At 64.3% G+C, this 54248-nt stretch carries 59 protein-coding genes (2 of these 59 only partly in view); 23 read left to right on the plus strand and 36 right to left on the minus strand.

The window, feature by feature from the left end; genetic code table 11:
- Positions 1-502 carry the final stretch of an AAA family ATPase gene (locus tag QW863_RS23700; protein ID WP_315712951.1) on the plus strand. It extends 1043 nt beyond the left edge of the window, so the window shows 502 of its 1545 coding nt (coding positions 1044-1545); its start codon lies beyond the left edge, outside the window; it ends in the stop codon at positions 500-502.
- A 40-nt stretch (positions 503-542) separates the two neighbouring features.
- Here QW863_RS23700 and QW863_RS23705 read toward each other — a convergent pair whose 3' ends face one another.
- A complete protein-coding gene (locus QW863_RS23705; protein ID WP_409977959.1) occupies positions 543-2216 on the minus strand; it encodes a PHA/PHB synthase family protein in 1674 nt (557 codons plus the stop codon).
- Positions 2217-2425: 209 nt separating this feature from the next.
- Positions 2426-2788, minus strand: coding sequence for a hypothetical protein (locus tag QW863_RS23710; RefSeq protein WP_315712955.1), 363 nt, complete (start codon positions 2786-2788; stop codon positions 2426-2428).
- Between the two features lie 162 nt (positions 2789-2950).
- Between QW863_RS23710 and QW863_RS23715 the strand changes: the two genes are divergently transcribed.
- The gene (locus tag QW863_RS23715) at positions 2951-3679 is read left to right on the plus strand and encodes a CBS domain-containing protein (RefSeq protein WP_315712957.1); all 729 of its coding nucleotides are present in this window, start codon (positions 2951-2953) and stop codon (positions 3677-3679) included.
- 55 nt (positions 3680-3734) lie between these two features.
- Here QW863_RS23715 and QW863_RS23720 read toward each other — a convergent pair whose 3' ends face one another.
- From QW863_RS23720 to QW863_RS23730, 3 genes are all read right to left on the minus strand, one after another.
- Complete coding sequence (locus QW863_RS23720) at positions 3735-4997, minus strand: CoA transferase (RefSeq protein WP_315712958.1); 1263 nt, start codon at positions 4995-4997, stop codon at positions 3735-3737.
- A 193-nt stretch (positions 4998-5190) separates the two neighbouring features.
- Positions 5191-5652 carry a GNAT family N-acetyltransferase gene (locus QW863_RS23725; protein WP_315712959.1) on the minus strand — a complete coding sequence of 154 codons (462 nt, stop codon included), beginning with the start codon at positions 5650-5652 and terminating at the stop codon, positions 5191-5193.
- Positions 5653-5656: 4 nt separating this feature from the next.
- The gene (locus QW863_RS23730; RefSeq protein ID WP_315713663.1) at positions 5657-5824 is read right to left on the minus strand and encodes a hypothetical protein; all 168 of its coding nucleotides are present in this window, start codon (positions 5822-5824) and stop codon (positions 5657-5659) included.
- 679 nt (positions 5825-6503) lie between these two features.
- On the opposite strand from QW863_RS23730, the gene QW863_RS23735 reads away from it, so the two are divergent.
- Positions 6504-6689: a hypothetical protein gene (locus tag QW863_RS23735; RefSeq protein WP_315712961.1), complete on the plus strand. Its 186-nt coding sequence runs from the start codon at positions 6504-6506 to the stop codon at positions 6687-6689.
- Positions 6690-6720: 31 nt separating this feature from the next.
- On the opposite strand, the gene QW863_RS23740 is transcribed toward QW863_RS23735, so the two are convergent.
- Together QW863_RS23740 and QW863_RS23745 are read right to left on the minus strand one after the other, a co-directional pair.
- Entirely contained in the window at positions 6721-7659 is a 939-nt protein-coding gene (locus tag QW863_RS23740) for a hypothetical protein (protein WP_315712962.1), read from the minus strand.
- Positions 7660-7758: 99 nt separating this feature from the next.
- The gene (locus QW863_RS23745) at positions 7759-11616 is read right to left on the minus strand and encodes an ATP-binding protein (RefSeq protein WP_315712964.1); all 3858 of its coding nucleotides are present in this window, start codon (positions 11614-11616) and stop codon (positions 7759-7761) included.
- A 165-nt stretch (positions 11617-11781) separates the two neighbouring features.
- Here QW863_RS23745 and QW863_RS23750 point away from each other — a divergent pair, with 165 nt between their 5' ends.
- Positions 11782-13086, plus strand: a complete 1305-nt coding sequence (locus QW863_RS23750) for a divalent metal cation transporter (protein ID WP_315712966.1) — start codon at positions 11782-11784, stop codon at positions 13084-13086.
- A gap of 196 nt (positions 13087-13282) precedes the next feature.
- On the plus strand, positions 13283-14914 hold the full coding sequence (locus QW863_RS23755) for an NAD-dependent malic enzyme (RefSeq protein WP_315713635.1): 1632 nt from the start codon (positions 13283-13285) through the stop codon (positions 14912-14914).
- Between the two features lie 55 nt (positions 14915-14969).
- Here QW863_RS23755 and rocF read toward each other — a convergent pair whose 3' ends face one another.
- Positions 14970-15944: an arginase gene (gene rocF, locus QW863_RS23760; protein WP_315768792.1), complete on the minus strand. Its 975-nt coding sequence runs from the start codon at positions 15942-15944 to the stop codon at positions 14970-14972.
- Positions 15945-16138: 194 nt separating this feature from the next.
- Here rocF and QW863_RS23765 point away from each other — a divergent pair, with 194 nt between their 5' ends.
- Positions 16139-16399 carry a hypothetical protein gene (locus QW863_RS23765; protein ID WP_315712969.1) on the plus strand — a complete coding sequence of 87 codons (261 nt, stop codon included), beginning with the start codon at positions 16139-16141 and terminating at the stop codon, positions 16397-16399.
- A 10-nt stretch (positions 16400-16409) separates the two neighbouring features.
- Here QW863_RS23765 and QW863_RS23770 read toward each other — a convergent pair whose 3' ends face one another.
- Complete coding sequence (locus QW863_RS23770; RefSeq protein ID WP_409977960.1) at positions 16410-17600, minus strand: OpgC domain-containing protein; 1191 nt, start codon at positions 17598-17600, stop codon at positions 16410-16412.
- Positions 17601-18466: 866 nt separating this feature from the next.
- Between QW863_RS23770 and QW863_RS23775 the strand changes: the two genes are divergently transcribed.
- Together QW863_RS23775 and QW863_RS23780 are read left to right on the plus strand one after the other, a co-directional pair.
- The gene (locus QW863_RS23775) at positions 18467-18619 is read left to right on the plus strand and encodes a hypothetical protein (RefSeq protein ID WP_315712972.1); all 153 of its coding nucleotides are present in this window, start codon (positions 18467-18469) and stop codon (positions 18617-18619) included.
- Positions 18620-18770: 151 nt separating this feature from the next.
- Entirely contained in the window at positions 18771-19085 is a 315-nt protein-coding gene (locus tag QW863_RS23780) for a c-type cytochrome (protein ID WP_315712974.1), read from the plus strand.
- A gap of 108 nt (positions 19086-19193) precedes the next feature.
- Here QW863_RS23780 and QW863_RS23785 read toward each other — a convergent pair whose 3' ends face one another.
- The 3 genes from QW863_RS23785 to QW863_RS23795 form a co-directional block, all read right to left on the minus strand.
- The gene (locus tag QW863_RS23785; RefSeq protein ID WP_315713636.1) at positions 19194-19547 is read right to left on the minus strand and encodes a phasin; all 354 of its coding nucleotides are present in this window, start codon (positions 19545-19547) and stop codon (positions 19194-19196) included.
- Between the two features lie 100 nt (positions 19548-19647).
- Positions 19648-19938, minus strand: a complete 291-nt coding sequence (locus tag QW863_RS23790) for a hypothetical protein (protein ID WP_315712976.1) — start codon at positions 19936-19938, stop codon at positions 19648-19650.
- Between the two features lie 197 nt (positions 19939-20135).
- Positions 20136-21155: a GlxA family transcriptional regulator gene (locus QW863_RS23795; RefSeq protein WP_315712978.1), complete on the minus strand. Its 1020-nt coding sequence runs from the start codon at positions 21153-21155 to the stop codon at positions 20136-20138.
- Positions 21156-21220: 65 nt separating this feature from the next.
- Here QW863_RS23795 and QW863_RS23800 point away from each other — a divergent pair, with 65 nt between their 5' ends.
- The 4 genes from QW863_RS23800 (at position 21221) to QW863_RS23815 (ending at position 24325) form a co-directional block, all read left to right on the plus strand.
- Positions 21221-21931: a hypothetical protein gene (locus QW863_RS23800; protein WP_315712980.1), complete on the plus strand. Its 711-nt coding sequence runs from the start codon at positions 21221-21223 to the stop codon at positions 21929-21931.
- On the plus strand, positions 21931-23223 hold the full coding sequence (locus QW863_RS23805; RefSeq protein ID WP_315712982.1) for an MFS transporter: 1293 nt from the start codon (positions 21931-21933) through the stop codon (positions 23221-23223). The genes QW863_RS23800 and QW863_RS23805 overlap by 1 nt, the downstream gene beginning before the upstream one ends.
- Positions 23224-23339: 116 nt before the next feature.
- Positions 23340-24002 carry a YqcI/YcgG family protein gene (locus QW863_RS23810; RefSeq protein WP_409977957.1) on the plus strand — a complete coding sequence of 221 codons (663 nt, stop codon included), beginning with the start codon at positions 23340-23342 and terminating at the stop codon, positions 24000-24002.
- Complete coding sequence (locus QW863_RS23815) at positions 23999-24325, plus strand: cupin domain-containing protein (protein ID WP_315712986.1); 327 nt, start codon at positions 23999-24001, stop codon at positions 24323-24325. Before QW863_RS23810 ends, QW863_RS23815 begins: the two co-directional genes overlap by 4 nt.
- Positions 24326-24327: 2 nt before the next feature.
- Here the strand turns inward: QW863_RS23815 and QW863_RS23820 are convergent, their stop codons facing one another.
- Positions 24328-24516, minus strand: coding sequence for a hypothetical protein (locus QW863_RS23820; RefSeq protein WP_315712988.1), 189 nt, complete (start codon positions 24514-24516; stop codon positions 24328-24330).
- Between QW863_RS23820 and QW863_RS23825 the strand changes: the two genes are divergently transcribed.
- Together QW863_RS23825 and QW863_RS23830 are read left to right on the plus strand one after the other, a co-directional pair.
- Entirely contained in the window at positions 24497-24727 is a 231-nt protein-coding gene (locus tag QW863_RS23825) for a hypothetical protein (RefSeq protein ID WP_315712990.1), read from the plus strand. The two genes, QW863_RS23820 and QW863_RS23825, sit on opposite strands and share 20 nt — an antisense overlap.
- A gap of 224 nt (positions 24728-24951) precedes the next feature.
- Positions 24952-25185, plus strand: coding sequence for a DUF6894 family protein (locus tag QW863_RS23830; protein WP_315712992.1), 234 nt, complete (start codon positions 24952-24954; stop codon positions 25183-25185).
- Positions 25186-25408: 223 nt separating this feature from the next.
- Here the strand turns inward: QW863_RS23830 and QW863_RS23835 are convergent, their stop codons facing one another.
- Positions 25409-26464 carry a hypothetical protein gene (locus QW863_RS23835; RefSeq protein ID WP_315712994.1) on the minus strand — a complete coding sequence of 352 codons (1056 nt, stop codon included), beginning with the start codon at positions 26462-26464 and terminating at the stop codon, positions 25409-25411.
- 234 nt (positions 26465-26698) lie between these two features.
- On the opposite strand from QW863_RS23835, the gene bamA reads away from it, so the two are divergent.
- Positions 26699-29020, plus strand: a complete 2322-nt coding sequence (gene bamA, locus QW863_RS23840) for an outer membrane protein assembly factor BamA (protein ID WP_409977961.1) — start codon at positions 26699-26701, stop codon at positions 29018-29020.
- A gap of 36 nt (positions 29021-29056) precedes the next feature.
- Here the strand turns inward: bamA and QW863_RS23845 are convergent, their stop codons facing one another.
- Positions 29057-29473, minus strand: coding sequence for a hypothetical protein (locus QW863_RS23845; protein ID WP_315712997.1), 417 nt, complete (start codon positions 29471-29473; stop codon positions 29057-29059).
- A gap of 250 nt (positions 29474-29723) precedes the next feature.
- Here QW863_RS23845 and QW863_RS23850 point away from each other — a divergent pair, with 250 nt between their 5' ends.
- Positions 29724-30080 carry a hypothetical protein gene (locus QW863_RS23850; RefSeq protein WP_315712999.1) on the plus strand — a complete coding sequence of 119 codons (357 nt, stop codon included), beginning with the start codon at positions 29724-29726 and terminating at the stop codon, positions 30078-30080.
- Positions 30081-30148: 68 nt separating this feature from the next.
- On the opposite strand, the gene QW863_RS23855 is transcribed toward QW863_RS23850, so the two are convergent.
- On the minus strand, positions 30149-30748 hold the full coding sequence (locus QW863_RS23855) for a DUF6456 domain-containing protein (RefSeq protein ID WP_315713001.1): 600 nt from the start codon (positions 30746-30748) through the stop codon (positions 30149-30151).
- A gap of 52 nt (positions 30749-30800) precedes the next feature.
- Complete coding sequence (locus tag QW863_RS23860) at positions 30801-31331, minus strand: GcrA family cell cycle regulator (RefSeq protein WP_315713003.1); 531 nt, start codon at positions 31329-31331, stop codon at positions 30801-30803.
- 150 nt (positions 31332-31481) lie between these two features.
- Here QW863_RS23860 and QW863_RS23865 point away from each other — a divergent pair, with 150 nt between their 5' ends.
- The 3 genes from QW863_RS23865 to QW863_RS23875 all read left to right on the plus strand — a co-directional run bounded on the left by QW863_RS23865 (position 31482) and on the right by QW863_RS23875 (position 34511).
- The gene (locus QW863_RS23865; RefSeq protein WP_315713004.1) at positions 31482-32099 is read left to right on the plus strand and encodes a helix-turn-helix transcriptional regulator; all 618 of its coding nucleotides are present in this window, start codon (positions 31482-31484) and stop codon (positions 32097-32099) included.
- 1052 nt (positions 32100-33151) lie between these two features.
- Positions 33152-34018 (plus strand): hypothetical protein, encoded by an 867-nt coding sequence (locus tag QW863_RS23870; protein ID WP_315713006.1) that lies wholly within the window; start codon positions 33152-33154, stop codon positions 34016-34018.
- 217 nt (positions 34019-34235) lie between these two features.
- Positions 34236-34511: a hypothetical protein gene (locus QW863_RS23875; RefSeq protein ID WP_315713008.1), complete on the plus strand. Its 276-nt coding sequence runs from the start codon at positions 34236-34238 to the stop codon at positions 34509-34511.
- A 50-nt stretch (positions 34512-34561) separates the two neighbouring features.
- Here the strand turns inward: QW863_RS23875 and QW863_RS23880 are convergent, their stop codons facing one another.
- Positions 34562-35536, minus strand: a complete 975-nt coding sequence (locus QW863_RS23880; RefSeq protein WP_315713010.1) for a quinone oxidoreductase — start codon at positions 35534-35536, stop codon at positions 34562-34564.
- A 210-nt stretch (positions 35537-35746) separates the two neighbouring features.
- Here QW863_RS23880 and QW863_RS23885 point away from each other — a divergent pair, with 210 nt between their 5' ends.
- The 3 genes from QW863_RS23885 (at position 35747) to QW863_RS23895 (ending at position 38021) form a co-directional block, all read left to right on the plus strand.
- Positions 35747-36007 (plus strand): hypothetical protein, encoded by a 261-nt coding sequence (locus tag QW863_RS23885; protein ID WP_315713637.1) that lies wholly within the window; start codon positions 35747-35749, stop codon positions 36005-36007.
- 177 nt (positions 36008-36184) lie between these two features.
- The gene (locus tag QW863_RS23890) at positions 36185-36508 is read left to right on the plus strand and encodes a multidrug efflux SMR transporter (RefSeq protein WP_315713012.1); all 324 of its coding nucleotides are present in this window, start codon (positions 36185-36187) and stop codon (positions 36506-36508) included.
- Positions 36509-37799: 1291 nt separating this feature from the next.
- On the plus strand, positions 37800-38021 hold the full coding sequence (locus QW863_RS23895) for a hypothetical protein (protein ID WP_315713638.1): 222 nt from the start codon (positions 37800-37802) through the stop codon (positions 38019-38021).
- A 47-nt stretch (positions 38022-38068) separates the two neighbouring features.
- Here QW863_RS23895 and QW863_RS23900 read toward each other — a convergent pair whose 3' ends face one another.
- The 9 genes from QW863_RS23900 to phnG are packed head-to-tail and all read right to left on the minus strand — an operon-like array spanning position 38069 to position 45027.
- Positions 38069-38680 (minus strand): pyridoxamine 5'-phosphate oxidase family protein, encoded by a 612-nt coding sequence (locus QW863_RS23900; protein WP_315713014.1) that lies wholly within the window; start codon positions 38678-38680, stop codon positions 38069-38071.
- Positions 38658-39299 (minus strand): phosphonate metabolism protein/1,5-bisphosphokinase (PRPP-forming) PhnN, encoded by a 642-nt coding sequence (phnN, locus tag QW863_RS23905; RefSeq protein WP_315713015.1) that lies wholly within the window; start codon positions 39297-39299, stop codon positions 38658-38660. The genes QW863_RS23900 and phnN overlap by 23 nt, the downstream gene beginning before the upstream one ends.
- On the minus strand, positions 39296-40453 hold the full coding sequence (locus QW863_RS23910; protein WP_315713016.1) for an alpha-D-ribose 1-methylphosphonate 5-triphosphate diphosphatase: 1158 nt from the start codon (positions 40451-40453) through the stop codon (positions 39296-39298). Before QW863_RS23910 ends, phnN begins: the two co-directional genes overlap by 4 nt.
- A gap of 14 nt (positions 40454-40467) precedes the next feature.
- Entirely contained in the window at positions 40468-41166 is a 699-nt protein-coding gene (gene phnL / locus QW863_RS23915; RefSeq protein WP_315713018.1) for a phosphonate C-P lyase system protein PhnL, read from the minus strand.
- A 19-nt stretch (positions 41167-41185) separates the two neighbouring features.
- On the minus strand, positions 41186-41980 hold the full coding sequence (gene phnK / locus QW863_RS23920) for a phosphonate C-P lyase system protein PhnK (RefSeq protein WP_315713020.1): 795 nt from the start codon (positions 41978-41980) through the stop codon (positions 41186-41188).
- Complete coding sequence (locus QW863_RS23925) at positions 41973-42857, minus strand: alpha-D-ribose 1-methylphosphonate 5-phosphate C-P-lyase PhnJ (protein ID WP_315713022.1); 885 nt, start codon at positions 42855-42857, stop codon at positions 41973-41975. Before QW863_RS23925 ends, phnK begins: the two co-directional genes overlap by 8 nt.
- The gene (locus QW863_RS23930; RefSeq protein ID WP_315713024.1) at positions 42854-43957 is read right to left on the minus strand and encodes a carbon-phosphorus lyase complex subunit PhnI; all 1104 of its coding nucleotides are present in this window, start codon (positions 43955-43957) and stop codon (positions 42854-42856) included. The genes QW863_RS23925 and QW863_RS23930 overlap by 4 nt, the downstream gene beginning before the upstream one ends.
- Before the next feature lie 3 nt (positions 43958-43960).
- Positions 43961-44572, minus strand: a complete 612-nt coding sequence (gene phnH / locus QW863_RS23935) for a phosphonate C-P lyase system protein PhnH (RefSeq protein ID WP_315713027.1) — start codon at positions 44570-44572, stop codon at positions 43961-43963.
- Positions 44572-45027, minus strand: coding sequence for a phosphonate C-P lyase system protein PhnG (gene phnG, locus QW863_RS23940; RefSeq protein ID WP_315713029.1), 456 nt, complete (start codon positions 45025-45027; stop codon positions 44572-44574). The genes phnH and phnG overlap by 1 nt, the downstream gene beginning before the upstream one ends.
- A gap of 119 nt (positions 45028-45146) precedes the next feature.
- Between phnG and phnF the strand changes: the two genes are divergently transcribed.
- Positions 45147-45872 (plus strand): phosphonate metabolism transcriptional regulator PhnF, encoded by a 726-nt coding sequence (phnF, locus tag QW863_RS23945; RefSeq protein WP_315713031.1) that lies wholly within the window; start codon positions 45147-45149, stop codon positions 45870-45872.
- Positions 45873-45907: 35 nt separating this feature from the next.
- Here the strand turns inward: phnF and QW863_RS23950 are convergent, their stop codons facing one another.
- From QW863_RS23950 to phnC, 9 genes are all read right to left on the minus strand, one after another.
- The gene (locus QW863_RS23950; RefSeq protein ID WP_315713033.1) at positions 45908-46750 is read right to left on the minus strand and encodes a phosphodiesterase; all 843 of its coding nucleotides are present in this window, start codon (positions 46748-46750) and stop codon (positions 45908-45910) included.
- A gap of 7 nt (positions 46751-46757) precedes the next feature.
- Entirely contained in the window at positions 46758-47810 is a 1053-nt protein-coding gene (locus QW863_RS23955; protein WP_315713035.1) for an ABC transporter ATP-binding protein, read from the minus strand.
- A 5-nt stretch (positions 47811-47815) separates the two neighbouring features.
- Positions 47816-48601, minus strand: a complete 786-nt coding sequence (locus QW863_RS23960; RefSeq protein WP_315713037.1) for an ABC transporter permease — start codon at positions 48599-48601, stop codon at positions 47816-47818.
- Positions 48602-48605: 4 nt separating this feature from the next.
- The gene (locus tag QW863_RS23965; RefSeq protein WP_315713039.1) at positions 48606-49421 is read right to left on the minus strand and encodes an ABC transporter permease; all 816 of its coding nucleotides are present in this window, start codon (positions 49419-49421) and stop codon (positions 48606-48608) included.
- 52 nt (positions 49422-49473) lie between these two features.
- A complete protein-coding gene (locus tag QW863_RS23970) occupies positions 49474-50481 on the minus strand; it encodes an ABC transporter substrate-binding protein (protein ID WP_315713040.1) in 1008 nt (335 codons plus the stop codon).
- Between the two features lie 159 nt (positions 50482-50640).
- Positions 50641-51489, minus strand: coding sequence for a phosphonate ABC transporter, permease protein PhnE (gene phnE, locus QW863_RS23975; RefSeq protein ID WP_315713042.1), 849 nt, complete (start codon positions 51487-51489; stop codon positions 50641-50643).
- Positions 51486-52370: a phosphonate ABC transporter, permease protein PhnE gene (phnE, locus tag QW863_RS23980; protein ID WP_315713044.1), complete on the minus strand. Its 885-nt coding sequence runs from the start codon at positions 52368-52370 to the stop codon at positions 51486-51488. Before phnE (QW863_RS23980) ends, phnE (QW863_RS23975) begins: the two co-directional genes overlap by 4 nt.
- A gap of 95 nt (positions 52371-52465) precedes the next feature.
- Entirely contained in the window at positions 52466-53398 is a 933-nt protein-coding gene (gene phnD / locus QW863_RS23985; RefSeq protein WP_315768802.1) for a phosphonate ABC transporter substrate-binding protein, read from the minus strand.
- 79 nt (positions 53399-53477) lie between these two features.
- On the minus strand, positions 53478-54248 hold the 3' portion of the coding sequence (gene phnC / locus QW863_RS23990) for a phosphonate ABC transporter ATP-binding protein (RefSeq protein ID WP_315752874.1). 39 nt of this gene lie beyond the right edge of the window; only the last 771 of its 810 coding nucleotides appear in the window; its start codon lies off the right edge, out of view — the gene reads right to left on this strand; the stop codon is at positions 53478-53480.

The following is a 54248-nucleotide window of genomic DNA, read 5'->3' on the forward strand; positions in this document are numbered from 1 at the left end:
AACGGGGAAATCTGCGCTCGCCCGGGCTCTCGCTCCTCTCTTGGTTCCTCCACCGGGAGCAATCGTGTTGCGCAGCGATGTGCTGCGCAAGCAACTGTCTGGCGTGAAGGAAACCGAACGCCTCCCAGCTGAGGCCTATACGCCGGAATCGAGTGCACGAGTCTATCGAGAGTTGACGACGCGGGCCAGCCGCGTGCTCTCACAAGGTTTCACGGTGATCGTCGACGCCGTGTTTGCACGTTCGGATGAACGGCAGGATATCCATGATCTCGCGAAACGGCTGAAGGTGCCCTTTGCCGGCCTCTTCCTCGTTGCAGATTTGCGCAGCCGGCAGGAGCGGATTCACCATCGAGTCGCCGATGCGTCCGATGCAACGGTCGGGGTTGCCGAGGATCAGGAACACTACGATATCGGCGGTCTCGATTGGCTCCAGGTCGATGCGTCAGGCACGGCTGAGACGACATTGGACCGAAGCCTTTCATTGCTCCGGGCCAGCGCCTAAGCCCGACGGGATGGTGCTCCTTGGCCGCAACATGCGGCGATCACGTGTGCACGTAGTCGCCCGGCGCGTCTCCGAGATCATTCGAACGATCTGTCCCGAGTTGCGGCGGCGCGCCCGGCGCTCCCGACTGCTGTCCGAGCCATGCTGTCCAGGCCGGCCACCACGATCCCTCCAGCTTTGGAGAGCTGCTCTGCCACTCGTCCGGCCCGAGATAAGGAGCGTCGGCAGCCTTGGTCCGCATCTGATGGGAGCGCCCCTGCTCGCCCGGCGGCGACACGATGCCGGCATTGTGGCCGCCGCTCGCGAGCACGAAAGTGACGTCAGCATCAACCTCGTAATGGACCTTGTACGTCGATTTCCAAGGCGCAACGTGATCACGCAGCGTCCCGACGACGAACATCGGCGTGTGGATATCGGAGAGCGAAACAGGCTTCCCCTCGACCCGATACCGCCCCTCGGCGAGATCGTTGTTCAGGAAGAGCTTGCGCAGATATTCGGAGTGCATCCGATACGGCAGCCGCGTCGCATCTGCGTTCCATGCCATCAAGTCGCTCGGGTTTGCGCGCTCGCCGAGAAGATAGTCGCGCGAGACACGAGACCAGATCAGATCGTTGGAGCGCAGCAATTGAAATGCGCCCGCCATCTGGGTGGTATCGAGATATCCACGCTCCCACATCATGTCTTCGAGAAAGGCGACCTGGCTTTCATTGATGAAGAGCGTCAGCTCTCCCGCTTCCGTGAAATCGGTCTGGGCCGCAAACAGCGTGATTGTCTTCAGACGCTGGTCGCCATCCCGTGCCATGGCTGCCGCCGTGATCGAAAGAAGCGTTCCCCCGAGACAATAGCCTGCGGCATGGACCGGCGTATTCGGAATGATCGTTCCGATCATGTCCAGGGCAGCCATGACGCCCAGCGAGCGGTAGTCGTCAAACGCAAGATCCCGGTCTTCCGCTCCGGGGTTTCGCCAGGAGATCATGAAAACCGTAAAGCCCTGGTCGGTCAGGTATCGGACCAGCGAATTGTGCGGCGACAGATCCAGGATGTAATACTTCATGATCCAAGCCGGTACGATCAGGACCGGCTCTGGTCGCACCTTCTCGGTCGTCGGCATGTATTGAATCAGCTCAATCAACTGATTGCGAAGCACAACCTTGCCCGGTGCGGTCGCGACAGTCTTGCCGACGACGAACTCACCATTGCTCGATATCTTTCCCGGCTGCATCACCTGCATGATATCGGCGAGCCAGTTCTGCCAGCCGAAGATCAGGTTCTCGCCACCGCTTTGAAACGTCCTTTCCAGAACTTCCGGGTTGGTCGCTGCAAAGTTCGATGGCGCTAAAATGTCGAGCAGTTGACGAATTGAAAAGTCAACGACGGCTTCGTTGGCGGGGTCGACACCACGAATGCCGGTGGTCGCCTTGTGCCACCAATCTTCTCCGAGCAGGAACGCCTGGGCGAACAAGTTGAACGGTTGGGCCGTCCATTGCGGCTTGGAAAAGCGATGATCGTTGGCCTGCGGCCTGATCAGATCCCAAGGACCGCGATTGGGATCCGCAAAATGCAATGACCGTTCGGCAACCAGCTTCGCGCCGTTCCAGGCGTCTCGGACGATCTCGATTTGACGCTGAGGCGCAGCCGCCAGATGGCAAACCCAATCCAGATACGCCATCGACAGAGCAGCCGGCGATATCCCCGCGGTGAGTCGAGCCAGCATCGCGCTGAACGCCTTGTCCAGCTCGTGGTCCTCGCGCCGAAATGCCCCGGAGCCCGCGTCGGCTTCCTGACAGAGCGACCTTGCGTTCGATGCAGCGAGCCCCCCCGCCGGCTTCAAAGAGGTCTCTACGGAGACAACGGCCTTGCTCCGGTCGTTGTCGGTTGTTCTCTCACGCTCCCGCGCCTCGAGACGCGACACACCCGCACTCTTCAGTTTCGCCACCGTTGCCCCATAAGATTCACGCTGGCATCAATCAGGCGTTGCCCGTGCTTGAAGAGTCGATCGCAATCCCGCCTGACGAAATCAATCTGATGCCGTCCACATTCCTGAACCATCGCCTGGATTCCCGTCACGGAATGCACGCCAGCCAGCTTCGACACGAACTCGGCCAGCAGATGCGTCTCCGTGCGCGCGCGATCCAGCACTTCGTTGCTGGCAAACAGAACCTCCTCCATGACGATCTGCTGCGAACCAACTAGCAGCTCAAGTGCGTGCTTGTTGGAGAGAGCGACACGTTCGGACAGTTCGGCCGTTTCGTCGGCCAGGATCTTGGTCCCGGAGAACTCGGACATAGGCACCTCTCCTCGCGCTGGATCAGATTGCCTTATAGCTGCAATTCAATGCCAAGACCTTGAGCTGCGTCAATGACGGCGGCGGCATCTCCTTTGACCTGCGTCAATTCAAGACCGTCGCAGCGGGTTACTTTTTCTTAGCTTTTGACATTGGAGTTCGCCATGCGCGCCCATCAGATCATGACCCGTCCCGTCATCACTGTCACCCCTGACACTTCCATCGTGGACGCGGCAAATATCATGCTTCAACGGCACGTCAGCGGCCTTCCAGTGGTCGACCCCGGCGGGAAGCTGGTGGGCGTCGTCTCGGAAGGCGATTTCATTCGCCGAACGGAGATCGGCACTGGGCGAAAGCGCGGCCGCTGGCTGCGATTCATTCTCGGGCCCGGAAAGTCGGCCGCCGACTTCGTCCACGAGCATGGTCGCAAAGTGTCAGAGGTGATGACCAAGTCTCCCTTGACGATCACCGAAGACGCCGCGCTGGCTGAGATCGTGGAACTGATGGAAAAGAACCACGTGAAGCGGTTGCCCGTGGTCAAGGGAGACCGGGTGATCGGCATCGTGTCACGGGCGAACCTGCTGCAAGCGGTTGCCGCGCTCGGGCGGCAGGTTCCAGATCCAACGGCCGACGACGATCACATCCGCAACCGCGTGATCGACGCCCTCGAGAAGAACGACTGGTGCCCGTTCGGATTGTCCGTCATCGTCAAGGACGGTATCGTTCATCTGAGCGGCGTCATTACCGAAGAGCGGTCGCGGCAGGCGGCGATCGTTGCCACCGAGAACATCTCTGGCGTCAAGAAGGTGCATGATCATCTGTGCTGGATCGACACCATGTCGGGCATGTATCTGAACTCACCGGAAGACGATGAGATGGCCAAAGCCGGCTGATGGCTGCTGAGGACGCTGCCGCTCTTCTTCCGTGTCCGGCACCAGTGACGATGCCTTAGGCTCCCGGATCGTTGCGTCCGAACGCCCCTACCTGACGCAGGGCTTCGATCTCCTGCTCGGTGTACCGAAGCCTGTCGCGCAGAATTGCGGCCGTATGCTCTCCCAGCCGCGGCGCCGCCGTGGGCTCGACGGTCGGTGTGAGCTTCATGGTGATTGCCGGCTCGACGTTGGGTATCGAGCCTGCCGTCGGGTGCGGAATACGACAGGTGCGGTCGCGCATCCGGACCTCGGCCGCGTTGAACGCCTGCTCGACCGTTCGAACGTGTCCAACCGGAACTCCAGCCTGGTTCATCCGAGATATCCAGACATCCATCCGTTCCGCGGCAAGGATGTCGGCGATGAGGCCGCGCAGTTGCGCACGGTTGACCCATCTCGCTCTTCGCGTGGCAAAGCGAGGATCGCTCAGGAGATCCGGACGACCAAGTACCTCCGTTGCCAACCGGCGGTAGAGTCGATCGTTGGCACATGCGATGTAGAGCGGGCCATCTGACGCTTCAAAGACGCCGACCGTCGGAGAGTCGTTCGGCGAATTGCCCGTTCGCGTGGGGTTCACGCCGCTCATCAAATACGCCATTCCGGAGAAGCCCGTCATCGCCAAGGCGATGTCGAACAGCGCCACTTCGACGTGCTGCCCGCGACCGAGCCGCTGCCGGGCGGCAAGTGCCAGCAGGATGGCATTGCAGGCGGACATGCCGGTGGCCAGATCAACGATCGGAGGACCGGTCCGCACCGGCGGACCGTCGGCGAAACCGTTGAGGGACATGAACCCGCTTTCCGCCTGGGTGATTGGATCGAACCCTGATCGCCACGCGAATGGACCTGAGCGTCCGTAGGCCGAGATCGAGCAATAGATCAGCCCGGGATTGGTGCTGGACAGTGTTTGATAGTCCAGCCCGAACCTCTCCATGACAGACGACGAGAAATTCTCCACGACGATGTCGGCCTTGGCGATCAGCGCACGAGCGACGTCTCTGGCCTGCGGTATCGTGAGATCCAACACCATACCGCGCTTGTTCCGGTTGAGGCTGAGGAACGCCGCGCTCTCTCCGCCGAGCTCGGCGTGCTCGTATGCGCGGGTATCGTCTCCCGTGAGCGGCTGCTCGATCTTGATCACCTCGGCGCCGAAATCGGCCAGCGTCTGTGTACACGCCGGCCCTGCGACAACGCGCGTGAAGTCGATCACCAGCAGACCCGCCAGCGCGGTTGGCGCGTCAGGCGGCCGTGGCGCACGCTCTGGCAGGGTGACCTCGGCCGGCATCCCAGAGTCCTTCCCGCTGCTTTGATCGTCTGAAGCGATCTTCCGTTAACTGCCGGGCGCGGCTTGTCTCCAACGTCCGACAACGCATGGTTAGCTCAACGACAGCCGCAAAAAAAGGCCCGGGTCGGAGCTGTCGGACCGGCTTAATTCTGCTGCAGCGCAATGCAATCCGCATAAGGCGTCGGTCGACAGCTCACCGGCCGATCATCTTGCGCCAATAGAGCGAGTTCCCCCAGGCCCAGGGCCGGCCCGGTTGGAACAACACATATCCGCACCGAATGAAATTGTTCGCGGAGACGATGTTGCAGGTCGTGTCCGAAACGATGCAATCCAGGCCCGAGCGACGCGCGCGCAGTTCGATCGCACGCATCAGCCGCCGCTGCAGGCCGTAACCACAGCGCTCTTGGAGAACACCAACCCTCGAAAGATAGGCTATGCCTTTGCCGAGGGATGACGGCACCATTCCGGCAAAGGCGACGGGCCGTCCGAGCTCGGTCGATATCCACCATTGTCCGCTCTCGAAATCGGGCAGAGGCGCGCAATCGAGGAATGTGCGCGCATGGAGCTCCTTCAAGGTGTCGAGGACGTCAGGCTCGCAAGCGTCGACCTCCCTGATGCGGAAGCGGCGGCCTCGCCGTGAGATCCTGGCTGGCACGGCATCACCTTCCGAGCACGACTTTGATGCCGAGCCAGATCGCACCGATCAGACCGGTCGCGATGACCGTGATGACGGCCTTGAACGTATAGCTCTGAGCCTGCTCCACGCTCTTGCGCCAGCGCCGCAGGTGCTGGAAATCGGCTCTCATTTCGGTGATCGTCTTCGACATGGTCAAGTCCGGTATCATGGATGGTGAATGCGAGGTTGGTGATCGTCACGAGATCGCATCGGCGGCTGCGATCATCACCAGGCCGATCAGGGCGAGCGCGATGAGATAGGCGGTCATCTTCCTCTCTCTCCTGGGCGAAGGAAAAGTGCGGCAGATCGCAGCCGAACGCGCGATCGTTTCAGGCGCGAACCCTATCCCTCGGCTCAAGCAAGGGACCGGTGCGGGCGGAGCGACGGTCGCCACGCCCACGCGCCGGCCCGTTCGCGCGGGCCAGCGAGTAACCGGATGTTCGAAGTTGTCTTCGCGCCGGCGCGCGATGAATTGCCGGCGATCATGGTCGACAGCCGATGCCGGCCTGCGCTGCTCACGTCAAATGCCCGCGGACAACCCGGCATCATATTTTCGGAAAATTCGATAATAACACTATGCCGGTGATTTGCCCGACGTGTCAAATTTGATCGAAATGCAGCAGTCAGGCCTTGCGATTTCGATAACCGCCGCTCCAAATCCGGTCCGAGCGAACAAAAAGCCCGCTGCCGAGTTCGCGGCGCGGGCTCTATGATTTCTTCGACGATGGCAAAATGCGCCTGATTTGCCCGACGTGTCAAGCGCAGATAGTTGCGCCGGCCGGCAACGCAACTTCAGCCCGTCGGGCGCGGCCGGCGGAGGAGATCTTCCGATGTATGTCGTTGCGGTCGTGCTCGCCGGCTTGTCCGCCCTGTTCTATGTGGCGAGCCAGCACCAGCTCGGAGCGGTCGGCGCCGATGTCTGTCAATATGGCAGCCTGTTCTGCGACAAGCCGCACTACATGATGACGGGCGCGTTGCTGGCCGCCATCTGGGGCAAGTTCGTGAGCATGCGCTGACACGAGCCGGCGCGAAGCTTCGATCAACCCGTCAGTTCTTGATCGCGTAGAGCGGCGTTCTCACCATCAGCTGGTAGACCGGCTTCGGCGCCCAGGCGATCTGCGCGGTGATGCCGAACAGCCGGTTGTCGTCATCGTCCATGCGGTCGAGATCCAGCCTGACCAGCGGCTGCGTGTAGGGCGCGATCGGCGTGACAGCAAGCAGCTGCGCACCGCCGAACGACTGGAGGCCGACGCGCGCGGAGACCTTCCAGTTGTTCTCCCACTGATAGAAGCCGCCGACATAGCCCGCCGTCGTGCTGCCGACATGCGCTAGCACTGAGTCGACCTCGACATGGGTATATTGAACGCCGGCGAGCCAGCCTTTCATCTCATCCGGATCGAGCGCGTATTTGGCTTCGATGACGGTGTTGAACGAGGTCGTCGCCAACGGCGCGTCCGGCACCGACCGGGTCAGCGTCGACTGCAAGGTGAGCGTCGGAAGCGCGCCGCCGTTCTGCTGATAGACATCGGCCTGGAAGCCGAGGAACCAGCTCGTGACCGCCACGTCGGACCAGCCGGACAGGCCGTTGTACGACGTGCTGCCGGTGAAGCCCGCGTAGAGCGACAACGCGTCGCCGAGATCGACCGTGAGCGGGACGTCGACGCCAAGGCCCTGGTTGGTCGGAGCCGACAGTTGCGGCCGTCCTGGCAAGGCTGGACGGTCGAGCAGCTTGCGCAAGGTGGCGAGCTGCGACAGCGTCCCGAACAGGGAGGTGTCGCCAAGGCCCGTCGACAATGCTCCGCCGGGCACATAGGCGTAGTTCGTGCGGAAATCGATGTAGACGTTGGCAAGGCCCGGCGCCGCCGCGTCCGCCTCATCGTCCTTGGCAAGGGCGCCGCCGCTCGTCACCAGCGCCGCGCCCGAGACAAGAGCGAATATCCGCCGCTGCGCCCGACCGCCGCGCAGCCGCCATTTCTCGTCTGCCATGAGACTTCCCCCGGAGACCGAAAATACGCCGGTCCGGCGCGATCCTTCAAGTGCGGATCGCGCGAGGCCCACCAGGTCAGGGGAAAGCTGCCGCGGTTCTCATGCCGACGACGCCGGCTTCGCGCCTGCGGCTCGCGCGGCCATGACCTGCCGCAGCACGCGCGACAGCTCGTCGACCGAGTAAGGCTTCTGGATCAGGCTGAAACCGTGACGGTCGCCGTCGGCGAGGACATGGCTGTAGCCGCTGTTGAGCACGATCGGGATCATCGGCAGCCGCCGGCGGATTTCCTGGCCGAGCGTCACCCCGTCCATGCCGGGCATCACGACGTCGCTGAGCACGAGGTCGAAGCTCTCGGGATCCTCGTCGATCATCCGCAGCGCATCCGTTCCGCTGCGCGCGAGCACCGTTCGGTAGCCGAGATCCTCGAGCAACTGCGTGGAGAACTCGCCGATTTCCGGATTGTCCTCGACGACCAGCACATTCCAGCGCGCGGCGAGCTGTTCGGGACCCTGCTCGCTCCGCTCGCGCGGTCCCAGCTGCTTGTGCGTCAGCGGGAGCAACAATGTCAGCTTCGTGCCCTTGCCGAGCTCACTGTCGACCAGCACCCGTCCGCCGGACTGATGAACGAAGCCGTAGACCTGAGACAGGCCGAGGCCGGTGCCGCGCCCAACCCCTTTGGTGGTGAAAAACGGCTCGAAGATCCGGTCGATCTGATCTGGAGGAATGCCGGATCCGGTGTCGCTGACGGCAATGGAGACGAACGACGACTGCCCGGGCCGACCGTCCTCTCGGACGATCTCGCCGCGAATGGTCAGGACGCCCTGCCCCTCCATCGCATCACGCGCATTGGCGACGAGGTTCACGAGCGCTGTCTCGAACTGATTGATGTCGACGTCGACCGGAAGCGGCCGCAATGCGAGGTCGAGTTCGATCACGGCCGGCGCTCCGAGGACGGTCTGCAGCATCTCTTCGATCCGCTCGATATGCCCCGCGGCATCGAAGACGCGGCGCTCCATCGGCGTCCGCCGCGCGAAGGCGAGCAACTGTCCGGTGAGCTTGGCGGCGCGATCCGCCGTGTCCGAGATCGCATCCACGTAGCGCCGCATGCGCTCCGGGGACAGCTGGCGCCGGCGCAACAGGTCGGCCGACGACCGGATCACGGTCAGCAGATTGTTAAAGTCGTGCGCGACGCCGCCGGTGAGCTGGCCGATCGCCTCCATCTTCTGGGCCTGGCGGAATGCTTCCTCCGCCTTGCGCCGTTCGGTCAGCTCGACCGCCTCGGGCACGATGGCGGCCACCTGTCCGGTCTCGTCCCGCACCGGCCGCATCTGGAAGTCGAACCAGCGCGAGCCGCCGACCGGCAGTTCGAGCTGCAGCTCCTGGCGCGCCCCGTCGCCGCGAGCGACGGCGTCGACCAGGGATCTGATCACCTCGGGCATGCCGGGCGTACCCGCAAACCACGGCGTCTCCCAGAATGGCAGCCCCGCGACCTCGTGCAGCGGCGCAGCGATCGCTTCGAGCGAGGTCGCATTGGCGTCCAGAAGCGTCCCATCGGACGAGAGCAGCGCTTGGAACGTGTAGCTCGCCTCGAAGATCGTCCGCAGCCGCGCCTCCTTGGCCTGCAGCTCCGCGGTACGCTCGGAGACCTGCGTCTCCAGACGCTCGTTCAGCTCACGCAGCGCGATCTCGGCCTCGTGCCGCACCCGCGACAGATCGATATTGGCGCGCACCCGCGCCAGCAGCTCGCGCGCGCTGAACGGCTTGGTGAGATAGTCGCTCGCCCCGGCATCAAGCCCCTCGACCTTGGCCTCCTCTCCGGCGCGCGCCGACAGCATGACCACAGGAATGTCGCGAAGCTGCGCATCGCTACGCAGCGCTTTCAGCAGGCCGAAGCCGTCGAGCCCCGGCATCATGACGTCGGTCAGCACGAGATCGGGGCGGCGCTGTCGGACGGCCTCCAGGGCCGCCATGCCATCGCTGACCGCCTCCACGTCATAATCCTCGCCGAGCAGACGGCGGACGTAGTCGCGCATATCAGGATTGTCGTCCGCGAGCACCACGCGATCACGGGCCGATGCCGTCGCGGAGCGAACTCCCAGGTCGTCGGATGATGACGGGTGAGGAAGCTCGAACGGCACACCGCCGTTCAACCACCCGAGCGCCTCCTCGATGTAGGCTTCGGCACGGACGTTGGTAACGGCCAGGACACGGGAAGGTCCGATCTGGCCCGCTGGCAGATGCGCCGAGCCTAGCGGAATGCGCACGGTGAAAACCGAGCCGCGGCCGAGCTCGCTGTCTACAGCGATCTCCCCTCCATGAAGCCTCACCAGCTCCTGAACGAGAGCGAGACCGATGCCGCTGCCCTCGAAGGATCGGCCGCGCGCGCCTTCGATGCGACGGAACCGTTCGAACAGGTGCGGCAGTTCACTGGGCGGGATGCCGGTGCCGGTGTCGCGAACCCTGAGCTCGGCATGATTGCCGTCAGTGGACAAGCCGATCGACACCGCGATTTCACCTTCGAAGGTGAACTTGAACGCATTCGACACCAGATTGAGAACGATCTTCTCCCACATGTCGCGGTCGACATACACCGGCTCGGACAGGGGCGTGGGGTCGATGGTGAGACGCAGGCCGGCAGGATCCGTCGCCGAGCGGAAGTTGGATACGAGCTCGGCCGTGAAAACCGCAAGATCGATCGGCTCGAAGTGCGCGGTCATGCGGCCGGCCTCGATGCGCGAGAAGTCGAGCAGCGTGTTGACGAGCTTCAACAGGCGAATGCCGTTGCGGTGGATCAGGCTGAGGACGGATCGCGCGTCGGAGGTGAGTTGGGCCTCGTCGCGGCCGAGCAGGTCTTCCAGCGGGCTCAACATCAGCGTCAGCGGCGTGCGAAACTCGTGGCTGATGTTGGAAAAGAACGTCGTCTTGGCGCGGTCGATTTCGGCCAGCGCTTCCGCCCGACGCCGCTCTGCCTGATAGGCCCCGCCATTGCTGACGGCCGCTGCAATCTGCCCCGCGACGAGGTTCAGGAAGCGGGCATAGCTCTCGTCGTAGAGACGGAACGGATTGAGACCTGCGATGAGGAATCCGCCCCGTCCGGCTTCCCCCGACGCGGGCAGCGGAAGCACAACGGCGTGCTGTGGCGGCTGACGCCATCCGCCGGTCGGAAAGCTGAGGCCGAACCGCCGCGGAAGGTCACGAACCAGCACCGCATCCTGCAGCTTCAGCGCTTCAGCCAGAGGCCACGTTCCCTCCGGCTGAATTCTCAGCCTCGGCTGAACGGCAGGATGATCGCGGTCGATGCCGGTCAGGGCCTCCAGTCGCGCCGCCTCGCCGTCCGGGTCGGTCATGTAGATCATTGCGAACGGCAGGTCGCGCGACTCCCGCGCCAAGGCGTCCGCGCAGCTTGCGCAGGCCTGATCGATGCTGCGGGCCCCGGCCCCGGCATTTGCCAGTTCGCGCAGCAACGACAGCTGGCGCTCGCTGATCACGCGCTGAGTGTCATCGGTGTTCGCGCAGAAGATTCCTCCGGGTGATCCATCGTCGTCCGGAATGGGACTGTAGGAAAATGTGTAGTACGTCTCCTCGGGAAAGCCGTTGCGCTCCATGATCAGGAGTTGCGCCTCGACATAGGTGCCCTGATCACCGCCGCCGGCCTTGGCCAGCAACGGACCGATGTCCTCCCAGATCTCGTGCCAGACTGCAGAGATCGGTCGGCCGAGAGCCCACGGATGTTTGCCGCCGATGATGGTCTTGTAAGCATCGTTGTAGAGATAGATCAGCTCCCTGCCCCAACCGATCCAGATCGGCTGTTGGGATGTCAACATGATCCTGACGGCCGTCTTCAGGCTCTGCGGCCAACGCGCCGGCGGTCCGATCGAGGTGCTCTCCCAATCGAACCGCAACATCAGTCCGGCCAGCTCACTGCCTCCGGAAAAAAGCCTCTCGCGCTCGGCCATGCCGAGCTCCTGATCGTGCCCTGTTTGTCGCTGGTCCGGCACGCGCTCCCCCTGGTCGAAATCCGACGTGATCTGGAACGCTGGTAATCTCCTCCGGTTCCGGAGCCGGGAACAAAAAGGGGTCGTGCGACTTCGAGAGACATACACCGCCGGGGGAGCGCTGCCATGGCCACGACCATCGGATCTGAACCGAACAAGCCGAAACGGTCGCTCTGGAGCGTATTCCGGCTGTTGGGTCCAGGTCTCGTGACCGGTGCCGCCGACGACGATCCGTCGGGAATAGCGACGTACTCCCAGGCCGGCGCGCAGTTCGGCTACGGGCTGTTGTGGACGGTCTTTCTGACAGCGCCTTTCATGATCGCGATCCAGCTGGTGAGCGCGCGCATTGGCCGTGTCACCGGCAAAGGGCTGGCGGCCAACATCACCGCGCTTGCGCCACGCGGCATCGTCTTCGGCCTCGTCGCGCTCCTGGTCGGCGCCAACACCTTCAACATCGCAGCCGACATTGCGGCGATGGCGGAGTCGCTGTCGCTGGTGATCGGCGGTCTCAATCATGAGCACGCGCTGATCTTCGCCGCCGGCTCGACGCTGCTCCAGGTATTCCTGCCCTACCGCCGCTACGCACCCTTCATCAAGGTGCTGACCCTCAGCCTGTTCGCCTACGTCGCGACCGCCTTGATGGTCAAAGTGCCCTGGAGCACGGCGCTGCTCGCGGCGGTTTGGCCCAGCTTCTCGACGGAGGCCAACTATCTGCTGACGGTGGTGGCTGTGCTCGGCACCACCATCAGCCCCTACCTGTTCTTCTGGCAGGCCTCGCAGGAGGTCGAGGAGATGAACCAGGGCAAGGTCGACCGTCCCTTGCGCGAGCTGTCGAAGAAGGACCACCCCGACCTCCGACGGATCAGGATCGACACCACGATCGGCATGATCTTCTCGAACGCGATCGCGTTCTTCATCATCGTGACGACCGCCACGGTGCTGCACGCGCATGGCATCACCAGGATCGACTCGGCGACGCAGGCGGCCGAAGCCCTACGCCCGCTCGCGGGCGACTTCACCTTCCTGTTGTTCGCGCTCGGCATCATCGGGACCGGCATGCTGGCGATCCCGGTGCTGGCGGGCTCGGCGGCATACGCCGTCGCCGAGATCTTCGGCTGGCACGCGACCCTGGAGGCCAAGCCGGACGAGGCGGTCGGCTTCTACAGCATCATCGCTGCCGCCACGATCATCGGCTTCGGGCTCGGCTTCACCGGCATCGACCCGATCCATATGCTGGTGTGGAGCGCCGTGCTCAACGGCATCGCCGCTGTGCCGATCATGGCGATGATGATGGTGATCGTGTCCAATGCCAGACTGATGGGCCGCTTCCGCGGACGGACTTGGCTGATCGCCCTGGGGTGGATGGGGACAGGTATCATGGCCATCGCCGTGCTGGCGCTGCTTTGGTCATTCGTCACGGGCCGCGCCTAGCGGCCATCGCATTTCCCTCTGCGTGGGCTGCAACGCAGTTGCACAACGTCATTGGTGCAATGCGGAACGTAAACTGTGTTAACAGTCCCGTTCCCGCCATCCCGCCGCGATTGATGCCGATCAACGTCGGGCGCGCTCCGGTATGGCGGTGCTCGAACAAAGGACCTCGGAGACTGCCTTGACCCAGCCGCAACGCATGAGCGCATCGACGCTACCCCCCTATTCTCCGCGCGGACTCGCGCTGCTGCGCGATCCGCTGCTCAACAAGGGCACCGGCTTTACCGAGCAGGAGCGCGATGCGCTCGGCCTGCGCGGCTTCCTGCCCGCCGGGGTCATGTCGATGCAGGCCCAGGCCGAGCGGATCCTGGTCAATCTTCGCAGCCTGTCCAGCGACCTCGAGAAGTACGTGGCACTGAACGCACTGCATGACCGCAACGAAGCGCTGTTCTTCCGGGTGGTCTGCGACAACATCGACGAGATCCAGCCGCTGATCTACACGCCGACCGTCGGCCTCGCCTGCCAGAAATTCGGCCTGATCTTCCAGCGTCCGCGCGGCCTGTTCATCTCGGCCAACGACCGCGGCCGGATCGCGGAGATCCTCGCCAACTGGCCGTATCGCGCCAAGCTCATCGTCGTCACCGACGGCGAGCGCATACTGGGCCTCGGCGATCTCGGCGCCAACGGCATGGGCATTCCGGTCGGCAAGCTGTCGCTGTACTCGGCCTGCGCCGGCATCCATCCGGAAGAGTGCCTGCCCGTCATGCTCGATGTCGGCACCAACAACGAAGAGCTTCTGGCCGACCCCTACTACATTGGGCTGCGCCAGAAGCGCCTTACGGGCGAAGCCTACGACACGTTCGTCGACGAGTTCATGACCGCGGCCCGCGCCGCCTTCCCGGGCGTGCTGATCCAGTTCGAGGACTTCGCCAACCACGCCGCATTCAAGCTGCTGCACAAATATCGCGACGACGCCTGCGTCTTCAACGACGACATCCAGGGCACGGCGGCGGTGGCGCTTGCCGGCCTGTTTTCGGCGCTGCGCATCACCGGCGGCAAGCTCCGCGACCAGACGGTGCTGTTCCTCGGGGCCGGCGAGGCGGCCACCGGCATCGCGGATCTCGTCGTCTCCGCCATGATGGCCGAGGGCCTGTCCGAAGCAGAGGCGCTGCGGCGCAACTGGCTGACGGACTCGCGCGGCCTCGTCATCAAGGGGCGAGAGAACCTGCACGGCCACAAGCTGCGCTATGCGCACGACCAGGCGCCGATCGCAGACTTCCTGACCGCGATCAGGACGCTGAAGCCGACCGCGATCATCGGCGTGGCGGCCGTCGGCGGCGCCTTCACGCCAGAAGTGCTGCAGGCCATGGCCGAACTGAACGAGCGACCCATCATCTTCGCGCTCTCCAACCCGACCTCGAAGGCGGAATGCTCCGCGGAGTCGGCCTATCGCTATACCCAGGGCCGCGCGCTGTTCGCCTGCGGCAGCCCCTACGATCCGGTCAAGCTCGACGGCAAGACCTTCGTGCCGCGCCAGGGCAACAACTCCTACATCTTTCCCGGCGTCGGCCTGGGTGCCATCGCCAGCGGCGCGCGGCTGGTGACCGACGAGATGTTCATGGCCGCCGCGCATACCCTGGCGAACTGCGTCACCGGCGCCGATCTTGAGCAGGGCAGCCTTTACCCGGCGCTGCCGCGCATCCGCGAGGTGTCTGCCTATATCGGCGCCGCGGTGGCCGGCGTTGCCTATCAGAACGGGCTCGCCACAGGGCCTGCGCCGAACGATCTGCTCGGCTTCGTCGAGTCGAAGATGTACGACGCCCGCTACTGAGCCCGAGATCGCGGATGCCTCGGGCTCACCGAGGTCGAGTGAGGAGGCATCCGCTCTATTGATCCGGAACGATCGCATTGCTCGGCGTCGGCCGGTCCGTGATCTGCTGACCGAACAGGCTGGCGACCAGTTCGACGGCGACGCGCGCGGTCTTGCCGCGCTCGTCGAGGAACGGGTTGAGCTCGACGATGTCGACCGAACGGACCAGGCCGGAATCGTGCAGCATCTCCATGATGAGATGCGCCTCGCGATAGGTCGCGCCGCCCGGTACGGTCGTGCCGACGCCGGGGGCGACCTCGGGATCGAGGAAGTCGACATCGAAGCTCACATGCAGGACGCCGTTCCGCGCACGAACCTTGTCGAGGATCCGGCGCATCAGCACGCCGACGCCGAATTCGTCGATGGCGCGCATGTCGGCGATGCTGATACGCCGGAGACGCAGCAGTTCCTTTTCCGCTCTGTCGATCGAGCGGATGCCGAACAGCTCCAACTGATCTGGGGTGATGGACGTGCGTGCCTCGTCGCCGAGCAGACCATCGAGACCCGGCTCGCCGCACAAGAACGCGGCGGACATGCCGTGCATGTTCGCCGTGATGGTGGTTTCAGGCGTGTTGTAATCGGCATGTGCGTCGAGCCAGAGCACGAACAGCTCGCGCCCGATCTCGCGGCAATGGCGCGCGATCCCATTCACCGACCCCATCGACAGCGAATGGTCGCCGCCGAGGAACACCGGGATGGCGCCGGTCTGCGCCAGCTCTTGACTGCGACGCGCCAGCACCCGCGACCAGCGCTGGATCTGGCGATAGTGCTTGGCCTTCATCGGGGGCTCGTCAACCTGCTCCGTCATGTCGGCGATGCCGACATCGCCGTAGTCGGTGACGTCGAGCCCGAGGCTTTCCAGCACGGTGACGAGACCTGCGGTGCGCAGCGCAGCAGGCCCCATCAGCGTACCGCGGACCGACGCGCCGAGATCGATCGGCGCACCAAGGACGGCGATGCGATGTGGCGTTGTAAGGTCTGGAGAAGCCAAGACGGAATCCTTTCATCGACGGCCGGTCGCCCAGCGTAGCGCGATTTTGCACCGCATGCTTCGCCAGCGACGTCTCGGTCCATGGGAACCAATCGCATCAGCCGGCATTTTCAGGAGCACTACATTCGCCCTCGGCCGAATCGCGTCGGCACGGGGGTGCCAATCCGACGAGCCGCGGCAAGAAGGCAACGACAGTGAACAGCGAAACGTTCGAAACACCTCCACAGCCGGGCGTTGCCGAACGCGCGCTCGACACCGCGACGGACATGTCACACACACTCGGCGAGGTGGTGGGCACGCTGGGTGCGGCCGTCGACCGACTGAGCGAAGCGGCAAGGGCCGCGCGGCGGCCCGGAACCGCCCTGTCGACCATCAGCGCGATCACCCGCGAGGCGCCGCTCGCGAGCCTGTTCGTCGCCTTCCTGCTCGGGGTCACCGTCGCACGCCGGCGTTGAGGAGCGGTGGTCAGAACAGCCGCGGCCCGCGCCGGTCGAGCTGTGATTCCCATGTCAGCAGCGTGGCCGCGATGGTCATGATCGCGATCCCGGCGACACTGATCAGCAGCTGCATCGCCAGCCCGCTCGCCACGTCGGTCAGAATGACCTGGCCGAGGAAGGCCAGCAGCACACCCTGGCAATAGATCGGGAGCGAGTTCTCGCCGCACCTGATCATGGCCGTCATCAGCGGACGAATCGGCCCCTTCCAGTCCCGCGGCGCCAGCCGCGACACCACGAAGGCAAGCGCCAGGAAGTGCAAGAGCCGCACTGGCGCCAGGTGGCTCTTGTAGATCGGATAGATCAGGCCGCTGATGGCCGACGGGATCAGGTTCTCGAGACTCTTGAACTCCCAGCTGAGCGCCATCAACAGGCTGAACGCGAGATAGGTGATCGCCACGATCAACAGCGCTCGCGAGTCGAGGAGCGGACGCAGGCGCGTGGTGCCGGCACAGCCGTACCAGGCGCCGATCACGAACAGGAACTGCCAGGCGAACGGATTGAAATACAGTTCGCCGCTCGGCCACGCCGGCACCTGCCAGCTGAACAGCTGAACCATCATGTAGAGCAGGAATGAAAGCACCAGCGTCAACGTCGCGCTGGTGATCATCAGCCACAGGATGACGGGAAAGCAGATGTGCAGGATTGCGAACGTCAGCAGGATGTCGGTGTTGACGGGCGCGAATTGCAGCAGCGCCACATGCACCAGCGTGGGCCCGGGCTCGCGAAAGAAGAAGCCGGTGTTGGTCTCGTCGACGAAGCGCGTGCCGCCGCCGATCACCCAGACCAGCGCCGCATAGGCGAGCAGCAGCACCAGGAACGCCGCATAGATCTCCCAGGCGCGCCGCAGCGCCCGCACCACCGTGGTCGCCCAGCCCTGCTTCGGCAGCGCTCCGCCATAGGCGAGCATGCAGGTGTAGCCGGAGACGAAGACGAACACCTCGGAGGTGTCGCTGAAGCCGTAATTGCGCAGCGTCAGCCACGCCAGCGAATTGTCCGGAACATGATCGATGAAGATGAACCAAAGGGCGAGCCCCCGGAACGCGTCGACCCGGAGGTCACGACCTCCGTTGCCGCTGCCGGCTGCCACGCTATCTGTCTTCGCCAGCTCTTGATCATCGGCAAACAAGATGGACCTCGTCTCGGGATGGCGGACTAACATCGACTCCGGCATGTCGTGCCTTGATATCTCCTGCCGGCCATCGATCGGAACTCGAATCCGCCACACGCGTCGTCCGCCCTTCTGGCAAATTTCGGGCCCTTGAACGCAGCCCCCGTCTGCGTCTTCAGGCTGCCCCGCGATTTCCGCCGATTGTGCACGGCCGATATCCGTACCGGAAAAGTGTGCACGGAATCCGGGCACCTGCGGAACATTGTCGGCATGGTGGTGTTAACCCTCTAACCACCGCGGAGCTGGCAATTGTTCCAGTCCCGTATTTGCCCGGATTGATTGTAGATTGGTTAGACATTGACTTTGAGTGGAAGTGTTGACAGGGGGGGGTTCCGTGATCCACCGAGGTGTTCAATATACCGTCGTGGCGACTGCTGAACCGGACATTTGGGAATGGCGGTACGAGTTTGGCGATCAGATCAAGACCGGACGCACCCAGACCAGACTCGCTGCGCTCGCAGCGCGGCGCGTGAAGTCGAAGATCGATGCGGCCCTCCGTGCGGCCCAGACGGGTTCCGTGTCCACGGTAAACGTTGCCGAACGGATCGGCAGGGCGAAGGCCGCATCGCATAGCCTGACCTGACATTCTGCCCTCCGGCAGTCCGGCACGCGCCGGTCGCCTCATCGTCTGTTGAGACAGATCAAGGCATCGATGCCGGCATTTGTCATGTTCAGATGATGGAAACTCTCGTTTTTCGCTGCTCCCAGACGGGATCGAACGTTCAGATCGACTTGGCCGCACCGGCTCTTGCCGACCAGTTCGATGCCTATGAGGCGGCCGCATGCCCAGCATGTGGCGGTACGCATCTCGTCAACAGGCTGAGCGGAAAGATGCTGAGCGACAGGGAGGGCTCGACATGTCCTACGTTGCGGAAGAGTTGACGATCACCGCCTCGACCGACGTGTCTCGCCCGGCCGATATGTCTTGGCTGCGCCGCGCGACCGCGCTCCTGAAGGCAATCGTCAGCCGGATCGACCTGTCCCACTTTCCCAAATCATGCTGTAATTGACGTCGAGATTCATCGACGTGCCGCGCGTGCCTGCGAGACGGAGCCGCCAAGATCGCTCCTCTCCGGGGGCGAAACATTCCTTCGTGAGCCACCCGCCGTCACTCCGGCGAGGTATGCCACCACCCAACAGACAAAGATCAGGAGTTCCTTGATGCACGCCTCGGTGATGAGAGTTATGGCGATCGCGATCGCGGCTGCGGCATCGACACCGGCCTGGGCCGCCGATCCGGATCACGGCGGAGATCTGGCCCGTCGCTGGTGCGCCTCGTGCCACCTCATCGAGGGGACGCAGAAGCAGGCCAGCGCGGACGTTCCCTCCTTCGCCCAGATTGCTCAGAGAACGGATTTCACGCCGGAGAAGGTCGCGTTTTTCCTGCTCGACCCGCATCCGAAGATGCCAAGCTTCCCGCTCAACCGGCTGGAGGCAGCCGACATCGCCGCCTATATCGGCAGCCTGCGAAAATAGGGCTGGGCTCTTTCGCCCGTCTCGTCCGCTCGCATCCATTCGGCGGCAGCACTGCCGCCGAGTTCCGTCCATGCAGACCGTCGCTCCTGCGACGGCGAGGCTCGCGCTTCAGCTCTTGGGCTCGGTCGCCTTGCTCGCGGCCGACATGATGCTCGCCGTGATCGTCTTCATGTGTTCACCGGCGTTGGTGAACTGGCTGCGCAGGAACTCGGACTGGATCCGCATCGCCTCCTCGAGCTCGGTGGCGTGAACGAGCTTTCGAGCGTGCTCGAAGGCCGTCTTGATGTTCTGCTCGGTAAGAGTGAGCGCCTGCTTGGACATGTCGGCGGCAGGCCCGGGAACTGTGCCGATCGACTTGCCGGCTGCGTCGAAGAACATCTCGAATGCTTTTTCAGCCTGCGAGATGGTCTTTTCGGCCAGGTCCCGCAGTTCAGCGGGCACTTCCAGTTTGGTTTGGGTCATCGTTGCTTCCTCCACGACAGATCCAACTACCACATCCGACTCCCTGCGTCGCCGTACAAATGGATGCGGAGGAAAGCCGCCAGCGGCTGTCAGAATGCGGCTATACGTTGACGCGCAATCTGCAAAGCGTATTCGATCGAAGCGAGGTGACGATCATAGATCCGTCGCGCGCGCTCGTCCGCAACAGGCCCGAGAGCTCTCGCGCATGCTGCAGGGCAAGATCGAGGAGGAGGACAGTTTTTCTCGCATCCTCCCTGACGCTGAATGCACCGACTCGCACGGTGTCCATGAGGCCAGCACCGGCCACCACAACCACCGCCTTCTGCTCAGCGCTCGCAAAGGCGGCCTCAGGAGAGAGTGTCCTCGTGCGAAAGGGAACGATGTTGGTCATTGGCCTTTCCCCTCGGCGGAGGCGGATCTGCATCAAATTTTCAGCATTATACACGTGGCCTTTTACGGAAGGCTTTGAGCGCTCGCATAAGGCATGGCCGCACCGGCCTCAAAGCGAGCGGCGGGATTGACCCGAAAGCAAAGGAAAGGGCGCCGAGTCCGGCGGATCTTGTCAGCCCCGGTTGCGGCAAGCGCCGCTCAGCCCGAGAAGCGGCGCCGATACTCCGACGGCGACACGCCGAGATGCCGCAGGAACGCCCGCCGCATGCGCTCGTCGTCGCCAAAGCCCGCCCGTTTGGCGATTTCGACCACGTTTTCGATCTGGCGGCTTTCGAGTAGGAGGCGCGCCGTCTCGACCCTGAGCGCCTCGACTCCCTGTGCCGGGGTCATGCCGGTGCGGCTGACATAGGTGCGCGCAAAGGTGCGCGGCGTCATGCCGGCTCGCGCGGCCAGCGCCTCGACCCGCAAGTCGCTGGCGATGTTCTCGATGATCCAGGCATGCAGCGCACTGAACCGACCCTCGACGTCGGACGCCTGCGCCGCCAGGACGGTCGAAAACTGACTCTGGCCACCAGGACGTTTCAGAAAGACGACGAGCCGGCGCGCCACGTCGAGCGCGATCGTATGGCCGAAATCCTCCTCGATCATCGCCAGCGCGAGATCGATGCCGGCGCTCACGCCTGCGGATGACCAGACCCGGCCATCCTGCACAAAGATCGCGTCGGGCTCGACCTTCACGTTCGGAAAACTGTCCTGCAGACGGGGGCAGTAGCGCCAATGTGTCGCGGCCCGCCTGCCCTCCAGCGCGCCGACCCATGCCAGCGCAAAGGCGCCCAGGCAGACGGATGCGATGCGCCGGGCACCGGGGAGCACCTGGCCGATCCACTGCATCACCGTCTCGTCCTGCCGCAGCTTCCAGATGCCAGGCCCCCCCGGGATCAGCAGCGTATCGACCTCCTCAGGCTTCAGGGACGAGAGTGGCGCAGTGTCGATCATCAGGCCGACATCGGTCGGCACCAGTCCGCCCTCCTTGGACACGTAGCTCAGCGCATAGCCCGGCCCCGGCAGCTCGATCTCGCTGAGTTCGGCGAACACCTGCGCCGGGCCGGAAACGTCGAGCAACGTCACTCCGGGAAAGGCAAAGATGGCCAGCCGCCTTTCGGCACTATCTCGACGCACCGCAGCACGCCGGGGAGAGTTGGCAGAATTCGAGGGCATATTGTCCTTTAAGCCATCGGAGGACCGCCTGTATAGCTCGACCTTGCAGTGGTGGAGTTCACGCGATGTCGCGCAATTTGGACGGTCGATACAGGACCATCGCCTCGCCCTGGGACGACTACACCGTCTACAGCTTTTCCGACGCGTCGGAGATCGAGCTGTCTGATCGGCAGCCGATCATGGATGCGATGAATTCGATCATTGCCATTAACTGGAAAGCAATCGAACCGCATTGGACCGCGGCCTCGTCGCCATTCAACGGCAAATACGGCCTCGTTCTGGTCTACGATCACGTCGGACTGGTCGCGTTCTCGGTCTATCGCGTGATGACCATCGCGCAGCGGCCGGCCATTTATCGCAGTGGGACCGAAGTATTACCCGCACATCAGGGTCGTGGCCTGTATGGGTTCTTTACGTCGCAGATCCTCAGGCATCACGGGTCGGTCACACCCGGCGAAGAAATTCTTTACGGATGGCGTACGCGCAACCCGATCGTGTGGGCTGCCAACGCCAAGATCTGCGAGAGAGTCGCGCCGTCGCTGCTCGATGAGACGGCGGATGCCGAGTTGCAGGCCGCCTGCGTCGAGATGTGCGCGACGATCTATCCGGGCAAGCCGCTCGAGGTGCCCCGCATGATCATGCGCGGCGCCTACGGACACATCCAGCACATCAGGCAAGACTATCACGGCAGGGCCTCGCTGGTCGAGACCGCGATGTCGCGGATCATCCCGGATTCCGCCGACGCCCTGTTCTCCGTCGGCTATGCGAGGGTGTGATGGCGGCGCTCGGACAACAAGCGGTCGCATCCTCTCCGCTCCGGTTCCTCGATCGCGCCTATGTTGCGTGGGGTACAGTCGCGCTCGCCTACGCCGTCGCCTTCCTGCAGCGGATGTCGCCGCAGACCGTGGGCCTCGACTTCATGCGCGACTTCGGCACCGACGCCTCCGGCGTCGCGATGCTCGCTTCCAGCTACTTCTGGGGCTACACCTTGATGCAGATCCCCGCGGGCGTTCTGGTCGACCGCTACGGTGTGAAGCGTGTCGTGCTGTGCAGCTTGACGGCGTCGGTGCTCGGCAGTGCCGCCTTCGCCCTGTCGCCCAGCCTGCTCGACGTCTTCGTCGCGCGCGTGGTCGTGGCCTGCGGCGACGCGCTGGTGTTCACGGCGCTGCTGAAGCTCGTCGCGCAGAGCTTTTCCGACCAGCGTTTCGGCTTGATGTCCGGCATCTCCCAGGTGTCGGGCTATGTCGGCGGCGTCCTCGCCACGACCCCGCTCGCCGCTGCGGTCAGCGGCTTCGGCTGGCGCGCCTGCTTTCTCTTCATCGCCTGCGTCGGCGTCGCGAACTTTGCCTGCGCGTTCGCGACCTTGAAATCGGCACCGGCGAACTACACCAGCCGGACGTTGAAGAGCGTCCTGGTCACAAGCTGGCATGCGCTCGGATCGGCCGCGACCTGGGGCTGCGCCATGAGCTTCGCTGCCCATTTCGCGGTCGTGACCACGCTCGCCGGGGTATGGGGCATCCCGATGGTCGCGCATTATTTCGGCATCTCGCCTTCGGCGGCCGGCGGTCCCCTGCTCGCTTTCATGGTCGGCAACGCCATCGGATCGATCTTTCTCGGCCATGCCGCGGACCGGATGCAGTCGCTCAATGCAGCTCTGATCTCCATCACCTTGCTGCGCATGCTGCTCGTCGTGATGCTGTTGCCGGCACTGGCGCACAGCTTCGGCTTCTTCTATGTCGGCGCGGTGTTCGCCGTGCTCGGTCTGGTGGCCGGGGGCACCGTGCCGCTGATCCTGAAAAGCACCAAGCATCTCTACACGGCGGAGCGCATCGGCGTCGGCGCATCGATCAATACGACGGCCGCCGGCATTTTTGCCGGACTGGCTCAGCCGGTGATCGCCTTTGCCATGGTGAGTGCGAGCGGCCTCAACCCCGACATCGGATCAAGCCTGCGCAGTGCCGCCAGCGATTCCGGCTACGCAGCCCTGATCGAAATTCTCGTTCTGATGTCGCTTCCTGGACTCCTTGGGCCGCTGATGATGAGGCGCAAATTGATACTTCGTACTTAAGCATAAGAACAGAGAGGGTCAGTATGTCGCGTTTGTATTTGAGAAGGGACGAAGCCCGATCCGGCCATCAGGCCGGCACCTGGCAAAGTGTCCTGTTTTCGGAATTCGAGGCTCAGATGAGCAGCGAAGCAAGACCCTTTCCGTGCGTATTCGGCGTCGCGGGCTATCGTCACGATCAGCTTCGTTATCTGTTTCTCGACCCCATCGACATCGACGTGCTCGGCCAGCAGCTCGCCTTGTTCGTCTCGGAGAGCCGCTCGCACGGACCCAACACCTCGCTGGTGCTGTTCACGCGCCCGCGCCCGGTCCAGACCATCAACTCTTACTACAAGAAGTTCTGGCACATCCTCGATCAGCTGGCGCGCGTCGACAGCCAGCCGTGGCCCGCCGAAATTCCCGAGACCGTCGATCATCCGATGTGGGAGTTTTCGTTTGCCGGTGAGCCGATCTTCGTCGTCTGCAGCACGCCCGCGCATGTGATGCGGCAAAGCCGCCGCTCGAGCGCATTCATGCTGACCTTCCAGCCGCGCTGGGTGTTCGAACGGATGCTCGGCACGGAGGAGGCGGCCGCCAAGGCCTTCGGCGAGGTGCGCAAACGGCTGGTCCCGTTCGACACGACGGCGCCTTCGCCCCAGCTCGGACGCTACGGCAATCCGGAGGGCCGGGAGTTCAAACAGTACTTCCTCTACGACGACAACCAGCCGCCGCCGGCCTGTCCCTTCCACAAGCTGGCGCAGACCAAGCCATCGTCCATTGCAGACAAGGAGCAGGCCGCATGACCCAGATCATCGCTGGAACGAAGACCAGCTTCGCGATCGATCCCGACATCCTAGCGTTGTTGCCGACGCAGGGCTGCATCGAGCTGCAGCACGATGCGGCCGGCAAGGTTCACGCCTTCCATACCCACCCGGTCGACGAAATCCTCGTCGTGATCCAGGGACGACTCACGTTTCGTTGGGAAGGTGGCGAGCGCATCTGCACGGCCGGCGACAGGATTCTGCTGCCGGCCGGGACGCTGCACGAATCGGAAGCGCTGGATGATGCAATCTATGCGATTGCGACGCGACCTCCCGCAACCATTGCGGGTAATCGGGAGGGATGAGCTCAGGACAGAGGGCGATCGGTCTCCGAAAGGGACTCCGCGGTCAACCGCTCAACCATCTCGATCACCTCGATGCGCTGGCCCGGAGCCAGCTTCAGGAATGCCTTCAGCAGACGAAGGCTTTCCACGGCTTCGCTCGATGGGGCTCCGAGCTTCGTGTGCAGCTCCGCGATGAATGTTGAATTCTTCATCTCGCACCTTTGGCAGGAAACAGTAATGCCAGTCCTTAGCAAACGTGAAGGCCTTGCACGCAAGGTAGATACTGCAGCAATCGAGGCTGAAAGTCTCGGTCTGACGACTGCGACCCTGATCCTCAGGATGGCCCGCCTGGAAATCGACCGTGCGGAACCCGACGAGGTTGAAAGTATGCCAGCGAACAACTCTTGCAGCAAGCCGAACTGACCGGTTGGTTGATTTCGGCGTCACAATTTGAGCCTTCTGGCAGTTTCTGGCTGACGATACCAGTGGAAACGGTCGTTTACCGAACGAGGCGGGGGGATTACGGCAGCGGTAAGCTTGTCCTCCACATTAGAGGTCTTCTATAGTTTGCTTGGGGGGAAGAATGGGTTGCGGATCTCGCTCGGGATCCGTGCCCACTCCCGCGACACAGCGGCTGCAGGAAGACCATGCGCACTTATTATTTCGATATGAAGGATGGCATTCCGACCAGAGACCGGACCGGCCTGGAATTTGCGACGAGTGCAGGGGCGATCGAGCACAGCCGGGATTTGGCCCGGCGCCTCCGGCACGACCCGCGCATCACCGACCGCAGGCTGTCCATCGTCGTCGTCGACGAATCTGGCGCGGAGGTTCACCGCGAACCGGTTTATCCGGCTGCAGTGAAAGCCAGCCTGTCCTGATTTTTTCATAGGCGTGCCGGCAGTGACTGCGCGCTGACTGCTTTTTCTACTTTTCGTAGAGGAAACGAAAAGCCGAACAACTCTTGAGTGTGCATATCGGGCACGCGATCGGGCCGCTTCCGCAGCAAGAGCACCTTGAGGGCTAGACGCCCCGCCGATCCACTCCACCGGCTCTCCCCTTCCCTCGGCCGCCAACGAACGCCGCCGCTGCGCCACCGAGGGCCTATTGCTGCTTCTCCCAGAACGAGAGCAGGCCCTGCGAGGCCGAGCCGCCGATCACGCAAGGGATGCCGACGGCGACCTGCCCCAGCGCGGCGGCCGAGACACAACCGAGCGCAAGGGCGCCGACGCCGAGCTGTCCCCAGAAATCCATGTTGCGCCGGGCGTCAGAGCCCCTGGTCTTGAGCTCCTCGACGGCGGCGACGGCATCCTTGCGGACGGCGCCGAGCTGCACCGTATCGGCGGCCTCAACCACCTCCCTGAGCGGCTCCTTGACCGGTCCCGACTGCCGCGCCAGCTCCTCCCGGAGATAGTCGCGCAGGCTGGCATCGCGCACCGAATAGCTGGCAAGCGTATAGCGCGCCATGCTGCCGATCGTCAGCTTGTCGACCGTGTCGCGGCTCTTCGACCACGGCAGCATCTGCACGATGCGCTGGATCGGTACGCGCGAGCCGGTTGCGAAGTAATAACCCCAGAGGATGTCGAGCAGATCCTGGTGGGTCGCGTAGCTGAGCCGTGTGTCAAGCTTGCGCTCCTCCTTCTTGAACGGATTCTGCGTCAATGCGCCACGCAGCTTGTCCATCACGCCAGGCTTCGTTTCCTCCAATGGGATGTCCATCAAGGTCGGCTGTGCGCCGCTGAGATAGCCGTCGACCATCACGCGGCGGCCCGGCATCTTCGGCGCGACCCTGCGCATGAGATTGCGCCAGTCCGGCAGACCCGAATAAGCGATGGCACGCACGACCACCCACTCCTCCTCGGGAGGCACGGGAAAGAAGCTGTTGACGAGTTGTTCGGCCTTGGCGGGATTGGAGCCGATCGCCCCCGCGATGAAGCCGAGATAGATGCCAGCGTTCTCCGGCTCCTTGAACGTCTGCGAATGAAACAGCACCCGGACCGCCGCCGGCACATGGGCGTAGTCGGGTTTGGTGCGATAGTTGTAGATCCAGTTCTGGACGACACCGAGCGACGCGCGTGGGTCGATCTCTGGGACGACCGCAGCAGCAAGGGCTGATTGAACGAAAGTGCAAGCGATGAGGGCCAAGGCGATCGCGCGCATGGTCTGCTCCCGACAAACGTTCGCCGCATCAGCATCTGCTGGCGCGTACGGATGAGGACGATGCTGCACGTCGTTTGAATCGACTCTGCGTCGATTCTGCGGCCGCGCCCAGTTCCCTGCCGGTCACCCTTCGCAGGCGTGATCGCAGGCCCCCGAGTCTCCACGGCCCCGACATGATTTGGCCGCCCACCGGCTCTTGCATCCCGGCATGACGAGCAGGCAGATGCGCGCATGTTGACCGCCCGAAACAGCCGTCACCGCGGAGACAGCAGATCGCGACACGTCGCATTGATCGTTGCGACGCTGTCGGTGCTGACGTCCGCGCCGCCGGCGGTGGCGGGCGAAGCCCTTGCAGTACAGGGCAATCGGCGCGTCGATGCCGACACCGTGCGATCCTATTTTCACGCTGACGCCAACGGGCGCTACGACGCCGCCGCGCTCGACGCCGGCTTGAAGGCGCTGGTTGCAAGCGGACTGTTCGACGACGTGAAGATCAGCCGCGCCGACGGACGGACGGTGGTCCGCGTCTCGGAAGCAAAAGTGCTCGATCGCGTCGCCTTCGAAGGTAACAAGAAGGTGAAGGATGCGGAGCTCACCGGCGCGGTGCTATCAAAGCCGCGAGCCGGCCTGCAACGCGCAACTGTCCAGGGCGACGTCGCCCGCATCATCCAGGCGTATCATCGTGCGGGACGCGACGACGTCCGCGTCGTCCCGGAGATCATCGATCGCGGCAACGACCGCGTCGATCTCGTCTTCACCATCACCGAAGGCAGGAAGACGCCGGTCAGGGCGATCAACTTCACGGGCAACCGCGCCTATGGCGCCCGACAATTGCACGCGGTGATCAAGACCTCGGCCACCAACGTGCTGAGCTTCGTGACCGGCGGCAACGTCTACGACGCAGATCGCGTCAACGAGGACCGCGAGCTGCTGCGGCGATATTACCGTGACCACGGCTACGCCGATGCCGAGGTCACGAACGTGAGCGTCGACTATGACGCGGCAAATGGCGGCTACAACCTCACCTTTGCGATCGAGGAAGGCGGCCTCTATAAATTCGCCGCAGTCGACGTCTCCTGCAACGTGCAGGGGCTGGCCTGCGACCGCCTGCGCACATTGTTGTTGACGCAGCAGGGCGACACCTTCGACCAGAGCAAGATCGACAAGACCTCGGACGTCCTGACGGCCGAACTTGGCAAGCTCGGCTTTCCGTTTGCGCAGGTCGAGCCCAGGATCGATCGCCATGCGCAGGATCGGCTGGCCGACGTCACCTTCCAGATCGAGCAGGGACGGCGCAGCTATGTCGAGCGCATCGAGATCCACGGCAACACGCGCACGCATGACGACGTGATTCGACGCGAGTTCGACGTCAGCGAGGGCGACGCCTACAACCGGACGCTGATCGACCGCGCCGAACGTCGCCTGCGCAACCTCAACTACTTCAAGACCGTCAAGATCTCGACGCGGCCGGGCTCGGCCAGGGATCGCGTGGTGCTGGATGTCGAGACAGTCGATCAGGCGACCGGGGACTTCAACGTCTCGGGCGGCTATTCGTCCACGGACGGATTGCTCGCCGAGGTGAAGATCGGTGACCGCAACGTACTCGGCACCGGCAACACTGCGCAGGCCACTTTCACCTACGGCCAGTTCGCGCGAGGCGCCAGCCTGTCCTTCACCTCGCCCTACGCCCTCGGTCGAACGACACCTGGCATGGAGCTGTTCGCGCGACAGAGCATGGTCAGCACATTCCAATCGTTCGGCAGCAACACCTATGGCGGTGCCCTCACCCTGGGCATGCCGGTCAGCGAGCAGACTGCCATGCTGTGGCGCTATTCGCTCTACGACCAAAGGGTGGTGCTCGCGCCGGGAATCTCGCCGGCGGCGGTGTCCCTGCCGGTTCGCCAGGCGGTCGCAGCCGGACGGCAGACGGTGTCCTCGCTCGGCAATACCGTCACCTACAGCTCGCTCGACAACAACAAGGTGCCGACCAGCGGCATTCGTTCGCAGTTGACGCAGGATCTCGCCGGTCTCGGCGGCGACGTTCGCTTCTTACGGACCACGGGCGACGTCCGCTATTATCGGTCGATCAACAGCGACCTGACCGGCATGGTGCGCGCCCAAGGCGGCTATATCACCGGATGGGGCGGCCAGCAGGCGCCGCTGCTCAACAGCTTCTTCGGCGGTCCCACCATGGTGCGCGGCTTCGCGCCGGGCGGCTTTGGGCCGCGCGATCTGACGCCGGGATCGACGATGGACAATGTCGGCGGCAGCCTGTTTTGGGCGACCACGGCGGAGCTGCAGGGCAACATTCCCGGATTGCCGCAGGAATACGGCCTGCGTGCATCGGCCTTCGTCGACGCCGGAACCGTGTTCGGCTATCGCGGCCCGACCCAGAATGTCCAGGTGGCGAACAGGAACGTGCTGCGCTCCTCGGTCGGCGTCGGCATGACCTGGGCATCGCCGTTCGGACCGCTTACCGTCGACTATGCGGTCCCGATCAGCAAGGCGGCGTACGACGTCGTGCAGCCGCTCCGTTTCAGCGCCGGCGGCTTCTGAGCCGACACCGCAACATGGACGGAGCGCCGCGTCACGTCAGTACGGACTGTAGTAGTAACCGGGCGGCCCGTAATACGGACGAACATAATATGGCCGCGGTGCGTAGTACACCCGTGGCGGCCCGTAATAGCCGGGTCCGGGATAATAGCCGGGCCCATAGTAATAATAGTCGTCGTGCTGATGCGCGGCGATTGCGCCGATGGTGCCGATCATTGCACCCATGATGGCCAAGCCGGCGGCTGGATTGCCCCTGTAGACGCGGCGATAGCGCCGGCGAGCGCTGAGATCGGTCAAATCGCCGGCTGTCGCCGTCGCGACCACCGGCTTGTTGGCCGGACCCGCCGCCCGCTCATGAGCTGACGCCGGCGCGCTTGCCACCACGGCGATGGCCGCGACGGCCGCAATCGCGACTTTTCCACCGGCCGAAGGAGATCGATATTTCCCGCTGAACATGGCATCACCCTTCACTTCACTCGTTCCCAAATACAACATGCCCGGGCGTGCAGCTTGACCTGTGTCAACTCAGGGACCACCCCGGCCGTCCGGCGGCACGTACGCATTCCGCAATCGTGCTTAGACGCGACGTCACGCCCCCTGGTTCAGCCCACCGCCGCATCGATTTCTGCGAACCGACGGCCCCCCGTCGGGAACCAATGGCTGCACACCGACGCCGTCCATCATGCCGTCGGCAACAGGAGTCCTCATGCCTTCCAGACTGACACGCCCATTCTTCAGCGCCGTCGCCACGCTGGCGCTCACCGCTTCGATTGCGAGCGCCGGTGACAGCGCGACCTCGCTGTTCAAGGTGGTGACCGTCAAGGACGAGATCGTCATCGGTCTCAATAGCGACGAGTTGGCGACGATCGGCGGCAGCGATGCCAGCGCCGTTGCGCGCGCACTGGCGCAGAAAGGCGACCTCGCGGCCTGGCAGTACAACGTTCATCGCGGCCCGAACGGCGAGCTGCAGATGACGCCTTCGGCCAAGATCGGTTTGCTGTCGCATGCCTCGCTGCGCGTCGAGCCCTACAGCACCACTTATGTCGTGACGCCGCATCCCTGAGGGAAAACGATTGTCCGACCGGCGCTCGTACCCGTCGACGACGGAACGAGTGCCGGTCGTACCGGCCGTTAGCTCTCGCCCCGATGGCCCGATCGCACGGCCCCATCGCATTTCCTGGGGATCCTGTCGGTGGAAAACCCGTAGACCACGGCCAGCCGGTCCAGGCACTCCTTGAAGCGCCGGGCAAAATAATCATTCCAGCGCTGGCTGGCGAGCCCCCGCTTGTGTCCGACCTGCTCCATGGTCAGGCCGTGCACCAGGACGTCATGGGTGATCGCCGCGCCGTCGGCGCCGAGCTCGCGCTCGGCGCGGTTGAGCCGCAGCACCGCCCGCCTCTGGCCTTCGGTGACCGGCTCGCGCCCACGGGCGCCGTCGACGTGCTCGCGCGAGGGATCGATCGCCTGCGGACCCCGCTCGGCCCGCTCCCAATCATTCTGGAACGCCCGTCCGGCCCGGTATTGGGCGTCATCCAGCTGCTTGTGCGCGTGCAGCCGGCCGAGCGGGTCGCTGCGGACCGATCGCAACGCGACGATCTTATCACCGGGCTCGAGCGCCAGCGGATCGTCGATCTCCACGGGAATCACGTCTGCATTTCGCGGCAGGTCGTGAGCTCTGCGGTCGTGGGTCTTGGACATGCGATGGGGCTTGCTGCGTCTGGGGCGCGCCATGTCTCGTCTCCGGAAAATGGACGGGGTCGGTTCGGGTCGGGTTTGCCGCGCTCTACGCGGCCGCGACCAGCCGCAGGATCAAGGGGCCGGCGGGACGCACGGCGGCCTCCTCGGGCGGAAGCCGCGTGAGATGGTAATGCGGCGTGCAGTAGCAGGAGCCGGGCTGGCGCGGATGGCCACAAAAGGTGATGGGATCGTCGTCCCGGTCGCCGCCATAGGGGTAGCGGCAATCGTTGCGCTCGAGCTGGTCCAGGGACAGCAGGCGCGGGCTGATGCCGACACAACGCAGCTTGACGGCCGCGGCGGGCTTCACCGGGGACGGCATCGGCCGCACCGCCGCCTCGGCGACTCGCCGTCCGGTTCGGGCCGCCGCGGACATCGGCCGGGGCGCGGACCGCGCGGCTTTCGGCCCGCCCGGCGCGACCAGCCCGATCCGCTTGCCGCGGCCAAGCGTCGCGTTCCGCGTATAGGCGGTTCCGAACTGCGCATTGAGGGCGCGCGCGATCTCGGCATAGGACCGCCCCTGGGCATGAAGCTCGCACAGCATCTTGGAATGCTGGTCTGGCCAATCTGTGGATTGCATTCTCGCCTCTTCCTTCTGGGTCGGGGCCGCCGGACCCGCCGGCTCACCCGACGGCCAAATCTTCCGATATTCCGAAGAAAAAGTCAAGCTTGAGTTCTGATTATTCGAAACATATAATCCCTTCCGAGATTCGCAAAAGAGGTCAAAGCCATGTTGGACGTTGCCATGATCGAGCGTGCACTCGAGAAGCCGGGAAAGACGAAAGGAGGGTTGGCCCGCGCCATGGGCGTGCGGCCGGGCGCGGTCTCCGAGATCCTCGGCGGCCAGCGCCTGATCAAGGCGGCCGAGATTCCGCTCATCACGGAGTATCTGGAGCTCAATTCCGTCCCCATCATGGGGCGGGTCGGAGCCGGCTCGGTGATCGAGCCGGATTACGAGCAGGTGCCCGTCGAGGGCCTCGGCGAGGTCGCCCTGCCCTTCCCGATCTCCGAGGAGACCATCGCCTTCGAGGTCACGGGCGATTCGATGCTGCCGAAATACGAGAATGGCGACGTGATCGTGGTCTACCGCGAGCAGCGGCACCCGCTGTCGAGCTTCTACGGCGAGGAGGCGGTGGTACGCCTCAAGTCCGGCGAGCGCTACCTGAAGACGATCGAGCGCGGCAAATCGCCGTCCGTGGTCAATCTGAAGAGCTTCAACGCCAAGCCGATCGTGGGGGTCAAGCTGGACTGGATCGGCGAGATCTTCGTCACCCTGCCACGCGGCCAGATCTCGCGGATCCGCGCCAAGGCGGCCGCCAAGTCGCGCGCCCGCGCGGCAAACAAGTAAGACTCGACGCCGGATGCAGGGGGAACGCCGAGGCGCTCTCCCTGCATCCCACCTCCAAGGGAGGGTAGGCACCGCGCCTGCGGCGCCGTCGTGATCAACAATTCTGAGCGACATATGGGGATGTGCGTCCTTAGCCTCGCGGCGCCCAGGCGTCCGAGTGATACAGTGGTCTCACCCTCTTCAAACGAGAGGGTGCAGGGAAGGCCGGACCTCGACTGAGGCCCGTGGCCCGCCTGCTCAAAAAACGCAGGCGGCAGGTACCACAGGTCCAGCCGGAACGATCCGGCCCTCCCTGCGCGATGGTTTTCACGGCTGCTTCGCGTTCTCCCCGGTGCGCCGGGCTTGTTGGTCACCGTCACCCACGCGGCGCTGTCAGCGCCGGCGCAGGCTTGATACCGGCATCGGGGTATCAGGACCACGCGACTTGACCGTACGAGCCGGTGTTGTTCGTCGGCGCGAATGACCACGCTGCAAACCGGCTCGCCCATCACTCCCCGCCTCCACGTGTCGTGACGACCGCGATACGCCTCTCTCCATGAGGCGGGATGCGCGTAGACAATCATGAATTCTGAAAAAGAGAAAGAAGAATTTTTCGGCCCGGCGGGCCAGACCGGGGCAATGCGTTGAAGCCTCGCCCAAAACAAGCGTTTCCGCACACGTCGTCTGCAGGCCATCGAATGCCATGAACGGACCATCGTGCGGGTGCATCGACCCTGATTCGCCCGACGGGCGTGACGCCTTGCCACCAGCCGCGCCCGGCGCCCGGATCAGTCCTCGACCCGCAGCTCATCGCGATGGACGTAGCAGTCGGCATTCGGAGGCGGCGGTGGGACAGGCTGGTCTTCCGCTATCTCGGCTCCAAGCGGTGACCGGCCCCGACGATCCACGGGCCGCCAGCGAGCGGACCCGCTGTGCCATCGCGTCATCGCCGACGTCCGGCCGGCGTTGCCGACGTCGCGCAAGCGGATTGATCCCGATCAACGACCAGGCGCCGCGCCGGAGCAAACTCATCTTCAACCTGTGGCTGCACAGGCAGGACATGGGGAAACGCCATGCGGAGATATCTTCTTGCCTTTACCTTGGTGATCGCCGCACTCGGCTTCACGTCGTCGGCGCGTGCGGGATGCTGGCCGAACGAAAACTTCCACCTCGTGTGCTGGCTGGATACCTATGGAACGGCGTGCGAAGCGCACCACGCGCTGACCAGCGTCAGAGCCGTGCTGTATCCAGAGCCGCGCTACTCGTACTATGAATTCGAGGTTTCGCACTGGTGGACGGCCCACAAGACCGTGGCCTGTCCGCCGAATCAAAAGACGACGTTCAGCGGTGTCTGGGACCGGGAAACCGGAAAGGCGGAGGAAACGGCGACCACCGGCATTTCGTCGGTGACGAGGCGAGTCTATTGCAGCAACAATCCCTGGACGGGCCAGGGGCCGCCGACGGTGCCGATCTGCTCATATCCGGCCGATGATCCGAACGTGGGACTGCCCGTCACCTCGGCGATGCTCACGCAAAGCCAGCGAGACGATCTGCTTCGCGTTCAGGAGCCGTTGCATACCCGTTGCCAGCAGATCAAGCCACTCGAGGACGAGGTGTCGTGGCTGAACGGCCGCCCCATCGTCGAGGTGGTCGCGTCCCATCATGAATATCAGAAGCTCGAATGGCATCTGTGGTTCATGGACTTCGGCGAGTTCGGACCGTGGCATGAGGTCGCGGCACCGAAGCCGAAGGGCCCTTTGATCTGGAAGGGCACGACCTATACCGAGCGCCGCATTGCGACATCGAGGCACAGATATTGGCTGAACAAGCCCGGCCGCTGGAAGGTGGTTGCGAAGCCGAAGCCGACCGCGGCTGCGGCGCAGGGGATCCCGATCAGCGTGACCACCGAATGTCCCGGCGCGACGTTCAACGTGCAGTGATGGGCGATGACGCGGTCCTCATGGCGTGCAGGAACATGCTTCCGCACACCACGTCACATCGCCTGGACTATTTCTGTGCTGATGCCGGTGTGGTCACGGCCGCGCAGGCTGGGGATGGAGTCGGTGAGGCGAGGGTGGACCGAATCAGCCTTGACAAAATTCTGATTTAAAGAAATAATGGCGCGATCACAGTCAGCCGAAGGCGAACCGGCGCTCCATGCAGTATTTCGTCGTGATGATCGACTACGGCCGGCGCGGACGCGAGGCCGTGGTCGATCCTGAAATGACCCGGCGCGACGTCGTTGCGCGTATCGCGTCGGGGGAATATTCGAACGTCAGCTTCATCCACGAGATCGTCGACCGGTCGGTTGCCGACGTCACGGCCGACATCATGTCCGAAGCCGCCCTGCCCGAGATCGATGGGCGGGACGCCGATCTGCAGGCCGCCCGGTCCGATCACCTCCGCGACCTGCGCAAGCACGAGCGGGTTTGACCCGGCTGCGCCGGCCCTATCGGGATCTCGCGACCGGGGGACGCGCCAGATCAGACCAGAAAGACCGTCGAGCCGGTCGTCTTGCGTGCCGCGAGATCGGCGTGAGCCCGGGCCGCCTCCTTGAGCGGATAGGTCTGGTTGACCTCGATCTTCACCGTGCCCGATTTGACCACGTCGAACAGCTCGTTGGCCATCGCGACCAGGCTCTCGCGCTTGGCGGCGTAGGTGAACAGCGTCGGCCGGGTCACGAACAGCGAGCCCTTCTGGGCGAGCAGGCCGAGATTGAGCGGATCGACTGCGCCCGAGGACTGGCCGAACAGCACGGCGTAGCCGAGCGGCGCGAGGCAATCGAGCGATTTCAGGAACGTGTCCTTGCCGACGGAATCATAGACCACGGGCACCTTCTTGCCGCCGGTGATCTCGCCGACGCGCGCGACGAAGTCCTCCCGCGTATAGATGATGGTGTGCTCGCAGCCGTGGGCCTTGGCCAGCTGCGCCTTGTCATCGCTGGATACGGTGCCGATGACGTGAACGCCGAGATGCTTGGCCCACTGGCTGAGGATGAGGCCGACGCCGCCGGCGGCGGCATGCAGCAGGATGGTCTCGCCCGCCTTGACGCGGTAGGTCTGCCGGATCAGGTACTGGGCGGTCAGGCCCTTGAGCATCATGGCAGCGGCGGTCTTGTCGTCGATCTCGTCGGGCAGTTTCAACAGCAGCGCGGCCGGCATCAGCCGCGCCTCTGAATAGGCGCCGAGCGGCGACGAGCCGTAGGCGACCCGGTCGCCCACCTTCAGGTCCGTCACTCCTTCGCCCAGTTCCTCGATCACACCCGCGCCCTCGCTGCCCAGTCCGCTCGGAAGCTGGACCGGATAGAGCCCGGAACGATTGTAGATGTCGATGAAGTTGAGCCCGACCGCCGTGTGGCGGATACGCGCCTCGCCGGGGCCGGGCTTGCCGACCTCGATCTGCTCCCAAGCGAGAACCTCGGGACCGCCCGTCTTGTGGAAACGAATGGCGTTCGTCATGGGTTATCCTCCCTGTCGGATCGCGCGACGCTGCGCCGCTCGGCCGCGCGCCGGCCCCCTTACGGGCCGTTCGAGCTTTGTTTTTCCGCGACCGAACCTCGGTCATCCGTAGCCGCTGTCGGCTCGGTTTGGCAATCGGCTTTGCCAGCCGGCACAGGAACAACGTTCACCGTTCCAGCGTTCATCGGCCATAGCGTGGAGTCCGAGCCCATGCCGCCCAAACGACGCAGCGCAGTAGTCAATCCGGCCATGCTGATCGAGCTGGCCTGCCACACCTTGATGGGCATCGCCATGGGGCTCGGCTTCGCCTTCGGGCTGACCCAACTGGATGCGTTCGGCATCTCGACCCTGATCGCCCACAGTGTCGATCCGCACGTGACGCTCGTGATCTTCGTCGGTGTGTTGACGCTGTCCTTTGCTGTCGGCGCAACGCTGACAGGATTCGTATTCACGATGATGGAGGAGAGATAGACCCGACGCGCGCCCAGCTTGTCATATGCGCGTCGCGCAAACCATGCAGATGGACGGCAGGTTCGACCGGCGCGGAGATGACGAAATGGCCGGACTGCTCGGTGCAGGCGATCCGCGGCTTCGCGAGGCCCGCCTCGGATCGGTGGGCGATGTCAAACCGTTGGGCGCGCGGCCCTCATGAACGGCTGGCTAGCTCTGTTCGCGGCCGGAGCTCTCGAGATCATCTGGGCGCTTGGCCTGAAGCATTCCGACGGCCTGACGCGCTTCTGGCCCAGCGTCGCCACCGTGATCGCCATTCTGCTCAGCTTCGCGATGATGTCGCTCGCGCTGCGCTCACTGCCGTTTGGCACCGCCTATGCGGTATGGACCGGGATCGGCGCGGCCGGGAGCATCCTCGCCGGCATGATCCTCTACAGCGAGCCGGCGGACCCGACACGGCTGATCTGCCTCACGCTGATCATCACCGGCATGATCGGGTTGAAGCTGAACTCGCCGGTCTGACACCATCGACGACCTCCGGCAGGAGCGCGACAGCTCGACGCTGCCGAACACGACCAGGGCGAGCACAAACGGCAACAGGTGATAGAGCGCGCGGAAGATCAGCAGCGCCGCCAGCAGGCGCTCCTGGTCAACGCCGCCCAGGCCCAGCAGGATCGTTGCGTCGAACAGGCCGATGCCGGCTGGGGCATGGCTGGCAAATCCAAGCAAGGTCGCGGCAATGAAGACCGCCATCAGCCGCGCGAGGTCGATGCCGAGTTCCGCCGGCATGAGGACGTACATTGCCAGCGCCGCGGCGCTGAGCTCGAACAGGCCGACCACGATCTGCAGCAGCACAGCGGGCCCGGACGGCAGTCGAACGGGCCAGCGCGCACTTCGCCGCCCGGGCCAGCTCCACACGACGAAGGCGGCAACGGCGCAAAGCAGTGCCGCGGCAACGACACGGTTGATCGCCGGCGGCCAATATTCCATCCATCCGAAGGCATCCGGATCGATCATCAAGCTCAGGCCGAGCGCGGTGAGATTTCCGAGCCAGAAGGTCAGGCCGGTCAGGAAGCTGATATTGGCAATGTCGATCGCACCGAGCCGGTACGGCGCGTAGATCCGATATCGCACCAGCGGCGAGATCAGCGCGACCGCACCGATGCCGTGCGCGATCGGGTAGCTCGTGAAGCTGCCAAGCGCGGCGGCGCGATAGGGAATGTCCCGGCGGCCGATCGTCCGCAACGCGAACAGGTCGTAGAGCGTGAGGCTGGCGTAGGAGAGGACGATGAACGCCAGCGCCATCGCGATCAGATGAAGGTCCGTGGCCTCGACGATCGACAGAACATGAGCAAGGTCGAGCTTCTTGACGGCGCGTGCCAGGACATACGCGGCCGCAGCTGCAATCGAGAGGCTCAAGGCCAGTCCGCCCAGACTGCGCAACCAGATTCTGCGGTTCGATCGCAGCGGCGGAACGTCGGTCAGGTCAGCCATTCAACGTGTTTCGTTTCAAACATGCGCCGGCCGATTCGAGCAGGACGATGGCGCCGTTTGACACACCGATGTGACAGCGGCGTTACCGTTGTGCGCTGCCCACATGGCTTAATTATCTGTTAACGACGGACGATCGTTCACCGCTACCAACACGGCGAGCTGCAATGCAGCACCACATTCGCGATCATTCAAATTTGAATTAATCGCGGGCGGGTTCGAGCGTAATGACGTGGACCGTATCAGTACGGATGCATGAAGGTCGCATCTTCGTCACGCGGACTTTCTAAGACGAGTGCCGAACGTCAACATTCGAGGCAGCATGAACGCGGAATTCGAACACGAACTCACGCCGGACCAATGGGAGACGCTGAAGGCGCTTCGCATTCCCGCGCGTGAACGCCGCAGGCTGAACGGCATGATTGTCGACGAGCTCACTGCATTTGGACTCGCCTCCATCGACAATGGCGCGGCAACACTCACAATGGCCGGCCGCAAGGTGCTCGTCAGGGGATCCTCACGCCTGCTCGATGTCGCAGCCTGATCTTTAGGAGCGCGGCCTCCCCTTTTTTGAAGAGCCGCGCGCCGAATTCACCACATGGATTTCCGCGCACGCTCGGGCCATTCGCGATCGTACGCCGCGCCGTCGATGTCGTTGGCCGTCATCGCCGCAAGGATCTGTCCCGGCGTCGGCAGTTGCTGCGGGTCGACCCGCTTGTCCGGGTTCCAGAGATCGGCACGAACGATCGCGCGCGCACATTGGAAGTAGATCTCTTCCACCGTCATGACCAGGACGGAGCGCGGCAGCTTGCCTTCCATCCGGAACGACTCCAACAGATCGGGAGCGGTCGACAGGTGACCGTGCCCGTTCACACGCAGCGTATTGCCCGATCCCGGAATCAGGAACAGCAGCGCGATCCGCGGATCGCGCACGACGTTGCGCAAGGAATCCACGCGATTGTTGCCGCGGCGATCCGGCATCATAAGCGTCTTGTCGTCATGGATGCGGATGAAGCCGGGAAGATCGCCGCGCGGCGAACAGTCGAGACCTTCGGGACCACACGTCGCCAGCGCCACGAAAGGCGACTTCTCGATCATGATCCGGTAGTGCGGCGTCACGCGATCAGCCACCTTCGCCGTCGATGCCAGCCCCGTCTCGCCATAGATCGCCTCGAGCTGCTCAATCGTGGTGATGATCGACATGGCCGCTTCCTCCCTCGGATCCGATCGGTTCTGCGTCGATCGGTCGCTTGATGATGTCCGCCAGCCTGTGACCGTGCGGCTCGGGATCGCCGACATTGACGATCGTGACGTCCGCCGCGGTGTCTTCGCTCACCGCCCGGTGAAGACGCTCACCGATATCGCCGTCACTGGGGCGGTGCCGCTTGCCGAGCCGTTCGGCGAGAACATCCGCCGGCGCAGTGATGGCGACGACGATGACGTCGGCATAGTCCCGACGCGCGGCGGGAATGATCGTTCTCGAGACGTTCACGACCACGGTGCGGCCGGCCAGGATGTCATCCTTGATCGCGCGCGGCACGCCGTAGTCATGTCCGTGGGCCTCCCAATGCAGCGCGAACTCACCGGCGCTGAGCGCCTCACGAAAAGCGGACGCGCTCATCTCGAGATTATCCTCGAAAGCCGAGGCCTCGCGCGTGACGATCCGCCGCGGAAAAACGATCCGGTCGTCGCTGGCGCATTCGCGGCGCGCCACATTGAGCAAGGTGTCCTTGCCCGCGCCGCTCGGCCCGACCACCAGGATCAGGCGGCCGGGACCGAGCTTCGCGGGCGTCTTCGCCGATGCAACCTCGGTTTCGCTCATGCCACCCGCTGTCCTTCCCGCCAGACGCTGCGCACGACCGACAACTGGCCCGCGACATGGACGCGGATCAGGTCCGCACGCTTGCCCACCGCGATCTCGCCGCGATCATGCAGGCCGACGGCGTCCGCAGGGGCCTTGGTGACGGTGCGGACGGCCGCCGCAAGACCGATGGACGGCACCCGCTGCGGCAATTGCAGCGCGCCCATCAGCAGGCTCGACGGGACGTAGTCCGACGACAGAATGTCGAGCAGGCCCTCGCGCGCCAGATCCACGGCGGCGATATTGCCGGAGTGAGACCCGCCGCGCACCACGTTCGGAGCGCCCATCAGAATGCTGATGCCCGCCTGGTGAAGGCCCCGCGCGGCTTCCATCGTGGTTGGAAACTCCGCGACGGCGATGCCGTCCTTGATTGCATCGGCGACGTTCTCCTCCGTCGTGTCATCGTGACTGGCCAGGGGCACGTCATGGGTCTTCGCCAGTGCAACGATGTCGCGCATGTTCGGCGCCGCATAGGCCTGCTGATAGGCGAAGCGGCGTGCGAACATCACGTCGAGCTCCGCATCGGTCTTGCCGCCGCTCTTGCCGCGATAGTAGTCGCGCAGCTTGCCTTCGTCGCGAAATTGGCGCTGCCCAGGCGTATGATCCATCAGCGACATCAGCCGCACATCCGGACGCCCCGCCAGTTGCCGCGCCTCCTCGACCACGGTCGGCATCGGCACCTCGCAGCGCAGATGCAGGAAGTGATCGGACCGCAGCAGCCCGCCGTCGCGCGCCGTCGCGATCGCTTCCGCGAGCACATTGGCCTGGCCGTCGACGCCCTCGGCGCCCTCCTCGCTCCACACCCGCAGCGAATCCAGCACCGTCGTGATGCCCGCGGTCGCGAGTTGCCCGTCATAGGAAATGACCGCCGCAACGGGATCCCAATAGACCTTTGGGCGCGGCACGAAATGCGCCTCGAGGTGATCGGTGTGCAGTTCGACCAGCCCGGGCATCAGCAGGTCGCCGCCGGCATCCAGGCTGCCGGCCGGCGCCGCTCCCTCGCCCAGTTCCGCGATCCGGCCTCCGGCGATCGCCACCCAGCCCTGCTCGACGACGCGGTCGGCGAGGACCAGCCTGGCATTGCCTATCACGATATCGGACATGTTCGCGCTCATCTGCAATGTGTACCTCATGCCGCCGCAGCGAATGTCATGACGTCGACCGTACGATCCGCAATCTGCGCACGGATCTCGTCATCATGCACGATCGCGAGCATCGCCACCCCGTCCTTCTTCTTCGCCGCAATCAGGTCGACCACGACCGCACGGTTCGCCGCATCGAGCGACGCGGTCGGCTCATCGAGCAGCAGCACCGGGACGTCGGAGATGAAGCCGCGAGCGATGTTGACCCGCTGCTGCTCGCCGCCCGAGAAGGTCGATGGCGGCAGCGACCACAGCCGCTCGGGAATGTTCAGCCGCCGCAGCAGTCCCCCCGCCCGCACCCTCGCATCGTCGCGCGGCAGGCCGGCCGCGAGCAGCGGCTCGGCAACGACATCGAGCGCAGGGACGCGCGGCACCGCGCGCAGGAACTGACTGACATAGCCGATAGTCTGCCGCCTCGCATGGAGGACCAGGCGCGGCTCGGCGCCGGCGAGATCGGTCATCTCGCCGAGGTGCCGGACGCCGATGCGTCCGCCATCGCAACGGTAGTTGCCGAAGATCATCTTCAGGATCGACGACTTGCCAGCGCCCGACGGTCCCGACAACACGACGCATTCGCCGGCCTTGACCTGGAACGACACGCCGCGCACCACGGGCAGAGATATGCCGCCCTGCAGATGCATGGTGAAGGTCTTCTCTGCATTCTCGACATCGATCATCACAGTCATCGCATTGGGCCCAATTGCATCATGGCGGCAGGATCGAGGACACAAGGAGCTGTGTGTACGGCTCGCGCGGATCGTCGAGCACCTGGTCGGTGAGGCCGGTCTCGATCACCCGCCCCTCCTTCATGACCATCACACGATGAGACAGCAACCGCGCCACGGCCAGATCGTGGGTCACGACGATGGCGGCGAGGCCGAGTTCGTTGACGAGGCTGCGCATCAGATCGAGCAGGCGCGCCTGCACGGACACGTCGAGCCCCCCAGTCGGCTCGTCCATGAACACGAGCCTGGGCTCGGTCACGAGATTGCGCGCGATCTGCAGCCGCTGCCGCATGCCGCCGGAATAGGTCCGCGGCGCATCGTCGATGCGGGCAACGTCGATCTCCACGCGCGCGAGCCAGGACGAGGCGGTCTGCCTGATCCGACCGTAATGATTCCAGCCGACCGCCATCAGCCGCTCGCCGACATTGGCGCCGGCGGAGACCGCCATGCGCAGGCCTTGCGTCGGGTCCTGATGGACATAGCCCCAATCGGTGCGGAACAGAAAACGGCGCTCCGCCTCGCCAAGGCCGGCAAGATCGCGCAGCACCCCGTCCCGCATCCGATAGGACACGTGGCCCAACGTCGGCGCCAGTTGCGCCGACAGCATCTGCAGGAGTGTCGATTTGCCCGAGCCGGACTCGCCGACGATGGCGAGCACCTCGCCGGGATAGAGCACGAAGGAGACGTCGCGGCAGGCTGCCAACCGGCCGTAGCTCTTCGCAAGCCCTTCCGCGACGAGCAGCGGCTGATCGGACGCACTGATCATCTCAGCCATGGGCGCTCTCCTTGTGCGGGGCGGCGCTCTGCGCGCCACGATGTCCGGACGCCTGGCGGCCCTCGCAGTAATCGGTGTCGGAGCAGACGAACATGCGGCTGCCCTTGTCGTCGGTCACGATCTCGTCCAGGTAGGAATCCTCCGCGCCGCACAGCGCGCAGGGCGCATCGAACTTGTAGCGCGTGAACGGATGGTCCTCGAAATCCAGCGAGACGACCGGCGTATAGGGCGGAATGGCATAGATTCGCTTCTCGCGCCCCGCACCGAACAATTGCAGCGCCGGGCAATTGTCCATCTTGGGATTGTCGAACTTCGGCGTCGGCGACGGATCCATCACGTAGCGCGCATTGACCTTGACCGGATAGGCGTAGGACGTCGCGATGTGACCGAAGCGTGCGATGTCCTCATAGAGCTTGACGTGCATCAGGCCATATTCGGCCAGCGCATGCATGCGGCGGGTCTCGGTCTCGCGCGGCTCGAGAAAGCGCAACGGCTCCGGGATCGGCACCTGATAGACCAGCACCTGCCCCTCGTGAAGCGGCGCCTCGGGAATGCGATGCCGGGTCTGGATCACGCTCGCCTCTTCCGTCGACGTCGTGGTCGCGACGCCCGCGGTCTTGGCGAAGAATTTGCGGATCGAGATCGCATTTGTCGTATCGTCCGATCCCTGATCGATGACCTTGAGCACGTCGTCGGGACCGAGAATGGCGGCGGTGACCTGCACACCGCCGGTGCCCCAGCCATAGGGCATCGGCATCTCGCGGCTCGCGAACGGCACCTGATAGCCGGGAATCGCGATCGCCTTCAGGATGGCGCGACGGATCATCCGCTTGGTCTGCTCGTCGAGATAGGCGAAATTGTAGGTCGGCGCGCTCATTCCGCAGCTTCCTTCAATTCGGGAACGGCATTGGCCTCGGCGAATTCCTGGCGCAGCTTGCGCAGCAGGCCGAGCTCGGACTGGAAGTCGACATAGTGCGGCAGCTTCAGATGCTCGACGAACCCGGTCGCCTGCACATTGTCGGAGTGCGACATCACGAACTCCTCATCCTGCGCCGGCGCAATCACATCCTCACCCAGCTCACGCGCCCGCAAGGCGCGGTCGACCAGCGCCATCGACATCGTCTTGCGCTCGCTCTGGCCGAAGGCGAGACCGTAACCGCGCGTGAAGCACGGCGGCTCGGTGGCCGATCCCTTGAACTGGTTCACCATCTGGCATTCGGTCAGCTCGACCGATCCGAGCGGCACCGCAAAGCCGATCTCCTCGGCCAAGAACTCGACCTCGACTTCGCCGAAGCGGATTTCGCCGGCGAAGGGATGGTTGCGGCCGTAGCCGCGCTGGGTCGAGTAGCCGAGCGCGAGCAGAAAGCCCTCATCACCGCGTGCGAGATTCTGCAACCGCAGATCACGATCCGCGGGAAAGCTCAGAGGATCGCGGGTGAGATCGCCGACCGGCGCGCCAACATCGGCTTGCGGCGACGGCTCGATCAGCCCGTCCTGGCCGAGAATGTCGGTGACACGCGGCGTCGGCGCATTCGGCGCCTCGGCACGGGCCGGCGGCTCCGGCTCGGCGCCGGCCGCCAACTGCGGATCGAGCAGCCGATGCGTATAGTCGAAGGTCGGCCCGAGCACCTGGCCGCCCGGAATGTCCTTGAAGGTCGACGAGACGCGCCGCTGCACCCGCATCGCACCGGTGTCGACCGGCTCGGTTGCACCGAAGCGCGGCAGGGTCGCGCGGAAGGCACGCACCAGGAAGATCGCCTCGATCAGATCACCGCGTGCCTGCTTGATTGCGAGCGACGCGAGCTCGCGGTCGTACAGCGAGCCCTCGGTCATCACGCGATCGACGGCAAGCCCCAACTGCTCGGAGATCTGCGCCAGCGAAAGTTCGGGCACATCGCGATCACCCCGGCGTTCATGCGCCAGCAGCCGGTGCGCGTTCTCGATGGCGCGCTCGCCACCCTTGACGGCAACATACATGCCTCACTCTCCTGCGGAAACGAGTCGGGTCGTTCGCGGGATGGCGACGATGGACGAGCCATCGACCAGCACCACATCGACACCACGCGGAAACAGCTTCTCATTGATCGACAGCCGCTCGAACAGATCGGCGGGCGCGACCGTTGCACGGAACGATGTCGCCCCGTCGATGCCTGGACCGCGCAGCTTGAACGCCGGCCCCTCGGACAAGCTCGGCACCTGCAGGATCAGCGTCGTCGAGCGATCAGGGTATTCAGCACTGCCGAGCGCGAATGAATTCAGATCAGGCAGCGCTTCGGGGTCCGCCGCCACCGCAAAGCAGGCGAGCGCGGCATCGGCGACGATCGGCGCCCCGGTGTGAAACTTGAGCCAGGCGCCGACCTCGGGCGTGCCGGCGAGCGGCGCATCGAGCCAGATCGGCGTATCGTGATCGAACAAGGTCAACGCGATCGCGGCAGCACCAGGCATCAACGACGACGGCCGGCCGACATCGCCCTCGACCTGCCGCACATTGCCCGGACGCGCCATGGCCTCCATGACGGTACGGAAGGTGGATTGCGCGGACAGAACATTGTCGGCGAAACCGTGTTGCAGATCGGAAGCCGCGAGACCCATCAGCCCTCTCCTCGCACCATGGTGTAGAAATCGACACGCGTGGCCGCAGCCTCCTCCGCTCGATGCTCCCGCGATGCGCGCATCTGCTCCTGCAGCGGCGCGACCACCTGAGTCTCGATCGATCGCGCATGGCTCGACGACTGGATCATCGCGTCACACAGCGCCATCAGACGCGCCTTGCCGGCGTCTCGTCCGAGCACATAGCCGAACCCGACCTCGCCGCTCTCCAGCCGTACCGCGGCGCGCGACACCGTCGCTTCGCCGACATTGAACGGCGCACCATCACCGCCGATCCGGCCCCGCAGCATCACGAGACCATTCTCCGCCGGACGCAGGTCGCGATACTCAGGCAGCGCCAGTCCGTCGAGCCTGGCGCGGATGTCCGCATGCGAGGCATGCGCCAATACCCGCATCGCCGTCCTGCGCCGGTCCTGCATCGCGGTCTCGCCCTCCATCTTCACCTCGAACTTGCTATCGCGAAGTTGTCTATGTTAATAGACAACTTCGTAACGAAGCGCCATGACTGTTTGATGACATGGGCGTGATTTTCAGGTCGCGCAGCGGAGAACCGCAGATGAGCATGCAGGGCGCCGACTCGGGCGTGGCACTGTGGCGCCGGGTGGCCGACGGCATCGAGCGCGACATCGCCGACGGCCGCTTCGCGGCCGGCACCCGCCTGCCCGGCGAGACCGAGATCGCCGAAACCTACCGCGTCAACCGTCATACGGTGCGTCGCGCGCTCGCGACCTTGGCCGAGCGCGGCCTCGTGCGCGCCGAGCGCGGCAGCGGCACTTATGTCGAAGCGCCTCGTCTGTCATATCCCCTGAGATCGCGAACCAGGTTCTCCGAGATCGTGGGCGCCGGCGGGCGCGAGCCGCGCGGACAGTTGATCGCAGCGTCCGAAGAGTCGGCGACGCGCGAACTCGCGCACGCGCTCCGACTGAAGACGGGGGCGCCGCTGGTCCGAATCGAGGCACTGCGTCTTGCCGACAAGACCCCCATCTGCGTCAGCACGTCCTGGCTGTCGTCCGAGCGATTTCCCGAGGCCGGCCACATCTTCGCATCGCTCCGCTCGATGACGGCGCTGCTTGCGAATTACGGCATTCGCGACTATCGCCGCGGCGCGACCAGGATCACGGCGGCCATCGCCGACGCGAGCGACGCCGCACGGCTCGACCTCGCGCTGGGCCGTCCGGTGCTGGTGGTCGACAGCACCGACATCGATGCCGATGGGACGCCGCTGGTCAGCAAGCGCTCGCGCTTCGCGGCGGAGCGCGTGACGTTCGAGGTCGAGAGCTAGACCAGACCCCGCCGCCTCGCTTCGTTCTTGCGCCCTCAGTCGATGAGCGTGCCGTCCTGATTGAAGAACGGATGCGGCCCGTCGAAATCCCCGATCGGCACCTGATGCGTGACGACCGTTCCAAATCCCGGTCCTGGAAACCAGGCATGAAGGTGAAAGGCCGGTGGCTCGATCCGGAAGGATGGCGGACGAAGCTCGGCCAGGTCGAGCGCGACGGCATGGTTCGGTGCCGGGCAGATCGTGCAGGGGATGCCCGCAAACCGGGTCAGCGTCGCGCGATGAACGTGACCGCACCCGATCAGTTGCACCCGCGGATGGCGCGTGAGGACGGCCGCGAGATCGTCGGCGTTGCGCAGGTTCTGCCGGTCCATGTGCCAGATGCCAGTGGCGAACGGCGGGTGGTGCAGAAACAGCAGGGCCGGCCTTTCGCTGGATCCGGACAGCGCGGCGTCGAGCCATTGCAGACTCGCTTCATCGAGCTCGCCATGCGGATGGCCGGGCACGCTGGAATCGAGCAGAAGCAGATCGAGATCGGCCAACTCCACGCACCGGTTCAGCGGACCGGTGGGGTGACCATGCAGAGCGTCCGGAAACGCCGCGCGCATCAGCTCGCGTGAATCGTGATTGCCGGGCACGGCGACGAATGGAGTTCCAAGCTCGACGAGAATATCCTTGAGATGATCGTACTCGGCCGACGACGGCGTATCGACGAGATCGCCCGAGATCACCACCAGATCGAGCTTCGGCTCGAACCGGTTGAGCTCCGTGATGCAACGGGTCAACGCGCGCGCCGTATCGACGCGGCGGTAGGCGAGCCGGCCGGGCGCCTTGATGTGCAGGTCGGATATCTGGGCGATGACGACGGGGCTCTTGGTCATCAGCAGATCAGCCTTTCTCCGGCAACAGCCGAATGGAGTCCGGTGCAATCCGCAGGCCGATCCGCTCTCCCGCAGCGACCCTGATCGAATTCGGCGCGTCCACGGTCAGTGCAATTGAGGCGGCGTCGCGGACGATGATCCGCTGCCGGTCGCCGACAAAGCGGACGCTGTCGACGACGCCAGTCAGACTCGATGCCGCGGCATCGACGATCCCGATCGTTTCCGGCCGAACCATCGCCACCGCCAGGTTACGTGGACCGGGATCGGCGATCGGCTGCCGACCTCCCGGCAGAACGAGCTGGGCTCCGTCGATCGGCGCCTCGATGATGTTGGCCGCGCCGACGAACTCCGCGACGAATCGATCGGCGGGCGAGAAATAGATCTCGCGCGGCGTCCCGATCTGGGCGATGGCGCCCTTGCGCATCACGACGATGCGGTCGCCGAGCTCCATGGCTTCGGCCTGGTCATGCGTGACGTAGATCGCGGTGATGCCGAGCGTGCGCAACAAGCCGTTGAGCTCGCCGCGCAGGCGCTCTCGCAAGGCCGCATCGAGCGCGGTGAGCGGCTCGTCGAGCAGCAGCACGCTCGGCCGTATCGCGACCGCGCGCGCCAGCGCGACGCGCTGGCGCTGGCCGCCCGAGAGCTGATCGATTCGCCGATCTTCGAGGCCGGCGAGGTTGGTCAACGTGACCAGCTCTGCGACCCGCGCGGCGCGCTCCGGCTTGGGCACGCCGCGGATCTTGAGCCCGTAGCCGATATTGTCCGCGACGGTCATGTTGGGGAACAGCGCGTAGGATTGAAACACCATGCCGACATTGCGCTTCTCGATCGGCTGCCTCGTCAGATCCTTGCCGCCGAACAGCACGCGCCCGCCCGCATCGGGTGTTTCGAGCCCGGCCACGATCCGCAGCAGCGTGGTCTTGCCGCAGCCAGACGGCCCCAACAGCACCAGCGTCTCGCTCTGCGCGATGTCGAGCGTGGCGCGCGCAAGCGCGCAGGTCCCGTCGGCAAAGGTCTTGCCGCAATTCTCCACCTTGAGGGCGGCTCCATGCCGGGTCATCGTGCTCACCTCAGGCTTCCTCTCTCGCCGATCCATTGCATGGCCACCAGCAGCGGGATGATCATGACGAAGAAGATCAGCGTGTAGGCGGACGCGACCTCGAGCCGCATCGATGCGTAGCTGTCGGCGAGGCCGACCGGCAGTGTCTTGGTCAGCGGCGTATGCAACATCCAGGTCAGGTTGAACTCTCCGAGAGATAGTGTCACCACCATGAGGCTGCCCGCCAGGATGCCGGGCGCGGCGTTGGGAACGATGACGTCGATGAAGCGGCGCCATGGCGCGGCTCCGACCGATGCGGCACCTTCGTCGAGCGACTTCACGTCGATCGTCGAGAACACCGCCATGACGGACCGCACCATGAATGGCATCGTAAAGATCACATGGCCGGCGAGGATGAACAGCCATGAGCGGCGGAAGCTTCCCGCCCCGCCATAGGTGAGCAACAGCGCGAGCGCGATGGCGAGCCCGGGAATCGCGAGCGGCAAGGTGATGATTTCCTCGACCAGCCGCGCCAGCCGTCCGCCGCGAACGTACAGCGCATAGGCAGCGGGAACACCGACCACGAGCGTGACCGCCAGCGTGCCCAGCGCGATCAGGATCGATGCCATGATCGTGCCCGCGTAGAGCTCCCAGACCTGGGCCACCCACTGCAGCGTCACGCCGGATTGAATGCCGCGGAAGTAGTTGACGGTCACGCCCGCGGCGATCGAAAGGCCGGCCGGCACGGCCAGGAAGGCGGCGACCAGCAGTGTGAACAGCAGTTGAAGGATGAAGATGGTTCTATCGCGCACGTGCCTACCCTGCCGCTGCCACCGAGCTGCCGGCGAAGGAGCGCGCCAATGCGAGCATCAGCCAGGTCATCAGGCCAAGGCCGACCGAGAGCGCCGCCGAGGTGGCCAGGTTTCCGGCCAGCGTGAATTCCGTGTAGATCAGCATGGGCAACACGTCGATGTTCGTGGCCAAGGTGAATGCCGTTCCGAACGCGCCCATCGCCGTCGCGAACGCGATCGCGCCCGACGCGATCAGCGCCGGCGTCAGGGCTGGCAGGATCACGTCGCGCAGCACGGCCCAGGGGCTTGCGCCGAGCGAGCGCGCGGCCTCCTCCAGCCCCGGGTCCAGCTTCTGCGCGGCAGCCATGATCGTGAGGATCACCCGCGGAATCGAGAAATAGAGATAGCCGAGGAACAGCCCGTAGATCGAATAGGCGAATACGAGCTTGTCGCCGGTGAGCCGGGACGAGACCTCGCCGATCAGCCCCTGACGGCCAGCCAGAAGGATGATCATGAAGCCGACCACGACGCCCGGAAAAGCGAGCGGAAACGTCAGGATCGCAACCAGGATCGCGCGGCCCGGAAACCGGTGACGCTGCAGAAACAGGCCGGCGATCGTCGCGATGATCAGGGTCGCGATCGTGGTGGCCGCCGCCAGCGCCAGCGTGTTGAGGAGAGTCGTGCGGTAGCGCGGTTCGAGAATGATCGCGAGATATTCGGTCAGACCGTGCGGTCCCTCGGCGCCGGTCGCGAGCAGCCTCGCCATCGGCAACAGGAAGAATGCCGCGGTGACGGCCGCCAGGGGCAGCAGGCAGAGCCGGACGAAGGATTTGTGCGACATGTGATCAAGTGCACCTCCGCCGGATCGTCTCCGGCGGAGGCGCGGTGCTCCTTCAACGGACTTCGGACAGATAGCGATCGACGAAGCCCTTTTGCGCAGCTTCCATATCGCCCCAGTTCACGCTCTTGGCGCGGGCGTAGTCGCTGTCCGGCAGGAACTTGTTCTTTGCCGAGTCCGGCAGCTCGATCGGGCGCGCCGGACGCAGATAGGCATTGGTCCAGATCGCCTGCCCCTTGTCGGAGAGCAGATAGTCGATCACCTTCTTCGCCTTGTCCTTGTCGGGCGCGTTCTTCACAAGGCCGACGACATAGGGAAAGACCACCGAGCCTTCGCAGGGAATCACGAACTCGAAATTGCCCTTCTCGGTATATTTCGCGCGGTAGGCGTTGAAGTCGTAGTCGAAGAGGATCGGGATCTCGCCCGAGACGACGCGTGCATAGGACGTCTGCTTCGGCACGATCGGATCATTCTTGCGCAGATCCTTGAAGAACGTAAGGGCCGGCTCGAAATTGGCCTGCGAACCGCCGAGCGCAAGGTTCACGGCAACGGCGCCGACATAGCCGACGGCCGCAGAGCTCGGATCGAGGTAGCCCACCATGCCCTTGTAGTCGGGTCTGAGCAGGTCCTTCCAGCAGGCCGGAACGGGCTTGCCGCCGAGCGCGTCCTTGTTCACGAACAGGCCGAGCGTGCCGGAGTGGATCGTGGTCCAGTAGCCGTCCGCATCCTTCAGGCCGGCGGGGACCTGATCCCAGTTTGCGGGCTTGTAGGCCTCCAGCGCGTCCTGCGTCTTCGCCTTCATGCCGAAGGTGACGCCGAAATAGCCGATGTCGCCGACCGGATTGCTCTTCTCGGCGAGGATCTGCGCCAGCGCCTGGCCGGAGTTCTTGTTGTCGTGTGGAATGTCGTAGCCGAGATCGGTCTTGATCGCCTTGAGCATCGAGGCCCAGTCGGCCCATTCCGGCGGGCAGTTGTAGCAGATGACGTCCGCGGCTTTGGCCGGCTGCCATGATGCGGCAACACATAGCGCGAGCAGCGCGAGAACGAGGCGAGTGAGCTTCATGAAGACGGACTCCGTATGTCCTGGCATGGCAGCCAGTTCCGGAGCTTCCCCTAAAGGCGGCACGTGAAGGATTTGCGACAGTCGGTGCAGCACACACAGCCGGCACTGCATCCTGATCGTTCGTAGGCGAACGATCGCAACCTTCGGATGCCGCGCTGTTCAAGCAATGGCGCGGCGGCCGATGATCGCAAAGCGCAGCTTGCCTGAGATCCAGTCGATCACAGCCACCGCAACGAGGATCATCAGGATCAGGAACGACACCTTCTGCCATTCCAGCACGCGGATCTGCTCCGCCAGCTGCAGCCCGATGCCTCCCGCGCCGACGATGCCGATGATCGTCGCCGAGCGCGTGTTGGATTCGATGAAGTAGAGCACCTGGCCGGCAATCACGGGAAGAACCTGCGGCAGAAGGCCGAAGCGGATCTCATGCAGCGGGCTGCCGCCGGCAGCGCGAACGCCCTCGACCTGCCGCCGGTCGGCGCTCTCCATCGCCTCCGAGAACAGCTTGCCGAGCGCTCCGAAATCCGAGACCGCAATCGCCAGCACTCCGGCGAACGGCCCGAGGCCGACGACATTGATCCAGACCAGCGCCCAGATCAGTGTGTCGACGCCACGAATGGTGTCGAACAGGCGACGCACCGGAAAACGGAAGATCGCCGACGGGATGATATTCCTGGCTGCAAGCAGGCTGACCGGAAGAGCGAACACGGCCGCCAAGGTGGTGCCGAGCACCGCGATCGAGAGCGTCTCGCCGAGCGCCTTGAGATAAATCGGAAGCGATGAGCCGGGATCCGGCGGCAGCATCATCCGCGCGATCCAGCCGAGCTGGCCGAGGCCGGACAGCATCCGCGACGGCGAGAAGTCGAGATCGACCAGACCGAAGACGAAGATCGCCACGGCCAACGCCAGCACGAGCGGCGTTGCAAGGCGTGCGGACAGCGGCCGATTGAAGATCTGCGGATAGCGCTCGGCGAGCTGCTTCGGGTCGGGTGAGCCGGAGATACTCATGTGCGGGCCTCCGAGCCGAACAGGCGGCCGCGCAGCCAGCCGGTACCGATGTCGATCAGGAACACGGTGACCACGATCATGACAAGAATGGCGCTGACGTCGGAATAGTAGAACTTGCGGATCGCGACCACGAGCTCCTGGCCGATGCCGCCGGCACCGACGAAGCCCATCACGGACGCCTCGCGCACGTTGATCTCGAACCGCAGCAGCGTGTAGCTGGAGAAGCCGGCGATGACCTGGGGCAGCACGGCAAAGCGCATGCAGGACAGCCAGCTCGCGCCGGTGGCGCGCACGCCCTCGACCGGCTTCATGTCGGCGTTTTCGACGACCTCGGAGAACAGCTTGCCGAGCGCACCGCTCGAATGAAGGGCGATGGCGAGGACGCCCGGGATCGGCCCAAGCCCGAAAGCAATGACGAAGATCAGGGCGAACACGACGCTCGGAACGGTGCGGGCGAATTCCAGGAGCCGGCGCACCGTGAAGCGGATCCACGGCGCGGGCGAGGTGTTCTCGGCGGCGAAGAAGTTGAGACCGAATGCGACGAGCATTCCGGCCATCGTGCCGACGTAGCTGATCAGCAGCGTCTCTGCCAGAAGCTTGATCCACTTCTTGAAGCCCCAGAACCATTCGGGCAGATTGGTCCAGACCCGCTGCCCGTCGTCGAGCGTGAAGATGCGATCGAAGTAGCTGATGAAGTTGCCGAAGTAGGTATAGAACGTCCGCGGATTGACCTCGGCACCGATGGCCGCGGCGAAGAGCACCGCCAGGAATACCATGGCGGACAGGGCAAGACGCAATCGACGGCGCGAAACGGCCCGCCGATAGGTCTCGTTCAGAGCCGCAAGCTGCTGGCTCGGAAGGATCGAAACGGCAACAGCCATCGGCTTCGTGCTGCTCTTGGTTCGGACGTGCGAGGGATTCTTCAACGGACGAGCCGGGCCCCACGAGACCCGGCTCACCATCGATGGATCGTCGATCAGGACGCCTTCTTGCGCAGGCTGTCGACGAATTTGATCAGGTCGATCGTGCCATCCCAGTCCTTCGTCGTGGCAGGGTGGAAGCCCTTCTTCTGGCCGTCGGAGAGACGGTCGAAGGCGGCCTTGTCCTTGATCGGCGCATCGAAGAAGGCCTTGGCGATCGCCGATTTCAGATCGTCCGGCAGGTCCGTGTTGTAGGCGTAGGGGCCGTTGATGATCGGCGCCGACTTGTGAATGATGCGGAAGTCGTCCTTCTTCATCGGCGAACCGTCAGCGTTCTTCAGCATGCCCTTGGTCAGCATCTGGGCCAACGTCGAATCGTTGTCGCTCGTCCATTGGTTGGCCGCGATGTCGACAGTCCCCTGCGAAAGGGCCAGCACCGCGTTCTCGTGGCTGCCGGTGAAGACAACCTTGCCAAAATACGTCTCGGCGTCGGTCACGCCCATCTTGTTGAGCTCGAAGCGGGGCACGTTGTTGCCCGACGTTGAGTTCGGATCGACGAGGCCGAAATTCTTGCCCTTGAGGTCTTCGACCTTCCGGTACGGGCTGCTCGCCTTGACGAAGAACACCGAATAGTAGCCGGTGCTGCCGTCGGAGTTGATGTCGTTGGCGAAGGCATCGGTCTTGACCCCGGTGAGCCGGGCGCGGGCAAACGACGCCGAGCCATAGCTCGCGATGTGGATGTTGCCGGCGCGCTGGCCTTCGATCACGGCCGCATAATCGTTGGCGATACGCAGCGTCACCTTCACGCCCAGCTCTTTCGAGAGATAGTTCACGAAAGGCGTCCAGCGCTCGGTGACACCCGAGGCGTTCTCTGCCGGGACCACGGCGAAGGTCAGCTCAGGATACTTCGCCTTCCAGTCCTCGGCTGACGCCGAGGCCGTGAAAGCCAGCGCAGCGACGCCCGCCAGAACGATGCGACGATTGATCATAACATGCCCTCTTGTTGCAGTAAGTAACAGGTCTCGCCCCCGCGCCATGCGGAAGCTCGAGCTTGCAGAAATCCGCGTCTCAGGCCACGGCCGCTTCGCCAAGTACCGGCACCGTTGCCGCCGGTGCCGGATGGATCGAACCCATCACCTCGTCCGCCTCGAGATCGTAGAGTTCACGTGCGATCTGCGCCGTCAGCGCCGACGGCACGTCGTCGAACACGATCCGTCCGGTCGCCATGCCGATCAGGCGATCGCAATAGCTGCGCGCCAGATCGAGCGAATGCAGATTGCAGACGACGGTGATGCCGAAATGCTTGTTGATGCGCAGCAACGCGTCCATCACGATCTTGGTGTTACGGGGATCGAGCGAGGCGATCGGCTCGTCTGCGAGAATGATCTCGGGGTTCTGCACCATCGCGCGCGCGATCGCGACGCGCTGCTGCTGCCCGCCCGAGAGCTGATCGGCGCGCTGCGCGGCGAGGGAGGCCATGTCGAACTGTTCGAGCGCGGACAGCGCCATGGCGACATCCTCCGCTGGCCAGAGCAGCGCCAGCGAGCGCCACGACGGGATTTCGGCCAGTCGCCCCATCAGCACGTTCGTCAGCACGTCCAATCGGCCGACCAGATTGAACTGCTGGAAGATCATCGCCGAGCGCGCGCGCCACTGCCGCAGGTCACGGCCGCGCAGCGCCGTCACGTCGAGATCCTTGAAGAGGACGCGCCCGCCACTCACCGGGCTCAGACGATTGATGGACCGCAGCAGGGTCGACTTGCCGGCGCCGGAACGCCCGATCACGCCGACGAAGCTGCCCGGTGCAACAGAGAAGGATGCATTGTCGACTGCGGCTTT

The sequence above is a fragment of the Bradyrhizobium sp. SZCCHNR1017 genome (assembly GCF_032381375.1).
Lineage (GTDB): Bacteria > Pseudomonadota > Alphaproteobacteria > Rhizobiales > Xanthobacteraceae > Bradyrhizobium.

What these genes read in the sequence shown, in the direction of transcription:
- QW863_RS23830 (WP_315712992.1), top strand. Translation starts at nt 24,952, where the DNA reads ATGCGCACTTATTATTTCGATATGAAGGATGGCATTCCGACCAGAGAC.
- QW863_RS23875 (WP_315713008.1), top strand. Translation starts at nt 34,236, where the DNA reads ATGCAGTATTTCGTCGTGATGATCGACTACGGCCGGCGCGGACGCGAG.
- QW863_RS23780 (WP_315712974.1), top strand. Translation starts at nt 18,771, where the DNA reads ATGCACGCCTCGGTGATGAGAGTTATGGCGATCGCGATCGCGGCTGCG.
- phnE (WP_315713042.1), bottom strand. Translation starts at nt 51,489, where the DNA reads ATGAGTATCTCCGGCTCACCCGACCCGAAGCAGCTCGCCGAGCGCTAT.
- QW863_RS23775 (WP_315712972.1), top strand. Translation starts at nt 18,467, where the DNA reads ATGTCCTACGTTGCGGAAGAGTTGACGATCACCGCCTCGACCGACGTG.
- QW863_RS23955 (WP_315713035.1), bottom strand. Translation starts at nt 47,810, where the DNA reads ATGACCCGGCATGGAGCCGCCCTCAAGGTGGAGAATTGCGGCAAGACC.
- QW863_RS23865 (WP_315713004.1), top strand. Translation starts at nt 31,482, where the DNA reads ATGTTGGACGTTGCCATGATCGAGCGTGCACTCGAGAAGCCGGGAAAG.
- QW863_RS23770 (WP_409977960.1), bottom strand. Translation starts at nt 17,600, where the DNA reads ATGTTAGTCCGCCATCCCGAGACGAGGTCCATCTTGTTTGCCGATGAT.
- QW863_RS23925 (WP_315713022.1), bottom strand. Translation starts at nt 42,857, where the DNA reads ATGAGCGCGCCGACCTACAATTTCGCCTATCTCGACGAGCAGACCAAG.
- phnN (WP_315713015.1), bottom strand. Translation starts at nt 39,299, where the DNA reads ATGAGCGAAACCGAGGTTGCATCGGCGAAGACGCCCGCGAAGCTCGGT.
- QW863_RS23750 (WP_315712966.1), top strand. Translation starts at nt 11,782, where the DNA reads ATGGCCACGACCATCGGATCTGAACCGAACAAGCCGAAACGGTCGCTC.
- QW863_RS23860 (WP_315713003.1), bottom strand. Translation starts at nt 31,331, where the DNA reads ATGCAATCCACAGATTGGCCAGACCAGCATTCCAAGATGCTGTGCGAG.
- phnE (WP_315713044.1), bottom strand. Translation starts at nt 52,370, where the DNA reads ATGGCTGTTGCCGTTTCGATCCTTCCGAGCCAGCAGCTTGCGGCTCTG.
- QW863_RS23805 (WP_315712982.1), top strand. Translation starts at nt 21,931, where the DNA reads ATGGCGGCGCTCGGACAACAAGCGGTCGCATCCTCTCCGCTCCGGTTC.
- QW863_RS23835 (WP_315712994.1), bottom strand. Translation starts at nt 26,464, where the DNA reads ATGCGCGCGATCGCCTTGGCCCTCATCGCTTGCACTTTCGTTCAATCA.
- QW863_RS23715 (WP_315712957.1), top strand. Translation starts at nt 2,951, where the DNA reads ATGCGCGCCCATCAGATCATGACCCGTCCCGTCATCACTGTCACCCCT.
- QW863_RS23950 (WP_315713033.1), bottom strand. Translation starts at nt 46,750, where the DNA reads ATGACCAAGAGCCCCGTCGTCATCGCCCAGATATCCGACCTGCACATC.
- QW863_RS23820 (WP_315712988.1), bottom strand. Translation starts at nt 24,516, where the DNA reads ATGAAGAATTCAACATTCATCGCGGAGCTGCACACGAAGCTCGGAGCC.
- QW863_RS23710 (WP_315712955.1), bottom strand. Translation starts at nt 2,788, where the DNA reads ATGTCCGAGTTCTCCGGGACCAAGATCCTGGCCGACGAAACGGCCGAA.
- QW863_RS23790 (WP_315712976.1), bottom strand. Translation starts at nt 19,938, where the DNA reads ATGACCAACATCGTTCCCTTTCGCACGAGGACACTCTCTCCTGAGGCC.
- QW863_RS23850 (WP_315712999.1), top strand. Translation starts at nt 29,724, where the DNA reads ATGCCTTCCAGACTGACACGCCCATTCTTCAGCGCCGTCGCCACGCTG.
- QW863_RS23970 (WP_315713040.1), bottom strand. Translation starts at nt 50,481, where the DNA reads ATGAAGCTCACTCGCCTCGTTCTCGCGCTGCTCGCGCTATGTGTTGCC.
- QW863_RS23910 (WP_315713016.1), bottom strand. Translation starts at nt 40,453, where the DNA reads ATGAGCGCGAACATGTCCGATATCGTGATAGGCAATGCCAGGCTGGTC.
- QW863_RS23885 (WP_315713637.1), top strand. Translation starts at nt 35,747, where the DNA reads ATGCCGCCCAAACGACGCAGCGCAGTAGTCAATCCGGCCATGCTGATC.
- QW863_RS23755 (WP_315713635.1), top strand. Translation starts at nt 13,283, where the DNA reads ATGAGCGCATCGACGCTACCCCCCTATTCTCCGCGCGGACTCGCGCTG.
- QW863_RS23785 (WP_315713636.1), bottom strand. Translation starts at nt 19,547, where the DNA reads ATGACCCAAACCAAACTGGAAGTGCCCGCTGAACTGCGGGACCTGGCC.
- QW863_RS23900 (WP_315713014.1), bottom strand. Translation starts at nt 38,680, where the DNA reads ATGTCGATCATCACCACGATTGAGCAGCTCGAGGCGATCTATGGCGAG.
- QW863_RS23890 (WP_315713012.1), top strand. Translation starts at nt 36,185, where the DNA reads ATGAACGGCTGGCTAGCTCTGTTCGCGGCCGGAGCTCTCGAGATCATC.
- QW863_RS23795 (WP_315712978.1), bottom strand. Translation starts at nt 21,155, where the DNA reads ATGCCCTCGAATTCTGCCAACTCTCCCCGGCGTGCTGCGGTGCGTCGA.
- phnH (WP_315713027.1), bottom strand. Translation starts at nt 44,572, where the DNA reads ATGGGTCTCGCGGCTTCCGATCTGCAACACGGTTTCGCCGACAATGTT.
- QW863_RS23855 (WP_315713001.1), bottom strand. Translation starts at nt 30,748, where the DNA reads ATGGCGCGCCCCAGACGCAGCAAGCCCCATCGCATGTCCAAGACCCAC.
- QW863_RS23895 (WP_315713638.1), top strand. Translation starts at nt 37,800, where the DNA reads ATGAACGCGGAATTCGAACACGAACTCACGCCGGACCAATGGGAGACG.
- QW863_RS23880 (WP_315713010.1), bottom strand. Translation starts at nt 35,536, where the DNA reads ATGACGAACGCCATTCGTTTCCACAAGACGGGCGGTCCCGAGGTTCTC.
- QW863_RS23810 (WP_409977957.1), top strand. Translation starts at nt 23,340, where the DNA reads ATGAGCAGCGAAGCAAGACCCTTTCCGTGCGTATTCGGCGTCGCGGGC.
- QW863_RS23735 (WP_315712961.1), top strand. Translation starts at nt 6,504, where the DNA reads ATGTATGTCGTTGCGGTCGTGCTCGCCGGCTTGTCCGCCCTGTTCTAT.
- QW863_RS23730 (WP_315713663.1), bottom strand. Translation starts at nt 5,824, where the DNA reads ATGTCGAAGACGATCACCGAAATGAGAGCCGATTTCCAGCACCTGCGG.
- phnL (WP_315713018.1), bottom strand. Translation starts at nt 41,166, where the DNA reads ATGACTGTGATGATCGATGTCGAGAATGCAGAGAAGACCTTCACCATG.
- QW863_RS23740 (WP_315712962.1), bottom strand. Translation starts at nt 7,659, where the DNA reads ATGGCAGACGAGAAATGGCGGCTGCGCGGCGGTCGGGCGCAGCGGCGG.
- phnK (WP_315713020.1), bottom strand. Translation starts at nt 41,980, where the DNA reads ATGGCTGAGATGATCAGTGCGTCCGATCAGCCGCTGCTCGTCGCGGAA.
- QW863_RS23930 (WP_315713024.1), bottom strand. Translation starts at nt 43,957, where the DNA reads ATGTATGTTGCCGTCAAGGGTGGCGAGCGCGCCATCGAGAACGCGCAC.
- QW863_RS23720 (WP_315712958.1), bottom strand. Translation starts at nt 4,997, where the DNA reads ATGCCGGCCGAGGTCACCCTGCCAGAGCGTGCGCCACGGCCGCCTGAC.
- QW863_RS23800 (WP_315712980.1), top strand. Translation starts at nt 21,221, where the DNA reads ATGTCGCGCAATTTGGACGGTCGATACAGGACCATCGCCTCGCCCTGG.
- phnG (WP_315713029.1), bottom strand. Translation starts at nt 45,027, where the DNA reads ATGGAGGGCGAGACCGCGATGCAGGACCGGCGCAGGACGGCGATGCGG.
- QW863_RS23870 (WP_315713006.1), top strand. Translation starts at nt 33,152, where the DNA reads ATGCGGAGATATCTTCTTGCCTTTACCTTGGTGATCGCCGCACTCGGC.
- QW863_RS23815 (WP_315712986.1), top strand. Translation starts at nt 23,999, where the DNA reads ATGACCCAGATCATCGCTGGAACGAAGACCAGCTTCGCGATCGATCCC.
- QW863_RS23705 (WP_409977959.1), bottom strand. Translation starts at nt 2,216, where the DNA reads ATGCTGGCTCGACTCACCGCGGGGATATCGCCGGCTGCTCTGTCGATG.
- QW863_RS23845 (WP_315712997.1), bottom strand. Translation starts at nt 29,473, where the DNA reads ATGTTCAGCGGGAAATATCGATCTCCTTCGGCCGGTGGAAAAGTCGCG.
- QW863_RS23825 (WP_315712990.1), top strand. Translation starts at nt 24,497, where the DNA reads ATGAATGTTGAATTCTTCATCTCGCACCTTTGGCAGGAAACAGTAATG.
- phnF (WP_315713031.1), top strand. Translation starts at nt 45,147, where the DNA reads ATGAGCATGCAGGGCGCCGACTCGGGCGTGGCACTGTGGCGCCGGGTG.
- QW863_RS23745 (WP_315712964.1), bottom strand. Translation starts at nt 11,616, where the DNA reads ATGGCCGAGCGCGAGAGGCTTTTTTCCGGAGGCAGTGAGCTGGCCGGA.
- QW863_RS23965 (WP_315713039.1), bottom strand. Translation starts at nt 49,421, where the DNA reads ATGTCGCACAAATCCTTCGTCCGGCTCTGCCTGCTGCCCCTGGCGGCC.
- phnD (WP_315768802.1), bottom strand. Translation starts at nt 53,398, where the DNA reads ATGATCAATCGTCGCATCGTTCTGGCGGGCGTCGCTGCGCTGGCTTTC.